General features: G+C 58.8%; 54 protein-coding genes and 1 pseudogene (1 of these 55 cut by a window edge). 29 read left to right on the forward strand and 26 right to left on the reverse strand.

All coding sequences use genetic code 11. The features are described from left to right. Positions 1-410: 410 nt before the first annotated feature. Both AC3WJW_RS13390 and AC3WJW_RS13395 read right to left on the reverse strand, forming a co-directional pair. Positions 411-872 (reverse strand): hypothetical protein, encoded by a 462-nt coding sequence (locus AC3WJW_RS13390; RefSeq protein ID WP_493726309.1) that lies wholly within the window; start codon positions 870-872, stop codon positions 411-413. Positions 873-975: 103 nt separating this feature from the next. Then, positions 976-1,656 (reverse strand): DUF3313 domain-containing protein, encoded by a 681-nt coding sequence (locus tag AC3WJW_RS13395; protein ID WP_007977881.1) that lies wholly within the window; start codon positions 1,654-1,656, stop codon positions 976-978. Positions 1,657-1,902: 246 nt separating this feature from the next. Here AC3WJW_RS13395 and AC3WJW_RS13400 point away from each other — a divergent pair, with 246 nt between their 5' ends. Together AC3WJW_RS13400 and AC3WJW_RS13405 are read left to right on the forward strand one after the other, a co-directional pair. Continuing rightward, complete coding sequence (locus AC3WJW_RS13400; RefSeq protein ID WP_493726310.1) at positions 1,903-2,703, forward strand: transporter; 801 nt, start codon at positions 1,903-1,905, stop codon at positions 2,701-2,703. A gap of 34 nt (positions 2,704-2,737) precedes the next feature. Further along, complete coding sequence (locus AC3WJW_RS13405; RefSeq protein WP_493726311.1) at positions 2,738-3,130, forward strand: GFA family protein; 393 nt, start codon at positions 2,738-2,740, stop codon at positions 3,128-3,130. A 108-nt stretch (positions 3,131-3,238) separates the two neighbouring features. On the opposite strand, the gene AC3WJW_RS13410 is transcribed toward AC3WJW_RS13405, so the two are convergent. Further along, positions 3,239-3,577, reverse strand: coding sequence for a hypothetical protein (locus tag AC3WJW_RS13410; protein WP_493726312.1), 339 nt, complete (start codon positions 3,575-3,577; stop codon positions 3,239-3,241). A gap of 316 nt (positions 3,578-3,893) precedes the next feature. On the opposite strand from AC3WJW_RS13410, the gene AC3WJW_RS13415 reads away from it, so the two are divergent. From AC3WJW_RS13415 to AC3WJW_RS13435, 5 genes are read left to right on the forward strand one after another with little or no spacing between them, the layout of a single operon-like run. Beyond that, positions 3,894-5,354, forward strand: a complete 1,461-nt coding sequence (locus AC3WJW_RS13415; protein WP_493726313.1) for a c-type cytochrome — start codon at positions 3,894-3,896, stop codon at positions 5,352-5,354. 49 nt (positions 5,355-5,403) lie between these two features. Beyond that, the gene (ctaD, locus tag AC3WJW_RS13420) at positions 5,404-7,179 is read left to right on the forward strand and encodes a cytochrome c oxidase subunit I (RefSeq protein WP_493726314.1); all 1,776 of its coding nucleotides are present in this window, start codon (positions 5,404-5,406) and stop codon (positions 7,177-7,179) included. Continuing rightward, complete coding sequence (locus tag AC3WJW_RS13425; protein WP_493726315.1) at positions 7,176-7,868, forward strand: cytochrome c oxidase subunit 3; 693 nt, start codon at positions 7,176-7,178, stop codon at positions 7,866-7,868. The genes ctaD and AC3WJW_RS13425 overlap by 4 nt, the downstream gene beginning before the upstream one ends. A gap of 6 nt (positions 7,869-7,874) precedes the next feature. Further along, entirely contained in the window at positions 7,875-8,594 is a 720-nt protein-coding gene (locus AC3WJW_RS13430; RefSeq protein WP_493726316.1) for a heme-copper oxidase subunit III family protein, read from the forward strand. Between the two features lie 13 nt (positions 8,595-8,607). Beyond that, positions 8,608-8,925 carry a cytochrome C oxidase subunit IV family protein gene (locus AC3WJW_RS13435; protein WP_095966028.1) on the forward strand — a complete coding sequence of 106 codons (318 nt, stop codon included), beginning with the start codon at positions 8,608-8,610 and terminating at the stop codon, positions 8,923-8,925. A gap of 32 nt (positions 8,926-8,957) precedes the next feature. Here AC3WJW_RS13435 and AC3WJW_RS13440 read toward each other — a convergent pair whose 3' ends face one another. Together AC3WJW_RS13440 and AC3WJW_RS13445 are read right to left on the reverse strand one after the other, a co-directional pair. Beyond that, positions 8,958-9,518 carry a magnesium transporter gene (locus tag AC3WJW_RS13440; protein ID WP_493726317.1) on the reverse strand — a complete coding sequence of 187 codons (561 nt, stop codon included), beginning with the start codon at positions 9,516-9,518 and terminating at the stop codon, positions 8,958-8,960. Between the two features lie 151 nt (positions 9,519-9,669). Beyond that, positions 9,670-9,960 (reverse strand): hypothetical protein, encoded by a 291-nt coding sequence (locus tag AC3WJW_RS13445; RefSeq protein WP_102699523.1) that lies wholly within the window; start codon positions 9,958-9,960, stop codon positions 9,670-9,672. 288 nt (positions 9,961-10,248) lie between these two features. On the opposite strand from AC3WJW_RS13445, the gene AC3WJW_RS13450 reads away from it, so the two are divergent. Beyond that, complete coding sequence (locus tag AC3WJW_RS13450) at positions 10,249-10,797, forward strand: cytochrome b (RefSeq protein ID WP_493726318.1); 549 nt, start codon at positions 10,249-10,251, stop codon at positions 10,795-10,797. Positions 10,798-10,810: 13 nt separating this feature from the next. Here AC3WJW_RS13450 and AC3WJW_RS13455 read toward each other — a convergent pair whose 3' ends face one another. Then, a complete protein-coding gene (locus AC3WJW_RS13455) occupies positions 10,811-11,620 on the reverse strand; it encodes a helix-turn-helix transcriptional regulator (protein WP_493726319.1) in 810 nt (269 codons plus the stop codon). Between the two features lie 96 nt (positions 11,621-11,716). On the opposite strand from AC3WJW_RS13455, the gene AC3WJW_RS13460 reads away from it, so the two are divergent. From AC3WJW_RS13460 to AC3WJW_RS13490, 7 genes are all read left to right on the forward strand, one after another. Then, positions 11,717-12,673, forward strand: coding sequence for a threonine dehydratase (locus AC3WJW_RS13460; protein WP_493726320.1), 957 nt, complete (start codon positions 11,717-11,719; stop codon positions 12,671-12,673). 111 nt (positions 12,674-12,784) lie between these two features. Next, positions 12,785-13,480 carry a tRNA (adenine(22)-N(1))-methyltransferase gene (locus tag AC3WJW_RS13465; protein ID WP_493726321.1) on the forward strand — a complete coding sequence of 232 codons (696 nt, stop codon included), beginning with the start codon at positions 12,785-12,787 and terminating at the stop codon, positions 13,478-13,480. A 631-nt stretch (positions 13,481-14,111) separates the two neighbouring features. Next, positions 14,112-14,759: a hypothetical protein gene (locus AC3WJW_RS13470; RefSeq protein WP_007977914.1), complete on the forward strand. Its 648-nt coding sequence runs from the start codon at positions 14,112-14,114 to the stop codon at positions 14,757-14,759. A 777-nt stretch (positions 14,760-15,536) separates the two neighbouring features. Further along, complete coding sequence (locus AC3WJW_RS13475; RefSeq protein WP_493726322.1) at positions 15,537-15,977, forward strand: Ohr family peroxiredoxin; 441 nt, start codon at positions 15,537-15,539, stop codon at positions 15,975-15,977. Positions 15,978-16,055: 78 nt separating this feature from the next. Further along, a complete protein-coding gene (locus AC3WJW_RS13480; RefSeq protein WP_007997893.1) occupies positions 16,056-16,508 on the forward strand; it encodes an Ohr family peroxiredoxin in 453 nt (150 codons plus the stop codon). 128 nt (positions 16,509-16,636) lie between these two features. Then, entirely contained in the window at positions 16,637-17,095 is a 459-nt protein-coding gene (locus tag AC3WJW_RS13485) for a MarR family winged helix-turn-helix transcriptional regulator (RefSeq protein ID WP_102674766.1), read from the forward strand. 349 nt (positions 17,096-17,444) lie between these two features. Then, on the forward strand, positions 17,445-19,091 hold the full coding sequence (locus AC3WJW_RS13490) for a multiheme c-type cytochrome (protein ID WP_493726323.1): 1,647 nt from the start codon (positions 17,445-17,447) through the stop codon (positions 19,089-19,091). A 116-nt stretch (positions 19,092-19,207) separates the two neighbouring features. Here AC3WJW_RS13490 and AC3WJW_RS13495 read toward each other — a convergent pair whose 3' ends face one another. Further along, positions 19,208-19,792, reverse strand: a complete 585-nt coding sequence (locus AC3WJW_RS13495; RefSeq protein WP_493726324.1) for an isochorismatase family protein — start codon at positions 19,790-19,792, stop codon at positions 19,208-19,210. Between the two features lie 257 nt (positions 19,793-20,049). Here AC3WJW_RS13495 and AC3WJW_RS13500 point away from each other — a divergent pair, with 257 nt between their 5' ends. Both AC3WJW_RS13500 and AC3WJW_RS13505 read left to right on the forward strand, forming a co-directional pair. Next, complete coding sequence (locus AC3WJW_RS13500) at positions 20,050-20,931, forward strand: LysR family transcriptional regulator (RefSeq protein ID WP_493726325.1); 882 nt, start codon at positions 20,050-20,052, stop codon at positions 20,929-20,931. Positions 20,932-21,263: 332 nt separating this feature from the next. Then, a complete protein-coding gene (locus tag AC3WJW_RS13505; RefSeq protein WP_493726508.1) occupies positions 21,264-21,965 on the forward strand; it encodes a response regulator in 702 nt (233 codons plus the stop codon). Here the strand turns inward: AC3WJW_RS13505 and AC3WJW_RS13510 are convergent. From AC3WJW_RS13510 to pdxR, 4 genes are all read right to left on the reverse strand, one after another. After that, complete coding sequence (locus AC3WJW_RS13510; RefSeq protein ID WP_493726326.1) at positions 21,962-23,449, reverse strand: sensor histidine kinase; 1,488 nt, start codon at positions 23,447-23,449, stop codon at positions 21,962-21,964. The two genes, AC3WJW_RS13505 and AC3WJW_RS13510, sit on opposite strands and share 4 nt — an antisense overlap. A gap of 587 nt (positions 23,450-24,036) precedes the next feature. Continuing rightward, positions 24,037-25,302: an MFS transporter gene (locus AC3WJW_RS13515; protein ID WP_493726327.1), complete on the reverse strand. Its 1,266-nt coding sequence runs from the start codon at positions 25,300-25,302 to the stop codon at positions 24,037-24,039. Positions 25,303-25,353: 51 nt separating this feature from the next. Further along, a complete protein-coding gene (locus AC3WJW_RS13520) occupies positions 25,354-26,424 on the reverse strand; it encodes a sugar phosphate isomerase/epimerase family protein (RefSeq protein WP_493726328.1) in 1,071 nt (356 codons plus the stop codon). A 112-nt stretch (positions 26,425-26,536) separates the two neighbouring features. Further along, positions 26,537-28,045, reverse strand: coding sequence for a MocR-like pyridoxine biosynthesis transcription factor PdxR (gene pdxR / locus AC3WJW_RS13525; protein ID WP_493726329.1), 1,509 nt, complete (start codon positions 28,043-28,045; stop codon positions 26,537-26,539). Between the two features lie 710 nt (positions 28,046-28,755). Here pdxR and potE point away from each other — a divergent pair. Then, a complete protein-coding gene (gene potE / locus AC3WJW_RS13530) occupies positions 28,756-30,102 on the forward strand; it encodes a putrescine-ornithine antiporter (RefSeq protein ID WP_493726330.1) in 1,347 nt (448 codons plus the stop codon). A 42-nt stretch (positions 30,103-30,144) separates the two neighbouring features. Beyond that, a complete protein-coding gene (locus AC3WJW_RS13535; RefSeq protein WP_493726331.1) occupies positions 30,145-31,050 on the forward strand; it encodes an amino acid ABC transporter substrate-binding protein in 906 nt (301 codons plus the stop codon). Between the two features lie 180 nt (positions 31,051-31,230). Here AC3WJW_RS13535 and AC3WJW_RS13540 read toward each other — a convergent pair whose 3' ends face one another. From AC3WJW_RS13540 to AC3WJW_RS13555, 4 genes and pseudogenes are all read right to left on the reverse strand, one after another. Continuing rightward, positions 31,231-32,262 (reverse strand): methyl-accepting chemotaxis protein, encoded by a 1,032-nt coding sequence (locus AC3WJW_RS13540; protein ID WP_493726509.1) that lies wholly within the window; start codon positions 32,260-32,262, stop codon positions 31,231-31,233. A 255-nt stretch (positions 32,263-32,517) separates the two neighbouring features. After that, positions 32,518-32,796, reverse strand: a pseudogene (locus AC3WJW_RS13545) (PAS domain-containing protein); the annotation flags it as partial. Positions 32,797-33,055: 259 nt separating this feature from the next. Next, positions 33,056-33,592 (reverse strand): P-loop NTPase family protein, encoded by a 537-nt coding sequence (locus AC3WJW_RS13550; RefSeq protein WP_493726332.1) that lies wholly within the window; start codon positions 33,590-33,592, stop codon positions 33,056-33,058. 518 nt (positions 33,593-34,110) lie between these two features. Further along, complete coding sequence (locus AC3WJW_RS13555; protein ID WP_493726333.1) at positions 34,111-35,448, reverse strand: MFS transporter; 1,338 nt, start codon at positions 35,446-35,448, stop codon at positions 34,111-34,113. 218 nt (positions 35,449-35,666) lie between these two features. On the opposite strand from AC3WJW_RS13555, the gene AC3WJW_RS13560 reads away from it, so the two are divergent. Then, on the forward strand, positions 35,667-36,233 hold the full coding sequence (locus tag AC3WJW_RS13560) for a nucleotidyltransferase family protein (RefSeq protein ID WP_493726334.1): 567 nt from the start codon (positions 35,667-35,669) through the stop codon (positions 36,231-36,233). 73 nt (positions 36,234-36,306) lie between these two features. Here AC3WJW_RS13560 and AC3WJW_RS13565 read toward each other — a convergent pair whose 3' ends face one another. Then, positions 36,307-39,627 (reverse strand): Ig-like domain-containing protein, encoded by a 3,321-nt coding sequence (locus AC3WJW_RS13565; protein ID WP_493726335.1) that lies wholly within the window; start codon positions 39,625-39,627, stop codon positions 36,307-36,309. A gap of 358 nt (positions 39,628-39,985) precedes the next feature. Between AC3WJW_RS13565 and AC3WJW_RS13570 the strand changes: the two genes are divergently transcribed. After that, positions 39,986-40,147, forward strand: coding sequence for a DUF2986 domain-containing protein (locus tag AC3WJW_RS13570; RefSeq protein ID WP_007974875.1), 162 nt, complete (start codon positions 39,986-39,988; stop codon positions 40,145-40,147). 53 nt (positions 40,148-40,200) lie between these two features. Here the strand turns inward: AC3WJW_RS13570 and AC3WJW_RS13575 are convergent, their stop codons facing one another. Beyond that, complete coding sequence (locus tag AC3WJW_RS13575) at positions 40,201-41,523, reverse strand: DUF1329 domain-containing protein (RefSeq protein WP_493726336.1); 1,323 nt, start codon at positions 41,521-41,523, stop codon at positions 40,201-40,203. A gap of 328 nt (positions 41,524-41,851) precedes the next feature. On the opposite strand from AC3WJW_RS13575, the gene AC3WJW_RS13580 reads away from it, so the two are divergent. Beyond that, positions 41,852-42,097, forward strand: coding sequence for a hypothetical protein (locus tag AC3WJW_RS13580; RefSeq protein WP_493726337.1), 246 nt, complete (start codon positions 41,852-41,854; stop codon positions 42,095-42,097). Between the two features lie 24 nt (positions 42,098-42,121). On the opposite strand, the gene AC3WJW_RS13585 is transcribed toward AC3WJW_RS13580, so the two are convergent. Then, on the reverse strand, positions 42,122-43,021 hold the full coding sequence (locus AC3WJW_RS13585) for a LysR family transcriptional regulator (protein WP_493726338.1): 900 nt from the start codon (positions 43,019-43,021) through the stop codon (positions 42,122-42,124). Between the two features lie 599 nt (positions 43,022-43,620). Here AC3WJW_RS13585 and AC3WJW_RS13590 point away from each other — a divergent pair. From AC3WJW_RS13590 to AC3WJW_RS13605, 4 genes are all read left to right on the forward strand, one after another. Further along, entirely contained in the window at positions 43,621-44,586 is a 966-nt protein-coding gene (locus tag AC3WJW_RS13590) for a 3-ketosteroid-9-alpha-monooxygenase, oxygenase component (protein ID WP_493726339.1), read from the forward strand. A gap of 265 nt (positions 44,587-44,851) precedes the next feature. Continuing rightward, complete coding sequence (locus AC3WJW_RS13595; protein ID WP_493726340.1) at positions 44,852-47,749, forward strand: sensor domain-containing phosphodiesterase; 2,898 nt, start codon at positions 44,852-44,854, stop codon at positions 47,747-47,749. 60 nt (positions 47,750-47,809) lie between these two features. Further along, complete coding sequence (locus AC3WJW_RS13600; RefSeq protein WP_493726341.1) at positions 47,810-48,241, forward strand: GFA family protein; 432 nt, start codon at positions 47,810-47,812, stop codon at positions 48,239-48,241. Between the two features lie 41 nt (positions 48,242-48,282). Beyond that, positions 48,283-48,861 (forward strand): eCIS core domain-containing protein, encoded by a 579-nt coding sequence (locus tag AC3WJW_RS13605; RefSeq protein WP_493726342.1) that lies wholly within the window; start codon positions 48,283-48,285, stop codon positions 48,859-48,861. A 107-nt stretch (positions 48,862-48,968) separates the two neighbouring features. Here AC3WJW_RS13605 and AC3WJW_RS13610 read toward each other — a convergent pair whose 3' ends face one another. After that, positions 48,969-50,255: an MFS transporter gene (locus tag AC3WJW_RS13610; RefSeq protein ID WP_493726343.1), complete on the reverse strand. Its 1,287-nt coding sequence runs from the start codon at positions 50,253-50,255 to the stop codon at positions 48,969-48,971. 135 nt (positions 50,256-50,390) lie between these two features. On the opposite strand from AC3WJW_RS13610, the gene AC3WJW_RS13615 reads away from it, so the two are divergent. After that, positions 50,391-50,849: a winged helix-turn-helix transcriptional regulator gene (locus AC3WJW_RS13615; protein WP_493726344.1), complete on the forward strand. Its 459-nt coding sequence runs from the start codon at positions 50,391-50,393 to the stop codon at positions 50,847-50,849. A gap of 98 nt (positions 50,850-50,947) precedes the next feature. On the opposite strand, the gene AC3WJW_RS13620 is transcribed toward AC3WJW_RS13615, so the two are convergent. The 3 genes from AC3WJW_RS13620 to AC3WJW_RS13630 form a co-directional block, all read right to left on the reverse strand. After that, a complete protein-coding gene (locus AC3WJW_RS13620) occupies positions 50,948-51,406 on the reverse strand; it encodes a metallophosphoesterase family protein (protein WP_493726510.1) in 459 nt (152 codons plus the stop codon). 72 nt (positions 51,407-51,478) lie between these two features. Further along, positions 51,479-51,934, reverse strand: a complete 456-nt coding sequence (locus tag AC3WJW_RS13625; protein WP_493726345.1) for a glycine zipper 2TM domain-containing protein — start codon at positions 51,932-51,934, stop codon at positions 51,479-51,481. A 170-nt stretch (positions 51,935-52,104) separates the two neighbouring features. Further along, the gene (locus AC3WJW_RS13630) at positions 52,105-52,803 is read right to left on the reverse strand and encodes a potassium channel family protein (RefSeq protein WP_493726511.1); all 699 of its coding nucleotides are present in this window, start codon (positions 52,801-52,803) and stop codon (positions 52,105-52,107) included. A gap of 236 nt (positions 52,804-53,039) precedes the next feature. Here AC3WJW_RS13630 and AC3WJW_RS13635 point away from each other — a divergent pair, with 236 nt between their 5' ends. Next, the gene (locus AC3WJW_RS13635; RefSeq protein ID WP_493726346.1) at positions 53,040-53,813 is read left to right on the forward strand and encodes a ParA family protein; all 774 of its coding nucleotides are present in this window, start codon (positions 53,040-53,042) and stop codon (positions 53,811-53,813) included. Between the two features lie 604 nt (positions 53,814-54,417). On the opposite strand, the gene AC3WJW_RS13640 is transcribed toward AC3WJW_RS13635, so the two are convergent. Further along, positions 54,418-55,194 (reverse strand): substrate-binding periplasmic protein, encoded by a 777-nt coding sequence (locus AC3WJW_RS13640; protein ID WP_493726347.1) that lies wholly within the window; start codon positions 55,192-55,194, stop codon positions 54,418-54,420. 185 nt (positions 55,195-55,379) lie between these two features. On the opposite strand from AC3WJW_RS13640, the gene AC3WJW_RS13645 reads away from it, so the two are divergent. Further along, positions 55,380-55,712: a hypothetical protein gene (locus AC3WJW_RS13645; RefSeq protein ID WP_493726348.1), complete on the forward strand. Its 333-nt coding sequence runs from the start codon at positions 55,380-55,382 to the stop codon at positions 55,710-55,712. Positions 55,713-55,838: 126 nt separating this feature from the next. Here the strand turns inward: AC3WJW_RS13645 and AC3WJW_RS13650 are convergent, their stop codons facing one another. The 3 genes in view from AC3WJW_RS13650 to dmeF are tightly spaced (at most 28 nt apart) and all read right to left on the reverse strand, a layout consistent with a single transcriptional unit that may run on beyond the window. Continuing rightward, positions 55,839-56,021 (reverse strand): DUF1289 domain-containing protein, encoded by a 183-nt coding sequence (locus AC3WJW_RS13650; protein ID WP_007974813.1) that lies wholly within the window; start codon positions 56,019-56,021, stop codon positions 55,839-55,841. Between the two features lie 26 nt (positions 56,022-56,047). Further along, a complete protein-coding gene (locus AC3WJW_RS13655) occupies positions 56,048-56,395 on the reverse strand; it encodes a hypothetical protein (RefSeq protein ID WP_493726349.1) in 348 nt (115 codons plus the stop codon). Between the two features lie 28 nt (positions 56,396-56,423). Then, on the reverse strand, positions 56,424-56,482 hold the final stretch of the coding sequence (dmeF, locus tag AC3WJW_RS13660) for a CDF family Co(II)/Ni(II) efflux transporter DmeF (protein WP_493726350.1). The gene runs 874 nt beyond the window's last position; the window shows 59 of its 933 coding nt (coding positions 875-933); the start codon falls outside the window, past its right edge; its stop codon occupies positions 56,424-56,426.

The following is a 56,482-nucleotide window of genomic DNA, read 5'->3' on the forward strand; positions in this document are numbered from 1 at the left end:
ACGATAACGCGGGTGAACGGGATGAACGCGGCGCACTGGAGTCCATCGCCAGCAAGCTGGCTCCTACAGTAGTTTCAGCGTGGGCATGGCCCCCTGTGGGAGCTGGCTTGCCAGAGATGGTCGTTAACGATAATGCGTGGGAACTGGATGAACGCGGCGCACTGGAGTCCATCGCCAGCAGGCTGGCTCCTACAGTAGTTTCAGCGTGGGCATGGCCCCCTGTGGGAGCTGGTTTGCCAGCGATGGTCGTTAACGATAACGCGGGTGAACGGGATGAACGCGGCGCACTGGAGTCCATCGCCAGCAGGCTGGCTCCTACAGTTTCAGCGTTGGCATGGCCCCCTGTGGGAGCTGGCTTGCCAGCAATGGTCGGTAACGATAACGCGTGTGCACAGGATAAACGCCGCCGATCAAGGCAAGACATCGTAGCCACGCTGCTGCAGGCAGCTGCTATAGACGGAGTTGTTGGCGGTGACGCTTTGCTCGCTCGCAGCATCATTTTGCCGGCGCGCCTGGCGTTGCCTGGAAGCCCCCACCACGGCGCCGGCCGCCGCGGCACTGCGCGCGTGGTTCTGGCGATAGTCTTGCCGGGTGTCGTCGTCGATCTGGTCATAGACGTTTTCATGTTGGCGGCCCCGGACCTCGGCCGCGGTCGCCCCGGCTACGGCGGCGGTTGCGGCGCCCTTTGCCCGACCACCGGATGGCACGGGGCTTTGTACCGGATGTTGTGCGTTGGCCTGGGATTGGCAGGCACTGGTGTCCTGTTGGATGGCCTGGGAAGTCTGTCCTTTGAGGGGGATCACCGTCACTGCCAGGGCGCGGGTGCTCACCAACAGCATCAGCACCGCCAGGGTATGGGCCAGTATTTTCATGATGGGGTCTCACGTCAGGCGTCGGCACGGCTGACGGTTTGTCAGGGAACAAGCGCGGTTGAAACCCCATGCCCGTCTGCGTGCGATGGGGTTTATCCGGGCATCAGTGCTTGAGGAGCAGGGCCTGCATATCGTCTGTCATGCTTTTGAGCGCGACCTTGAAGTCACTGGCAAGCACCGGCTGTTGGGCATTGTCGAGTGTCGCGCCAAACACCTTGCGAACCATTTTCGCGACCGGCAAACCGGTCTTGGCATCGATCAGGTTGGCTTCGATGTACATCTCGGCAGTCTGATCCCGATGCCCGGTGGCTGCTTGTGTTGCCCCGACAATGGCGCCGATCGGAACGGCCTCATACCAGTGCATGCCTTCGTTGTTGGCGCTGACGTGAGTGATCGCCGCTTGCAGGATCAGCGAGCGCGAATCGGTCGGTGCCAGTTGTGGATAAGGGACGATCGCATAGCGGCGGGAAAAGGCTTGCTTGACGCTGTTGCTGGCCATCAATTGCAGGTCTTGCAGGGTCTTCAGGCTGACGCGCGCGGTCGGCTTCGGCGCCGGATACAGCTCCATCTGCCTGAACACTACAGTGGAGTAGGCGCGAGGATCGAACCCCGGCGATACCCAGCGCAGGACCTTCTGTTCACTCGGCGTCGTTTGCTCCTCCAGGCCCTGGTAATTGCCCAGGAAGCCCGAGTATTGCTCCTGTTGCGCCACTTTCGAGACACAACCGACCTGAAATACACAGCTCAAAGCAATACCCGCAATCCATTTATTCGACATGCCCATGTGTTCGGTTCTCACGTGATGAAAGTTGTCATTCGGGTACAGGTGTTTGCACGCCGGTCAATGCGGGCCGAATGCTGCCTGCAGCAGCGGGATAATCCGAATCAAAAACTCTCAAAAACCGTTAAACACACGGCCAGCGAGGGGCCGGGCCGGGTTGCACATCGATCACAGTTGCCTACGCTAACCCTTTGCAACGCCGGTTTTTGACAACGACAGGTGAGTGAGATGGATTTGAAAGAAGGGTGGATGAGTAGCGCGTCGACACTCGTCGTTGCGGTGGGCTTCATCCCGATGGCTCAGGCTGAGGATTCGGCAGAGTTGGCGAAAAAAGCCCTCAACCCGGTCGCCGCGATGTACAGCCTGCCGGTGCAGTACAACTGGGACCAGAAAATGGGGCCGACCGGGGAGGGCATGCACAGCGTGACCAATATCCAGCCGGTGCTGCCGTTTGCCTTGAACGAAGACTGGAACCTTATCTCTCGCACCATTCTGCCTATCATCGACCAGCACGGCCTGGCCCCCAATGGCGCGGCGGACAAATCCGGCACCGGCGATATCACCCAGAGTTTTTTCTTTTCGCCGACCAAGCCGACGGCAAGTGGCTGGATACTCGGTGCCGGCCCGGCGTTGCTGATACCGACCGGCAGTGACGAGTTGCTCGGCAGCGAGCAATGGGGCCTGGGCCCGACGGGGGTGGCGTTGAAACAGTCCAATGGCTGGACCCGCGGCATTCTGGCCAACCATATCTGGGGCCTGGACGACAGCCCGCCGGACGACAAGGAAAAGGTCAACCAGACGTTCCTGCAACCCTTCCTCTCGTACACCACCCATACGCTCACGACCTACGGGGTCAACACCGAGTCAACCTACAACTGGCAATCGCGGGAATGGTCCGTACCGGTCAACCTCACGGTCACCCAATTGTTGAAGATCGGCGGTCAACCGCTGACGGTGCAGGCCGGTCCGCGCTACTGGCTCGACAGCCCGGAAGACGGCCCGCAAGGTTGGGGCTTTCGCGCCGCCGTGACGTTCCTGTTTCCACGCTGATACGCCGTTTCGGACGGCCTGGAGGAGACACCCCATGGACCGATTCACCGGTGGTTGTTTGTGCGGCAAGGTGCGCCTTGTCGCATCGGGGCGCCCGTTCCGGGTTGGCGTTTGTCACTGTCTCGACTGTCGCAAGCATCACGGAGCGCTGTTTCACGCGTCCGCGATATTTCATCAGGATGCGGTGACGATCGAAGGCGAAACACGTGACTACGCCGGACGGCATTTCTGTCCGCACTGTGGTTCGTCCGTGTTCGCGCGCAGTGCTGACGAAGTCGAAGTGAACCTCGGATCCCTGGATGCGCCGGACCAACTGACGCCGACCTATGAGAGCTGGGTCGTGCGTCGTGAGGCCTGGCTGCCGGCCTTTGCGCTAACACGACGCTACGAGCGCGATCGGGATTCCACCGGGCGTTTCGAGGACTAGCGGGCACGCATTGCGGTACGCCAGGTCTTGAGGCTCCGGGTGTCCGGTTCAACGATCAGTGAGTTTTCAGCACCGCACAGAAAGATCGATGCAGCGAATCTCCCGCCGCTACTCAAGCAACTGATCGATCAGCACCGCGTTGGTATAAATCAGGCTGCCATCGCTCGCACGATGCCCGACCAGATGAAACTGACCGCGTTCGTGGTGCAGATAGACACGCATCTGACAGTCGGACAAGGGCGCGAATCCCTCGGGCATTTTCAAATCCATCGAGTCCATATCGACATCGACCATGGCTTCACGCTCGTGGGTTTTCTGCAGGCGCTCTTCGGCCTCTTCCAGGCGGAGATGGAGAGGTCCGTCGACGTAGAAATGGACTTCCCCCATCGGGGTGGACTTTTGGTCGCTGCCGGTTTTGCACCAGCCTTCGATCGTCAGGGCACTCATGACGAAACCTCCCATGTGGATTGCTGGACCGTGTGGCTCTCGTCCCTGCTCAATGTCACCACATTTGTTTGACGACTCTGCAAGGGCAGGGTTCGAACTTTGCGGCCGCAAGCAGGCGAACTCTGCCATCCGTCATCAGCAATCAAGTATAGCTGGCAACCGGAATTCCCTTGCCAACCTCACGGTACAAGCCGATGGCTCTATACTCCTTACTGACTTTACCGCCCGGACGGGTGGTAGTTGTCTGCCCTGCTTGGACGTCAGTGGCGATGCTTTTTGCATAACCAATGAGCAACAGGAATAGGATGAAGAGCAAATGGCAATAGCAATTGTTCTGATACTCATCGTTATTGCATCCGTGCTATTCCACATACTCGCGCCCTGGCATGCGACACCGGCCGCTTCCAACTGGGGATCCATAGACACCACCCTGTTCATCACCCTGATCATCAGCGGGATATTTTTCATTGCCATCACGGGATTCATGGCGATAGCGGTGATTCGGTATCGTCACAAGGCGGGTTCCAGGGCGGCCTACCAGCCGGAAAACAAAAAACTGGAATCATGGTTGATCATCGTTACCTCGGCAGGTATCGCCGGGATGTTGGCGCCAGGCCTGGTTGTCTACAACGATTTCATCCGGGTACCGAAAGATGCCTACGAACTTGAAGTGGTCGGCCAGCAGTGGCAGTGGGCCTTTCGTTTTGCCGGGCAAGACGCAAAGCTGGGCAAGTCGGATATCAAGTTTGTCGACTCCAACAATCCCCTCGGCCTTGATCCCAAGGATCCTGCCGGGCAGGACGATGTGCTTGTCATGAATAATGAAGTTCGCCTTCCGCTCGATCGGCCGGTGAAAGTTTTATTGCGCTCTAAAGATGTGCTGCACGATTTCTATGTACCGCAAATTCGCAGCAAGATGGATATGGTGCCAGGGATGGTGTCGTACTTCTGGTTTACGCCGACTAAAACCGGAAAATACGAAGTCCTTTGCGCTGAGTTTTGTGGCGTAGGTCATTACAACATGCGTGGCCATATGATCGTGGAAGAGCAGGGCGCCTTCGATCAATGGCTAAAAGGCCAACCGACTTTTGCGCAGACATTGACCACAGCTGCCAAACCCGGTCGAGACAGCGTGCTGGAAAAAGGCCGGCAGTTGGTCGAACAGCTAGGCTGCAAGGCCTGCCATAGCCAGGATGGCAGTGCCAGTCTCGGCCCGGGGTGGAAGGGGCTGTACGGCCGCACGGAACAGCTTGCCGATGGCACCGGTGTGCTGGTCGACGACGCCTACCTGAAAGAGTCGATTCTCGATCCGAAGGACCGCCTGGTACAGGGCTACCCACCGGTCATGGTGGCCTATACTCTCAAGGACGACGAACTGGGTGCTGTCATCGCCCTGATCAAATCACTGGGTGCTGATCAACCTTCGACCGGCGAAGCGTCGAGCCCGGGTGAAGACCTGGTGACACAAGGGCAGCGACTGGCCGGGTCGCTTGGCTGTCTGGCCTGCCACAGTGTCGATGGCAACAAGGGTGTCGGCCCCAGCTGGCAGGGCTTGTATGGCAAGACGGAAACCCTTGCCGACGATACGAGCGTAAAGGTCGATGAGGGTTATTTGAAAGAGTCGGTTCTTCATCCCAATGCCAAAATCGTCAAGGGCTATGCAGCCGTCATGCCGACCCTGGCTCCGAGTGACGAGGAACTGAATGCACTGATCGCTTTTATCAAATCCAAAGCGAATGCTGACGCTGATGCGACCAAGGCGGAGCCAGGGAAGTAGCCGTAAAGCAGCCAGAAACACACTGAAACTTCGAAACGAGGATGACGTGATGGCCTATGCGGAGCAAGCCGAAACAGAAGCACTGCACGAGCCCAAAAGCTTCCTGACCAAATACATCTGGAGTCAGGACCACAAGGTCATAGCCATTCAATATTCCTTGACGGCTCTGTTCGTGGGGCTTGTCGCCCTGGTGCTGTCCGGCTTGATGCGCATGCAGATAGGCTTCCCCGGCAGCTTGGCGTTCATGGATGCCAATACTTATTATCAGGCGATGACCATGCACGGCATGATCATGGTCATCTACTTGCTGACGGCCTTGTTTCTGGGGGGCTTCGGCAACTATCTGATCCCGCTGATGGTGGGCGCCCGCGACATGGTCTTCCCCTATGTCAACATGCTCAGTTTCTGGTTTTACCTGCTGGCGGTAGTGGTGTTGCTCAGCAGTTTCTTTGTCCCGGGCGGCCCCACGGGTGCCGGTTGGACGCTCTATCCGCCACAGTCCATCGCTCAGGGTACACCGGGGGTCGAGTGGGGCATTGTCCTGATGCTCGTCTCACTGGCGATTTTCATTGTCGCCGCCACCATGGGCGGGTTGAACTACGTCACCACGGTGTTGCAGGCGCGCACGCACGGCATGACATTGTTTCGCATGCCGCTCTCGGTGTGGGGCATCTTCATGGCCTCGATCATGGCCTTGCTGGCCTTCCCGGCATTGTTCGTCAGCGCGGTCATGATGTTGTTTGACAAGCTGTTGGGCACCAGCTTCTTCATGCCGGCGATGGTCTCGCTGGGGCAGCAGCTCGATCACCAGGGTGGCAGTCCGATATTGTTCCAGCACTTGTTCTGGTTTTTCGGCCACCCGGAAGTCTACATCGTCGCTCTCCCTGCATTTGGCCTGGTCTCCGACCTGATCAGCACCCATGCCCGTAAAAACATCTTTGGCTACCGAATGATGGTGTGGGCCATTGTTGCGATCGGGGTGCTGAGTTTTGTGGTCTGGGCGCACCATATGTATGTCAGCGGAATGAACCCGTACTTTGGCTTTTTTTTCGCCGTCAGCACCTTGATCATTGCGGTACCGACCGCGCTGAAAGTCTATAACTGGGTACTGACCCTGTGGCGCGGCGACATCCATCTGACCGTGCCGATGCTGTTTGCCCTGGCCTTTATCGTCACCTTCCTGGTCGGCGGTCTGACCGGGTTGTTTCTCGGCAATGTGATCGTGGATATTCCGCTCTCGGACACCTATTTCGTCGTCGCCCATTTTCATATGGTCATGGGGGTCGCACCGGTACTGGTGGTGTTCGGTGGTATTTATCACTGGTTCCCGAAAGTCACCGGGCGCATGTTCAACGACACCCTGGGCAAGCTGCATTTCTGGATTACCTTCCTGGGCACCTACGCCATCTTCTTCCCCATGCACTACCTGGGTTTCCAGGGTATGCCACGCCGCTACTACGCCTATGAAAACTACGCGTTCATCCCGCAGTCGGCGCAAGAGCTGAATGCCTTCATTACGGTGATCGCATTGACTGTCGGCGTTTCCCAGTTGCTGTTCGTGTTCAACATGGCCTGGAGTGCATTCAAGGGCAAGCCCGCAGGCAGCAATCCCTGGGGCGGGGCCAGCCTGGAATGGCAAACGCTGCACACCCCGCCGAAACACGGTAACTGGGGAGAGAAATTGCCGGTCGTGCATCGCTGGGCCTATGACTACAGCGTGCCGGGGATAGAACAGGATTTCGTGCCGCAAACGGTCTCCGCCGAGGAGCTGGAGCAGATGCGGCAACTCGGTGCCGGGACTAAAATAGCGGACGTCAAGACATGAACAGACTGCTATTGAGAAACGCCGACGGCGCTGACCCCGGCGGCAGTTGGAATCGCGACCCTGAGGGTGTTCAGGCCACCGAGGGTGCCAATGGAAGTCAAATCGCAAGAGTAGGCTTGCGCTTGTTTCTGGTGGTGGTGAGTTCGTTATTCTTCCTCTTCCTGATTGCCTTTGTCGCCCGTTCACAAATGGTCGACTGGCTACCCCTGACTGAGCCATTGGCGCCGTTAGGCGATCTGCGGCCGCTATGGCTGAATTCGGCTTTTCTGCTATTGAGTTGCATCGCACTGCAGTGGTCGCGTGTGGCTGCCCGAAAGGCTCGGCCGGGCGCGACCGTCATTGGTTTCGCATTGGGGGGCGTCTTTGCAATTGCCTTTCTGGCGGGGCAACTCTGGGTCTGGCAGCAGTTTGTCGCCTTGGGCTACTTTGTCGCCAGCAATCCGGCCAACAGTTTCTTCTATCTGTTGACCGGGCTGCATGGGTTCCACCTGCTGGGCGGGCTGATCGCCTGGTGCTGGATCGTCGCCAAATTTCTGCGTCATGTGCCATTGGCGCAACTGAGCGCCAGCGTAGAGCTCTGTGCCATCTATTGGCATTACTTGCTGGGTCTCTGGTTCGTGCTGTTCGCTCTGCTGGCCAGCACGCCGCAAACCTATGAAGCCATCGCCAGATTCTGCGGCCTGAGGTGAAAAGCCATGGCATCGCACCCGCAAGTCCAAGTCCAAGCCGAGACCAGCTCATCCAATCCACCAGGCTCGCCACCCGCGCCAGGATGGCAAGGCATCGCCAGCGACTGGTCCTCGGACAAAGACGCCTTCAAGCAGGTGCCCTGGGGCAAGGCGATGATGTGGATATTCCTGCTCAGCGATACGTTTATATTCACCTGTTTCTTGACCGGCTACATGTCAGTACGCATGACCATCACTACGGCCTGGCCGAACCCGAGTGAAGTGTTTGCCTTGACGATCGCAGGAAGGGAAATCCCGCTTATTCTGATCGCCATCATGACCTTTGTGCTGATCAGTAGCAGCGGCACCATGGCCATGGCCGTCAACTTCGCCTATCGCCGTGATCGTACGAAAACGACGGCCCTGATGCTGGCGACCGCTGCCTTGGGCGTGACGTTCGTCGGCATGCAGGCATTTGAATGGAGCAAGCTCATCGCAGAAGGGGTGCGTCCGTGGGGGAACCCCATGGGGGCGGCGCAATTTGGTGCCAGCTTCTTCATGATTACCGGTTTTCACGGGCTGCATGTGTCGATCGGCGCCATCTACCTCAGCATTGTGGCGTTGAAGGTTTTGCGAGGAGATTATGAACGCTCCGGAAACTATCAGAATGTCGAAATAGCCGGGCTTTACTGGCACTTCGTGGATTTGGTGTGGGTGTTTATTTTTGCTTTCTTCTATTTATGGTAGAGGAGCACGGGTGATGGAACATGCTCAGGGTCAGCAACATCCTATCAGTCTGTACCTTAAAATCTGGGGGCTGTTATTCGTCCTCAGCACGCTGTCGTACCTGGTCGATTATTTCCACTTCCATGGCTACCTTCGGTGGTCCCTGATCATCATTTTCATGCTGTTGAAGGCAGGTTTAATTGTCTCCATCTTCATGCATATGGCCTGGGAGCGGCTGGCCATGGTCTATGCCATATTGGTGCCGCCTTTGTGTTTGCTGGTGCTCGTCGGGCTAATGGCCACCGAGGCTGACTACATTTTCCTCAGCCGGGTCATTTTCTTTGGCCAGTAAGCCGTTTTCGGACGGCCTTGAATCTCCAGGCGCTAACCCGATATCACTCGCTTGAACTGATGCCATTTGTGCTGCCAGGCCACTGTCCAATGGGGGGCTGCCGCTCCAGTGCCGGCGATCGTCAGCTTTGGATGTTGTTTGATGACCTGATCCAGTACCGATTCCTGGTTCGGCTCAACATCGACGAAGAAGATATGTTTGCCCTCGGTTACCACCTGCTTGAAATTGCGGAAGTGAGTGTTCGGCACCTGGAACCCGAAAAAACCGCCTTCCCAGATACAAAAGCCCAAAATGACAATGGAAAGGAAGATAAAAGGCATCCAGCCTGCGGCGGATTCGGTCCAGCCCATCCAATAGGCGCCACCGAGAACCAGTGCCGCCAGTGGCAAACCGATCACCGCGCCAATCTCGCCCGAGTGAACAGCATCCTGTTCCATTAACGAGTTAACTTCGTGCAGGTGATGTTGTTCGACATCGGCAACGTTTTCACTGAGCACATGAATCTGTTCGGAATTGATGCCGCTGGCTTCCAGTTCATATTCAACGGATTCAAGATCGTTGAGATTGTCACTGATGTAATAGTGCCGATTCATGCCACACCTCCCGACTCGAGTTTGCTGTAGACCTCCTTTGTCCGGCAGCGGTCAACCTGGATTTGCAGTGGGTGTGTGTACCGTGGGGAACGTTGCACACTTCATGCAATCTGAAAAAAAGTATAGCACTCACCACCCTGCGAACCGGTCGCTAGTTGATCTGTACAATGACCGGACCTTCCGTCACGATCGGCGGGTTCGCGTGGATATGCGAGGTGTTTTTCTGAATCCACTCACGCGCAACTTTCAGGCTCGCATCACTGCCGGCCTTGTCCTTGCAAACAGTGATCGAAGTACCACCATCACCCGTATTCAACAGTGTGTAGCTTACGAGGCCAGGTACTGTGCGCAGGGTCGCTTCGATGTCGACGTTACGCTCTTCCATCACCTCGAATAGCTGCTTGGCCCCAGCACCCAGGTAGGTTCTTATCACCGCATACATGGTCGTCTCCTTTGAGCTTACCGTCTTGAGATGCCAATACAGATCCGTTGATGTTCCTAAACCCCCGGGTTTCAGGTCGCCCTGATTCAATAAGCTTAGCCAAACGCCGACGACAATCGACATGCAACGACCACCGGCCACAGGCGGCCGATTTCTGCCTGTCCGATCGAAGGCTAAACATAAGTTATATCGAGCATTTCGATATGTTTAAGCAAGATTTCACTGTTTTTTCGATAACGCCATGTCGCGATAATTCGCGCCTTCAAAAGTGACGGGAAGGACAGCGTGATGGCGAAGGAAGGAAGTTATACCGGTACGGCCAAGTGGCTGCATTGGGGCATGGCCCTGATCTGGCTGGGTGCCTGGGTCCTCGGAATTGTAGCGACGCATTGGCGCGACGAATTCAATGCTCACCATGAACTCACCTACGTGCACAAGGCGATGGCCAGCACGCTGCTGTTTCTCATCGTCGTGCGTATCGCCTGGCGATTGAGTCACCCGGCACCGGCGCTGCCCGATTCGATGAGCACGACGATGAAGCGTGGTGCGCTGGTCGGGCATGTGCTGCTGTACGCCGTGGCCTTGATCGGGCTGCCGTTGTCCGGCTGGTACTGGAGCTCGGTCGCCGACAAACCCGTCATGGTGGCGGCGCTGTTCGTGCTCCCGCCGATCGTTGACCCCGATCAGAGCCTGTACGATCTGGCAAAGTCGGTTCATACCTACATGTCGTGGTTGTGTGGCGCCCTGGTAGGAGGCCATCTGCTGGTTGCGCTCAAGCATCACTTCGTTGAAAAGGATGATGTGCTCAAGGGCATGCTGCCCGCACGCAACCGTTGATTATTCTGTCGTTTCATTTTTGACGCAATTGCACCGGACTCACGCCGAGGCGTTGCCTGAAGGTGGTTGCCATGTGCGCCTGGGAATTGAAACCGCAGGCGTAGGCGATTTCAGCCAGCGTGGCGGTCGAATCGCGCATCAGGGCTCGAGCCCTGGCGAGGCGTCGGTCGATCAGGTAAGCATGGGGGCTTTTGCCGGTGGCGTTTTTGAAGGCCCGCATGAAATAGCCTTCGGACAATCCAAGCAGGCCCGCCATCGCCGGTACGCTCAACGGACCATCGAGGCCCGCGTCAATGAACTCATCGAGCAAGCGCATCCGGCTGCCGGTTATCGAGCCATGGGGCAGTGTCGACACGGCTTCGCTGGCCGTCGCGCGCTCGGACAATGCCATTGCCCAGGCCTCCCAATCGTCCTCCACGCGAGCGTGCAACAGTGCGGCGCGCATGCGCCATGCGAGGGCAGTGGCTTGCCGGTCGATGCGATTGTTGAAGGCGCGATCCCCCTCCAGCGCCATACCGTCGGTGCGCATCACCCGCAGATATTCACCGCCCTTGGGTGAGTCGGACAACACGTCACATCCGACCGGAACGAACGCCAGGCCGTTGGGCAGGGCATCAAAGGGTTGTACCCGGTCGCTGCCGATCGCGTGCAGGCCTCGCTGGCTGTCGAAGGCAAAGCCGATGCCTGCCTGGGTCGCTACGTATCGGGTCGCGTAGGCGCAGCCGGGGAGCAGTTCGATCGCCCAGGGGCCGGCCTCGATGCGGCGGACCGGTTCGGACAGCAGGGGTGGATGCAGACGGTTTCGATGGCTCATGAGCACCATAGTAGTGAAGAGGGGACACAAAAGTCAGGTCGGTTTTTTGAAAGCCTGCGTACTGCGCCCCTGTTCAGACTGGGCAAAATCCCGGGGAGACAACTCATGCACACACTGACTCGCGACGACATCGAACAGGCCGCACGCCACGTGTACCAAGTCATGCCCGCCACCGCCCAGTACCCTTGGCCCTTGCTGGCCAGGCGGTTGGGTTGCACGGTGTGGGTCAAGCACGAAAATCACACGCCTACCGGTGCTTTCAAAGTGCGCGGGGGCATCACGTTCATGCACTGGCTCAAACGCGAGCATCCGGGCGTGAAGGGCATTGTCAGCGCGACCCGCGGCAACCATGGCCAGAGCCTTGCACTGGCCGCTGGCGCACTGGGATTGCGGGCGCTGATCGTAGTGCCGCAAGGCAACTCGGTGGAAAAGAACAACGCCATGCGCGGCTTTGGCGCTGAAGTGGTCGAGTTTGGCCGCGATTTCGATGATGCCCGTGAAGAGGCGGCACGCCTTGCGCAGGAGCATGGCCTGTTCCTGGTGCCGCCGTTTCACACCGAACTGGTCAAGGGCGTCGCCACCTATGCGCTGGAGCTGTTCAACGCTGCACCGGATCTGGATACCGTCTATGTACCGATTGGCTGTGGATCGGGGATATGTGGCGTGATCGCCGCCCGCGATGCACTGGGCCTGGACACCCGGGTGGTTGGCGTGGTTTCCACCGAAGCGGCGGCCGCACAGCTATCGTTCGACACCGGCACCCTGTGCGAAACGGCCTCGGCGACCACCTTTGCCGACGGTCTGGCCGTACGCAAGCCAATACCTGAAGCCTTTGCCGTCTATGCCGCAGGTGCGGCGCGGATCGTTGCGGTCAGTGATGCGCAGATAGCCGAGGCCATGCGTGTGTATTACACCGATACCCACAACCTGGCGGAAGGGGCCGGTGCAGCGGCGCTGGCGGCGCTCATTGCCGAGCGTGAAGCCATGTCGGGAAAAAGGGTGGGGGTGATTCTGTCCGGTGGAAACGTCGACAGATCGGTGTATGCGGGCGTGATCGCGTAAGAGGGGACTGTAACCTGATCGCATAAATTTGAAATGCATGGCATTGCCCGACACAATCGCGCCCCGATCCGGCCAAAGGCGCCGGACGTTCGTGGTGAGAAGGGGCCGCAGTTGAACGAACAGACATTGTCCATGCGCCTGGAGCGCGTGGCGGCGCATGTGCCGGCCGGTGCGCGCCTGGCCGATATCGGCTCGGATCACGGCTACCTGCCGGTGGCGTTGATGCGCCGTGGCGCCATCACGGCGGCGGTGGCCGGGGAGGTGGCGTTGACGCCGTTCCGCGCGGCCGAACGCACCGTGCACGACAACGATCTGGAGCAACGGATCAGCGTGCGCCTGGCCAACGGCCTGGCGGCAATCTTGCCTGGGGACGGGATCACGGCGATCAGCCTCTGCGGCATGGGCGGCGAAACGATCCGCGACATCCTCGACAGCGGCAAGGCGTACCTGAGCGGGCAGGAGCGCCTGATCCTGCAACCCAACGGCGGCGAACAGCCACTGCGTCTTTGGCTGATGGAAAATGGCTATCGCATCCTCTGCGAGGAAGTGCTGCGGGAAAATCGTTTCGACTACGAAATCATCGTCGCCGAGCGCGCCGGGCCGGTGATCTACACCGACGAAGAGTTGTACTTCGGCCCGGTGCAGATGCAGACCCGCAGCCCGGCGTTCCTGATCAAGTGGCAGCGCAAGCTGCGCCAGAAGCAGAAGACCCTGAGCCAATTTGCCGGGGCGCAGCGGGCCGTGCCCGAGGAAAAGGTGCAGGACATCGCGCGCCAGGTCCGGTGGATCAACCAGTTGCTGGCCTGATTCTGTTCAGCAAGCATCCAAGCGGTCATGCCAGACGTCCAGCGGGCCTCTTTTCGAGCATTTACGCAGGCCTTCACGGTCAGTAAAAACGATTTTTTACGCCAATCCCCGTGCCTGCGTACGAGGCAAAACTCGTTATTCGCAGGGTCAAATGGCGTGAGTTCCGCGCAAAATCCGCTTTTTTTTTCGGCACGAAACAAGAAACGATTCAGCCGCTTGGCAACGGTGGTTTCAGCCAATGAAACCGGCCTCCCGAGGCATTATTGGCAGTACCGTTTGTCGTGGTTTTTGTTCGAAAAATGAACGATTGGGGTATTCTGGGTTCTGATCTTCCAGCAGGCGGATCCCTTGAGCTCCGCACTGCACTCCCTAGTAAAATGGACGTATACCTCATCTGCATTGAATGGAATGCACATGGGGATTTTTTTTACCTGAGACCTGGAGTGATAGTATGCCGTCATCACTGACTCGCTGGGCGAGTCGCTCTCTCTTGTAATACCCAAACAATTTTATTTGCTTCAATCAATGTGAACTTTGATTGTGCAGGCGTGGAATATTAATTCGCGTGCCTGGGGCATGGTCACTTCACACTGCCGCAATAAGTGGAGATGTAAGCGTGGATATTAATACAATGATCGGCCTGCTTGGCCAGAAAGAATCCATGGAGTTTATGCGTTTAGGAGTTGTTTACGTACACCTGTTGGCTTGCTGCGTAGCCATTGGCCTGGTGTTTGCCAGCGATGTCGCAATGGTCAAGGATTTATTGAAAGGCCGTGTTTCGTCCGGGCACGATAATGATCATATGGCCAGTCTCCAGAAGTCTGTTTCCAATGCGTTGCTATTCTTGTGGATCACCGGTGCGGCGATTATAGGCATTGATTATCTTGATAAAGGAATGACCTATTTTGCCAACCCGAAACTTCAAGCCAAAGTCATTATTGTCTTGTTGCTGACATTCAACGGCATGCTGTTGCACCGCTATGTATTGCCGGCAATGTTGAAGGCCGGGTCCTTGCTTGACCTGCCGATCAATGTGCGAATGTTTGCCCTGTTCTCTGGCGCACTGTCGGGCGTTTCCTGGCTGTATGCCGCAATGCTCGGTGTCGGTCGACCGCTGGCCTGGAAATACTCGCTGACCGAGTTGCTGATGGCCTATCCGGTATTGATCGTGCTCGGCTTTGCGACGATGGTGGCGCTGACCCAGTGGGCGCGCAATCGCAACGCGGCAGCACCGGCTGAAGAGACTACCTGGCTGTTCGCTGGAATTCCTGCGCGATGAGCTGACGAAAGTCCAGGTGAAGACGGGTGAAACCGTTAGAACCTTGCACACACCAGACCCCCTCCCTGTGAGGGGGTTTTTTTTTGGTTGTTCACGCAGTTCCGGGGAACACCGATAACTGTAGGAGCGAGCTTGCTCGCGATGGAGGTCAACGATGATGCGGGGAGCCTGACACCCCGCGGTGCTCTCCGGTTTTTCGTCGGAACGCCGCCCGGAGCAAGCTCGCTCCTACAGAGCCCGCCGCGATCGGCCTCGTTGTTTGGTGGGGTGGTGTACGTGTTCCCCTGTAGGAGCTGCCGGAGGCTGCGATCTTTTGATCTTGATCTTCAGCAATCTCCAGATCGCAAAAGCAAAATCAAAAGATCGCAGCCTTCGGCAGCTCCTACAGATATTTCGCTATCTGTGTTCCCCCCGGGTTCTCCGCTCATCCCTTGGTTCGACGAGGGGAGGGCAGTACGGTCGGCCGCGAACCTGCCGCTCGTCGCCAAGGCATAAAATAAACTTTGACATCATTTGGGCTTTGGTTGAATATTCATCCATCGCATGCGATCTAGTCGAATGCGATAGCAAATAAAGACAACCCATGCCGTTTGGAGATTCAGCCATGAATACCGGAAGCCGCCGCCCCCTGTTGATCGCTACCGCTCAAGCTTCCCATGGCCACAACGGCAACAACTGGATCGTTGCACACGCCAATTGACCAACGTTGTCTTTTTGAATGTTACATAAATCGCACACGATAAGATCGTACAAACTTTAAACCCTGAGGAAATCCCCATGAGCAAAATCGAAAAAGTACTGGCTACCGGCAAAACCCACACCACCCGCAGCAATGTCGGCGGTAACAACGGCAATCTCGATATCGTCCTGTCGTCACCGGGTTCCTCCCAGCCGGCCCACGTCTTTGCCGCCACACAGCCGCATCCGAAAGCCGAGCAACTGTTCGCCGGGGCCTGGTCGGCCTGCTACACCGCAGCAGTGGGGCTGGTGGCGCAGGAACGCAATATCGTATTGCCGGCGGACATGGCCGTCGACATTGAAGTGGACCTGGGCCAGACTGGTCCGGCCTACTTCCTTCAGGCCCGACTGACCCTGCGCGTGCCAGGGCTGGCACAGGATGTCGCGACCGAACTGGCGCACATCGCCGACTCCATCTGCCCTTACTCTAAAGCGACACGCGGCAATATCGATGTTGCCCTGAACGTGATCACGGCGTGACGCGCAGACGCATCACTAATATCGCACGCGATACAAGCGCATACGAATATAACCGATAGTAATCCTGAGGGAATCATCATGAGCAAGATCGAAAAAGTACTGGCCAGCGGCAAAACCCACACCACCCATAACAGTGCAGGCAATACGTCGCGCGGTCATAACGGCAACCTCGACATCGTGCTGTCGTCCCCCGGCAGCGACACACCGGCACACGTGCTGACCGCCGTCCAGCCGCACCCGAAAGCCGAGCAACTGTTCGCCGGCGCGTGGTCGGCCTGCTACATCGCAGCTGTGGGGCTGGCGGCCCAACAAATGAAGGTGACACTGCCGACCGACACTGCCGTCGACATTGAAGTCGATCTGGGCCAGACCGGCGCGGCTTATTTCCTCCAGGCCCGACTGACGTTGCGCGTGCCGGGGCTGGATCATGGGGTGGCGACTGAACTGGCCCACAACGCCGATGCAATCTGCCCGTACTCCAAGGCCACACGCGGCAACATTGATGTCGACATCAATGTATTGACGGCCTGACCCGCTGCACGGCCGGCTCAACGGGGACTTTCCCGGTGAGTCGGCCGTCGGCGTTTATACGCACTTCCGATACCATCGCGTACGACGTATAGTTTCAGTCTCGCAAGACTGACCCTCTGAGAACGCCCATGAAAAACACCGACAAGACATCCGCCCTGGATCTCAAACTCTCCGACTTCCTGTGTTTTGCCGTCTATTCCACCAACCTGGCCTTCGGCAAGGCCTACAAGCCGATGCTTGAACGGCTCGGCCTGACCTACACGCAATACATCACCCTGGTCGCGCTGTGGGAAGAAGACAATCAGACCGTCGGCAGCCTTGGCGAAAAGCTGTTTCTGGAATCCAACACCCTCACGCCGATCCTGAAGAAGCTCGAAGCGATGGGCTATTTGCTGCGCCAGCGCGACCCGGAAGACGAACGCCAGGTGCGGATCAATCTCACTAAAGAGGGGCGAACACTGCGTGAAGGCCTGCGCGAAGACGGCTTCCCGCAAACCGGCCTCGATCCCGACGACTTCGTGCAAATGCAGAAGGCCATCGTCAAGTTACGGGGTAATCTCATCCGGACGACGAAAGACAGGGAGTAAGGGGGATCGACTCAAGACGGTGAGTGGTCCCCGATTTCGGTGTAAGCGTCCCCACAAACGGGGCGCTATTCCCCAGCAGTATTCACGCCAGCATCAGCACGGCATTTCAACTTTCGACGAATGTTTGCAGGGACATTCCGGTCCTCGCTCATATTTTGTTACAGCAATGGCAGGGTAATTGCTGTGTGAGCGTGTCCCGTTCACGAAAGGTGCAGCGTCGGCAAGCTGTGGAGCTGTAAGTACCCCATTGAGTGATTGCACGTAACCATCGGTTTGCATCACGAAATACCCCTGGCGACTCAATAGAAGTACTGCAGTCATCCTCTGCGAACCGTCCAGAGGAAATGCCATGAGCCACACCAGACCAACGTGTGCACAGTTAGCGCTGCATGGGCTATCGGCCTTGATTGTTCTTTGGACGATCAGCGCCGGGTCTTACATGGCAATGTTCAACGTACCGCCAGGCGTGAAGCTGGCTATTGTCGACTTGAACATTTCCCTGGCGTCTTTGTTCATACCGTTGTTCCTGGCGCTCAAACCTCTGGCTCGCCGTTTTTTGTTCTTTCTGGCCTGCCTGTTGACAGTGACGCTGGTGGCGGCCGACGAACCGCAGAGCAGTAACAATCAGGGCAATGACAATCAGAACAATGACAAGTGGCTGGAGCCGGCACGCTCCAGGCTCATGCATGTGACTGGCGGGATGCCGTTCTTCCCGCACCGGGCCAATACCACCGGTAACCTGGTCTTGAATGTGAAGGACTTCGACAATGCCCAGGTCTGTGGCGCTTGTCATACGGAGATCTACAGGCAGTGGCGTTCGTCGATGATGTCCCAGGCCTGGGATGAACCCATCTATCGGGCCTTGCTCAAGCGTGCGAGTGCGGCCACCGAGGGCAAGGTCGATAACTTCTGCACCGGCTGCCATACGCCGATCGGTCTCACGACCGGGCAGATCACTTCGCAAGTCAACCGCTCCTCGGTTGAAGACAGCGCGAAGAACACTCCGATGCCCGGGGTCGATTGCGAAACCTGCCACAACATCAGTGCCCGCACGGGCCTGGACAACGGCGCCTATGTTCTGAGCCCGCGGGCAAATGGTAAACCGACCAAGTTCGGCCCGCGTAAAGATGCCGTTTCGCCTTATCACGACACGGTGTACTCGGCTTTGCACACCCGCTCGGACTTTTGCGGCACCTGCCACAACGTCACGCACCCGTTCAGCAGCGTGGCGGTGGAGCGCACCTATGACGAATGGCAGGAGAGCACCTACAGCCTTAACGACATCACCTGCCAGAGCTGCCACATGCCGGGTTTCAAGGGTAAGGCCGCGATCATGGGGCCGGATCGCGAGGAGGTCGCCTCGCATTGGTTCAGCGGGGCCAACGCGATGATGCTCAACCATCTCGGTCAGGAAGAGGGCGCGCAACGGGCTCGCAACATGCTCGCGCGCGCGGGGGAAATAACCTTCGAGCAATTGCCGGCAGCGATCGTTGCCGGGCAATACACCTCGGTCGCCGTCAAGGTTTCCAATGTCGGCGCAGGGCACAAGCTGCCGACCGGCTTTCCGGAGGGACGAGAGATGTGGATCGATTTCCGGGTGAAGGATGCCACGGGTCGCGAGATCTACCGACTGGGGTCGATCAAGGACGGCAAGACCGAAGTCAACACGCGAAATTTCAAAGTGCACATAGGCGACAAGGACGGCAACCCGCTGGACGTCGAGGTCTGGAATGCCACGCAAATTCTCTCGGACAACCGCATTCTGCCCAAGGGCTACGATACCGGAGAGTTCTCCTTCCTGGTGCCGGCCGACGCCGTCGGGCCGCTGACCCTGACGGCCGACCTGAACTACTGGCCGTTTTCGCAGAAGCTGGCCGACTACCTGCTCGGCAAGGACAAGGTGCAGGTGGAGATCACCCGTATGGCCAACGTCACGCAGAGCGTACCCCTGTCGACCAGCCTGCCGGTTGCCGGGGCGAATACGGTGCACTTTTAACGGCGCAGTGTCGGCGTCCAGGCGCATCCCGATCGCTCAGTGCAAGGGCCGCGGATTCAATCTGCCAGGCAGACTGAACCTCGCCTCGAGGTTCAGTCCATTGCCATGCAGAAATTTCAACCTTGAAGCGCCTCCATCAGCACTTGTACCAACTGCCCGCCTTCTGGAGTCGCCCAACTTCCAGCCAGTTCGGCAATCAACTGGTTGGTGGTGGTCAATGTCACACCTCCCTTGTCCATCCGGCGAAGGGCAATGTCATCGGCCATGACGCTGGGTGAACCGCCGCCATCAGCGACGACCTGAACGTCGAAGCCATCACGTACCAGGCTAAGGGCCGGGTATACGGTGCAGACGTCATTGGTGACCCCGGCAATGATCAGCTTTTTGCGACCGGTCGCCTTCACGGCTGCGGCGAAGTTTTCATCGTCCATGGCATTGACGATACCCAGTCGTTTGACTCGCGCAGCGAACTCGCCAGGCAGGATCTGCTCCAGTTCGCTGAGCAGTGGGCCTTGTGCGTACTCTTCCATGCTTGAGGTCAGCACGACCGGCAGCGTCAGGATGCTGGCGGTCTTGGCGAGCATCAGGGCATTGCGCTTCATCTCTTCGAACGGAATGGACTTGACCCATCCCATTGTCCCCACCTGGTGATCAATCAACAGCAGGGCGGCATTGTCGGCACTGAATTTTTCGTAGCTCATGATGATTCTCCTGACAGCAAGTTGGGCATGCGCCCCGGGTTGGGGAGGACTGGCTAGCGAGGTTGCAGGGTTGCGAACGCACCGCGCTGGTAGCCGTTTACGGCTTCGGCTCTCGACGACGCACAGCCCTGGCAGGTATCCGATGACCATGAGGGACCGCGGTGCTCCTCAGCAGTGATGTGGTTATGATTGATCAATCCGGATTCGGGATAAATCCACTAAAAATGAAATGACTAATCCACTGATGGGATAATGCTTTGGAATATCTCAACGATATGGCGTTGTTTGTCGAGGTGGTGAAGGCGCGCAGCTTCAGTCGTGCGGCAGAAACCCTGGGGATCCCCAACTCGACCCTGTCCCGGCGTATAAGCGAACTGGAGAAAGGCATCGGCTTGCGGCTGTTACACCGCACCACACGCAAGATCGAACCGACCGAGGCTGGCCAGTTGTACTTTGAGCGCTGCAAGCGGATCGTCGATGAAGCCCGTCTGGCTCATGAGCAGCTAGGGGAGATGCTGGCCCGGCCCAGCGGGCTGCTCCGTGCTTCGCTGCCGGTGGACTTCGCCACGGTTTACCTGGCGCCATTGATCGCGGAATTTGCCCGGCTCTATCCCGGTATCAGCTTTGAGTTCGATCTCAGTCCGCGCCAGGCGGATCTGATCAGTGATCCGGTGGATGTGGTGATTCGTATGGGAGAACCGCCAGACTCAAGTCTGATTGCCCGCAAACTCGCCAGTTTGCGGCGCGGCCTGTATGCCTCGCCCAGGTATCTGGACATGTTCGGTGTCCCTGGGCAACCTTCGGATTTGAGCCGTCACGAGTGTCTGCGCTTGCGCGGTCCGGGTGCAGACCGCTGGACGTTGTCCGGCGATGGCGTGAGCGTCGAGGTCGATGTGGGCGGGCGTTTCGAACTCAACAGTGTCGGCATGCTCAGACGCCTGGCAGCACTGGACCTGGGTATCGTCTTATTGCCCGAGGGCATTGCTGAACAAGACCTGATCAACGGCGTACTGCACAAGGTCTTGCCTGAGTGGCACGTCTCGCCCGTTTCAGTGTATGCGTTGACCGAAACGCGTCTGGTACCGGCGAAAACCCAGCGGTTCATCGAGTTTTTACGCGATCGACTTGAAGGCGCATAACGAGTCAACTGGCGGTTTACGGGTGCCCGGGATGAGCCGGTTGCCTGTACCCAAGCGCAGGAGAGCGACTGCTGGTCGGATGAAAGACGGATCCGGGTTTTATGAGGGTTTCTGTTTTTTGATGGACTTAATCTCATAAAAACAAATGGTTGGATTATCAAGATAAAGTGTTCTGTGAGCTTTGATGCTTGTTCAGGTTCTGATTGCATCCGACCTAAGTCTGATATTCGAACGCCTGGAGCCCGGGACATACGACTGATGACCGGCGCCTTCCCGGGTTCCCTGCTATTAATCAATGTGTATCCGAATGCTTATCCTTGCGGGAGCGTCTCATGAGTCCATTCATTCGCATCGGCATTGCCGACGATCATCCGATGTTGCGTGAGGGCGTTGCCAATACGTTGAAAAAACGGGCGGATCTTCAGGTCGTGGAGCAGGGCGCCAACGCGCAGGATGCCATGGATATCGCGCAGAGGGCGCGTCCGGACGTGATGTTGATGGACGTCAACATGCCGGGCGATGTTTTCGCCGCGGTGCGGTTCATTTCCACGCAGCTGTCGGATGTGAAGGTGCTGATGCTGACGGTTTCGGAATCCGAGGATGACGCCTTCCTGGCACTGGAGGCCGGCGCACGCGGGTATGTGTTGAAGGGTGTCAGCGGGCCGGAGCTGGTCCTGGCGATCAGGACGGTTGCCCGGGGTGAGTCGTATATCACCCCCGAGTTTGCCAACAAACTGCTGAGCAACATCAAGAAGCACGAAGCGGAAACCCGCAAGTTCGATCTGACCCATCGCGAGGAAGAGGTCATTCGTGAAGTGTCCAAGGGGCTGACCAACAGGGAGGTGGCGGCAAGGCTGCTGATCAGCGAAAAAACCGTCAAGCATCACATGGGTTGTGTGATGCAGAAGCTCAACGCGCGAAATCGAGTCGAAGCGGTCACGGCTCTGCGCCACTACCGGGAGCGCGAAGCTATCGGGCACCTTCACATCGGCGCGGCGAAAGCGCCAATGGATGCCGAAGCGGCGCCTGACTAGAGTTTGAACTGTGCATTGACCGACGTACCCGTGTCGCAGGAGTCGATGCTGAACAACCCGCCCAGGGATTCGACGCGATAACGCAAACCGGCGAGGCCCAATCGGGTTCTACCGGATTTCTCGAGCTGCATCGCGTCCGCCGCCATGCCTGGACCACTGTCTCTGACGCTGATGTTCAATACGCCATCAATGTACTTCGCCTGGATGACCTGACCCTCGCCGTTGGCATGCCGGTAAGCGTTGTTGAGGGTTTCCTGCACAAACCGGTACAGACAGAGTTTGAGCGGCAATGGCGCGGCCTTCGGTAGCTGCCCCAAGGTCAATGTGACCTTGGTGCCCGTGCGTTGCTCGTGCCGTTGCGCCACCAGTTGCAACTCTTCCACCAGGCTCACGTCGTTGATTTCCGGAAGTGCCAGGCCGCGTGATAAATCGCGGACCTCACGCAATGCGTCGGTGGCGGCGCCACGGATGGTTTCCAGCGACTCCTGATCGACCGCCGTGCAGTTTTCGGCCAGGTCGTCGAGCCGGATCAGAATCAAGGTCAATAGCTGCGCCGGCCCATCGTGCAGGTCTGCGCCAATGCGCCTCAAGGTGAGTTCGTTGACTCGGGAAAACTCCTGGGTAGCCGTTGCCATCTTGTGCTGGAGTTCAGCATTGCTGATGTGCAAACGGGTTTGCTCTATCAGCCGCAAGTGCAGTGCCACCTGCTGTTGCTGGATAATCCTGTCACCGCGTCGCACGATGAAGAACAGCAGGGTCAGCATGGCCAGTGTCGCGGCGCCGACGACCCCCCATACTTCCTCCCGGACCCGATTGATCTCGCGCCTGAGGCTATCGGCCTTTTCATAAAATTCGCCGACCGCGATGATTTTCCCGGAGCCTGAATCCCGCAGGGGCGCGTAGATTTCATAGAGAGGCACATTGAGCGTGCGCTCGAACGCGTTCTCATCCTGGGTCAATTCCTGAAGATCGGTGACCACTTTGCCCTTGAGTGCCTCAGTGATCTCATCCAGCGGGAACTGAACGTTGGTGATGTCTTTGTTCGTGCTGTAGACCACCGTGCCATCTGCTCGCCAGATCTTGATCGAGACAATGTGCTGTTTCAGCGAACGACTTTCCGTGAGGCGGTCCAGGGACTGGACACTTGCTGCCGAGAGGGTGTTGTCCCGGCTCAACTCCTGCACAAAGGGCTCCAGAAACGTATCCATGTACTGAGCACCTGCTTCTGCTGCGCTATGAACCGCGGCACTTTCAATGCGTACGCTCACCAGATTGCCGACGAAAAACATGGTCAGCCCCAGGATCACCGCAGCGGCAATGACAAACTGGGTCGAGTGACTCAGCCTGCGCGCCCGGACCCTCATCCATGCACGCCAGAGGCCATTGCGACTTGCATCGCAAACAGGGGCTGGTTCGTCCAGCGCCCCGGCCTCCTGCGCGGGAAAAGTCTGGTTTTCCGATTCGACTTTTGCATCTTTTGCCATAGGTCCGGCTCCCTGATCATCGAGACAGGTCGGCTGGAAACCCGGCAGTTCAACGCAAATACCAGGCCCATGACTGACAGTAGTTCACTGCATGGCGAGCCGACAGTTTTACGGGTGGATTACCCGCCACATCTGATGCTGGCGTCCATGCGGCGGTAACCGGGTAGCACCGGTTACCGCCGCATGGCGTTGCGTTGCAATACGTATAAAGCTGGCTCCTACAGTTTGAGCGTGGGCATGGCCGACCCTGAAAAGCAGCATCTGATTGAGGTGTAGGAGCTGCCGAAGGCTGCGATCTTTTGATCTTGTTGCTGAAAATCAACGTCAAAAGATCGCAGCCTGCGGCAGCTCCTACAGGGGGTAGCCATTTCATCGCATCAGCGATATTCGATGTCGTGGGAGCTGGCCTGCCAGCGATGGTCGTTAACGATAACGCGTGTGAACAGGATAAACGCGGCGCACTTGAGTCCATCGCCAGCAAGCTGGCTCCTACAGTTTCAGCGTGGGCAGGGTCCCTTGTAGGAGCTGGCTTGCCAGCGATGGTCGTTAACGATAACGCGTATGAACCGGGTAAACCCGGCCTATGTTCAGGCTTGCGCGGCGCTGACCTTGCCAGTGACCGCGGCGTTCTTGCGGACCGCTTGATACAGCAGGCTCGATACCATGAACCCGACAATGGCCAGCAGGCTCATCAACGAGAAGACGTAGTTGTAGCCTTGTTGACCCGGGAAGTGGTCGAGTATCGCGCCATAGATGACGTAGGCAAACATGCCCGGCGCATAGCCGATCAGGCACCCAATGCCAAAGGCCGAGCCCGTGATGTGCTGGGGAATGCCGACTTCACCCATCGGTGCCCAGAACACACCGCGCATGGAAAACACAATCAGCGCGAAGGAGAGGGTGGCCGCCATGCCTGCGTAGATGAAACCCGGGTTTTTCGGGATGAGCATGATGACGCCCATCAGCGGCAACAGGGCCAGGAATGCCCACTTCAGATAACGGCTGGAACTCTTGAATTGCTTGTCGGCAATGAAGCCGCCAGCGGGGCCGCCGAGGATCTTGAGGAAGTACTGGTTGATGATGCCGTAGGCGCCCACCAGGGCCACGGGCAGTTCGTACATTTCCTTGAGGTAGGGAATGAAATAGGTCAGGCCGCAGTACACGATGTAGACCATGAACACGTTGAGGCTGACCAGCCAGATGCCCGGCACCTTGATCGCCTCGAGCAGGTTCGACAGTCCGTTCTTCGGCTTGACGGTCGACTGAGTTTTGCCGCTCTTGAGCAACAGCCAGGTCAGGGTGCCGGCAAGAATGTCGATGACCGAGTAGAACAGGATCGCCGACTTCAAACCGTTTTCACCGGAGCCCATGGCGACAAAGACGCCCAGCGCAGAGAACGCGACCAGGGTATCAATGACGCCACGCCCGCCTTCGAGCAGGCCGAACAGGCGCCCCTGTTCCTTGTCGTCGCCCAGGTTGCGGATGGCTTTGAGCAGAGAAGGCCAAAAGAGGCAGTCGGCACACACGGCCAGCAGGCAGAACACCACCAGCAGGTTGCTGAAGGGCGGAAAGGTCGCCAGGTAAAGCCCCAGGCCGCCGGTACCGATCAGGCCGAGGGGGATCAACTTACGCGTGTCGTACCGGTCGGCGAGCATGCCGCCCACCACGAACAACGCGGTGGCGATGATGGCGTTGGCGCTCAGCAGCACGCCGATTTCAGTGTGGGACAGCCCCATGAATTCTTGCATGGGGATGTAGAAGGCATCTTTGAGGTTTGCCAGCTTGTAGATGGTGCCGCCACCGAGGATGAGAATCAGGAATCTGAGCCATTTGGCCTTGTCATGGGATGTCATTATTGTTCTCCAGGCGTATTGGGGTAGGCAGTGCCGCTCGGCACGTCAGGTTCAGGCGTCAGCGCAATGCGCCAGGGTCAACTCGGCCAGGGTTCGGAGCTCGGCCAGCAGACCTCGTACGTAGGCGACCTGGTTGTTGGCCCAACGGTGTTCATCGGCCAGCATTCGCTCCAGCGAGTAGCCTTGCGGCAGTGCCGTTTCACTCATTTCCCGGTACGCGATGAACGGGTCGGCGGCTTCGTCGAGCTGGCGGAACGCCGGGGCCACGTAGTGGTTTTCCTGCTCGAGAATGAAGGCGATCACTTGCGGGGTTGATTCGCCGAGCATCAGCAGTTCGAACAGCATGCGAGCGCTGGGCAGGTCGTCTTCGTCACTGCCTTGCAGCACGCCGTAATGCCCGAAGCCGTTTTGCTCAGGCACGATGCGCACACCCTTGAGGTGGGTCTGGCGTATGTGCGGGGCCAGGGCGCGCAGTGCCGCAAGGGGCTGTTCGCAGGCATTGATCATGTTGCCGAAGTCGAACAGGGCGTGCAGGCGAGGGTGATTCAGGCGGCTCAGCAGTTGCGCGATCTCGCCGCTCTTGAGTTCCTCGTGCTGCTCGAAGTCGAAGAACAGGTCGTGCTCGTCTGCCTGTTGCGCAAGGTAGTGCAGGTCCGACTCGATCACGTCCATGACCCGGGACAGCGCACCTTCGTAGCGTGAGTAGACTCGGATGTTGCGGGTGCCCAGCGCCCTGGCAATGGCGATCACTTGATCGACATCTTTTTTCAGGGTGCTGCTGATTTCCAGATGCACGTCCAGCCCGAGGGCATTGGCCTTGCCCGCGAACGCCTGAAGCTGCGCGGCGTTCATTTGGCTCAGGCTGTTTTCCTCACCGTCGAGCAGGTGCAGGCTCAGGCCCTGCAGTTCGTGGCGATAGGCGAAGTCCAGCAGGTCGCCAGGGGTGACACGGCCGTGGGTCAGGTTGGTCAGCAAGGGATAGGCATGGGCAAACAGGCGCAGTTGCCCAAGTCGGTCGAGCAACTGGCGGGCCAGTGCCTCGGTCAGTAGCGGGGGAGCCTCGGCCTCGACAGCCTTATGGCTGAGCAAGGCGTTGAATCGTTCCTGGATCTTATTGTTCATTCGAGTCGTTCCTGGTTCAGACACCGGGTCTACCGGCGCAGCCTTTATCGCGCCAGTCAGGAACTCTCGATAGATCCATTATCAGTTAAATCATAAGACCACTTGCCCGGCGTCAAGTGGCCGCTTGCAGGTGGCCCATTGTGTCCAGGGCCTGGGCCAGCGCTTCGACCCGCGCCTGGGCCTGGTCCTCGGGGGTGCTGGCAAAGCCGATCAGCAGCGCCGGCGGCAAGACGTGCTCCAGGCAATAGTCACTCAGGGGATAGGTGTGAATACCATGTTGGCCGAGTTCCCTGGCCAGGGCGTCGTCATCGAGATGCGCGGGTAACCAGGCGATCAGGTGCATGCCGGCTTCCACCGGGGTGATCCTGAAGAAAGTCCCCAGCTGTTTCTGCAGCTGTTCGACCAGTGCCTGCTGGCGAGCCTGATACAGGGCGCGCATCCGGCGAATATGGCCGAGGAAGTGGCCTTCGCGCATGAAGTCCGCCGTGGCGGCCTGAAGCAGGGTGGGCGGGCTGCGATCCATGACCGCCCGCAGGGTGCAGAAGGGTTCGACCAGGGCGTTCGGCAGTATCACGTACCCCAGTCGCAGCGAGGGGAAGAGCACCTTGCTGAAGGTCCCGGCGTAGATGACCCGGGCCCACTGGTCCATGGCATAGAGTGCTGGCAGCGGGCGGCCGTTGTAGCGAAACTCACTGTCGCAATCGTCCTCGATGATCCAGCTTTGATTCTGCGCGGCCCAGTCGATGAGTTCCTGGCGGCGCCCATAACTCATGGTGACGCCCAGGGGATGCTGGCGAGAAGGCGTGGTAAACACCAGGCGGGCGTCAGGACACAACGTCAGGCCTTGCCGGACATCGATCCCCTGTTCGTCGATACGCAACGGCACGACCTGGCCACCCTGGGCCTGGAGCGCAATGCGCGCCGCGATATGCCCCGGATCTTCCATCCAGAAGCTGTCCTGCGGATTGAGCAACAGCATGCCCAGCAAGTTGAAGGCTTGCTGGGCGCCGGACACGATGACCACCTGCTCGGCACTGCAATCAATGCCGCGGGCATCGAAGACGTACTCGGCAATCGCCTCGCGCAGGGCCAGCAACCCCTGCAGTTCGCCATAGCCGAGCATGGCCTTGGTCGGCTTGTGCAGGTGGCGGTTCAACAGGCGCTTCCAGACCGATTGCGGGAACGCATCGTAGGCGCTGTGACTGGGCAGGAACGAGGTCGGGCTGCCGGTCGCCCAGTCAGCATAGGAAACACCGCGAAAATGATCGCTGCGCAGCGACAGCATCGACTGGCTCAGGTCGGACAGGCGAGGCGGCTGGCGCTTGTGCTCATCGTCTTCAATACCGCGGCCTTCCCATTCATGGCCGACGTAAGTCCCGGCCCCGGTCCGCGACGTCAGGAAACCTTCGGCAATCAGCTGATCGAACGCATTGAGAATGCTGATTCGCGACAGCTGCAGTTCCTTGCTCAGGGTCCGGGTGGACGGCAGGCGCACGCCGCCCTGAATCCTGCCACTTAGAATCTGTTTGCGAATCTGCAAGTAGAGTTGGCGGTACAAGGGGATGGAACTGGCACGGTCCAGTTCGATACCCGACAACAGCAAACCTGCGGAGGATTTCATTATTCGTTCGTCTGGATGGAATGTGGTCTGGCCTGAATCGCTGTCAGGCACCCGGGTGCGAAAGGGTAGCGAGGGGCGCTGGATAAGTCATCCACCCCGGCGTCACTTGAGAATCATGGACGAGTTTTCGCAGGCAAGCGTTCAAACCTTGCCCCGACCCCCTGTAGGAGCTGCCGAAGGCTGCGATCTTTTGATCTTCACAAATCAAAAATCAACATCAAAAGATCGTCCGAACGCGGCCCGAGCCTACGGCAGCTCCTACAGGTCGATATGCTCAAATAAAAAGGTCTCGCCAATTCTTCCGCCGGAGCCTTCTCACCGTGAGCCAGGTTGGGTGCCCCCCCATAGGTTGGATGCAACCTATGGGGGCATTCAAGGAAAAGAAGGGCGTCTGACCGCCATGCGCCATGCGCCATGCCCAAAAGGCCCAGGAAAAAATCAGCAGGAAGTAACAGATTGTAAATTTGAACTATACCCAATAGGGCAATCGCTCCTGGCCCCGGGACATGATGCCTCCCCAGATATTCATCCCAGGAACTTCAACGTCGGGCAGACCGAGAAACTCTGGTGATGAACGCTTTGAACATCGCTGCCAGCGATGCGGTGCGTTTACAGGCCCAAGGTCTGATCAAGCATTAGCCCCTGTCCGGCCGCGTGCTGCACGTCGCCAGGCCCAGGTTCAAAACTCTGAACAAGGCAAGGAGTTTGCGATGGCTGATTCAAGCAAGAAAATGGGCCTGATGGGGCTCACGACGCTGGTAACGGTCAACATGATGGGTTCGGGCATCATCATGTTGCCCACCAACATGGCTCAACTGGGTGCCGTCTCGCTGCTGTCATGGATCTTCACCGCGATCGGCTCGATGGCCATCGCTTACTGCTTTGCCCAATGCGGAGTCTTCTGTTCGCGTTCCGGCGGTTTGTCCGCCTATACCGAAGAGGCCCATTCGAAGTCGGGTTTTTTCCTCTGCTCGTACCTGTACTTCCTGTCCCTGGCCATCGCCAACGTGGCCGTGGCCATTTCGGCGGTGGGCTACATGACCGCCTTCGTGCCCTGGCTGGGCACGGGTGCCATTCCACTGTGCATCGGCACGATCTCGCTGATCTGGCTGACTACTTTCGCCAACTTCGGTGGCCCTGGTATCACTGGCAAGATCGGCGCGTTCACGGTGTGGGGCGTGATCATTCCGGTGGCGGGCCTGAGCATCATCGGCTGGTTCTGGTTCAAGCCCGATGTGCTGGCCGCCGCCTGGAACCCCAACAGCCTGCCGATTTCCGAGGCCATCAGCAAAGCCATCCCCCTGACCCTGTGGGCCTTCCTGGGCATGGAGTCGGCGGCCCAGGCCACCGATGCCGTGGAAAACCCCAAGCGCAATGTGCCACTGGCCTGCCTGTTCGGCACCCTCGGTGCCGCCGTGGTCTATGTGCTGTCGACCACCGTCATCCAGGGCATCATTCCCAACGCCGAACTGGCCAAGTCCTCGGCGCCCTTTGCGCTGGTCTATGCCACGATATTCAGTCCGATGGTGGGCAATATCGTCATGGCCCTGGCGGTCATGGCCTGCGTCGGCTCGCTGTTGGGCTGGCAATTCACCCTGGCGCAAACGGCGAAGATGACGGCTGACCAGAACCTGTTCCTCAAGCTGTTCAGCAAGGTCAACTCGATGAATGCGCCCGTCGTCGGCATGATCGTCTGCGGTGTACTGCAAACCCTGATGGCCCTGTCGACCATCTCCCCCGACGCCGCCGCGCAGTTCAGCAAGCTGGTGAGCCTGGCCGCGGTCACCAATCTGATTCCCTATATCACTGCGCTGACCGGCCTGCTGGTGATCATGCACAAGGCCGGGGTCTCATCAGCGATTCGCACGCGTAACGTGGTGGTCTTGCTGATTGCCGTCACGTACTCCCTGTACGCCCTGTATGCCTGCGGCAAGGACGCGGTGATGGGCGGCACCCTGGTGCTCGCTGTCGGCTACCTGCTCTACGGATTCCTCGCCAAGCGCTTCACCGAAGTGCCAGCGGCCAGCCAGGCCAGGCCTGCAAACCCTCAGGCGTAGCCATCAGGACTGCACAGACATCTGCATACGGGGAAACCGGACATGAACGTACCATTTGCCACAACCACCAGACTGCTGCTTGCCTTCGCACTCTTGACGCTGCCACTGATGGCCGGCGCCAACACCCTTGAACGCGTGCGCAGCAGCCACACCTTTAACCTGGGTTACTTGCCGGACCTGGCGCCCTTCAGCAAGCAGGACGGCGACAAGGCCAGCGGTTATGCCATCGACCTGTGCCTGAAAGTCGCCGACAAGCTCAAGAGCGAACTGGGCCTGCCCGACCTGCAAGTGCACTACCTGCCGGTCACGGTTGCGGACCAGGTCAGTGCTGTCAGCCAGGGCAAGGTGGACATCCTCTGCACGCCGACCGCGCCTACTCTGGAACGGCGCAAGATGATCAGCTACTCCATCCCGGTCTACACCGCCGGCCTCTCGGTCGTGGTGCGCAACGATGCGGCCGAACCCTTGCTCAATGTGCTCAATGGCAAGGTCGCCAATAGCGGTCCGACCTGGCGTGCCAGCATCAACAATGGCCTGGCCAACCAGACTTACGCGACCCTCGAGGGCGGGGTGACCGAAGACTGGATTCGCGAGCGCATGCGCCTGCTCAACGTGATCGCCTCGTTGGTGACCGTGGCCAACAATGACGAGGGCGTCAAGCTGGTCGCCGAGGGCAAGGCCGATGCCTTCTTCTCCGAACGCATGCTGCTGCGCAACGAAATCGCCAAGGGAGGTGCGGCGCAGAACCTGATGATCCTGGACCGCATCTTCGAGTACTCGCCGGTGGCGATGATGGTCGATCGCAACGACGAAGACTTCCGCCTGCTGGTCGATACGGCCCTGAGTGAAGCCTATTACTCGGGTTTTGTGGAAAAGGCCTACGACCAGTATCTGGGTGGGAGCAACCTTACCGTGAAGAGACTGTTCAGGGTGTATGCGTTGCCGTAGCTGTGGCGAGGGAGCTTGTCGGATCGCCGCACCGTCCCGCTGGGGTGCGTAGCGCCCCCAAAAAGAGGGACTGCTGCGCAGTCCAGCGGGAGCAAGCTCCCTCGCCACAGGTGATGCCATTGGTTCGGAGCCGCATCAATGGGCGAGGACCTTGGCGAAGCAGGAATCGCCCTGTCGCTACTATCGGTTGAAACGTTCGGCCAGGCTGTGCAGGTAGTCGGCCATGACTTCAAGATCCTGGCTGATCGCGGCACCTTGTTTGGCCTGCCCGGCGCTGTGATCACAGAGCTGGGCAATACGCGTGATCTGCTGATTGATGTCTTCAGCCACATGACTTTGCTCTTCAGACGCCGAGGCCATCTGCTGGCTCATCCCGGTAATCCGGGTGACGGCCTGACTGATACCGACCAGCGCCGACTGCACCGCCTCGACACGCTGCATGCTTTCGCGGGAAATCTGCTCGCCACGGCTGGCCGTTGATACGGCGCGATCGGCACCGTCGTACAGAGACGCAATGATGCCGTGAATCTGTTCGGTGGAGGTGCGAGTGCGTTGTGCCAGGGAGCGCACTTCATCGGCAACCACGGCAAAACCGCGACCTTGCTCACCGGCCCGGGCCGCCTCGATCGCCGCATTGAGCGCCAGCAGGTTGGTCTGTTCAGCAATGGACGTGATGACATCCACGACACTGCCGATCGATTGCGTTTCACTGGCCAATGCGTTGACCGCCTTGCCGATCTCGTTGACCGCCTCATGCATGGTCTCCATGGCGCTCAGGCTTTGCCGGGCCAGCTCACTGCCCTCACGCGTCAACTGGTCAGCCTCCGATGCGGCATGCGCGGTGCTGATGACGTTCTGGGTGACTTCCTGGATGGTGGCGGCCATCTGCGAGATGGCGGCGGCTGACTGATCGGTTTCACTGCGCTGACGATCCAGCGACTGCGCCTGCGAACCGGAGAGTTCGGATGACTGCGCGGCCTTGGCCTTGACATTGACCCCGGCATCGACGAGTCGGCTCAGGGCGGTCTGCAAGCGCGCTTCCTCACTGACCATGGCCATGTCCAGGCGCCCCTGGGGACCATGGTTGTCGCTGTAGGTGAGCGCGACCAATGGATCGGAAAAGGCTTTCGGATGCTCGGCCAGGGTACGCTCGATGGCCCTGCGATGCCGGGAATCGATCAGGTACCAGGCAAGGCACAGGCTCGCCACCATCAGTCCCTGTGCCGCCGAGTTGGGCAGCCACTGCTCGGCGAGCAATGAAACTGCGCCAGTGATCAGCAACGGCCAGCCGTGTTGCAGCGGCCGGGAAATCCGCGTGCTCAGGGAAACGATGGGCTTGCCGGCCCGCATCCGTGCATAGAGTGCTGCTGCCCGACGAACCTGGTCGCGGCTGGGCAGCGAACGGACCGACTCGTAACCACTCAGGCGCCCGTTTTCATGGATGGGCGTGACGTAGGCACTGACCCAATAAAAATCACCATTTTTCGCGCGGTTTTTCACAATGCCCATCCAGGGTTTGCCTTGCTTGATGGTGTGCCACATGTGAATGAACACCCCGGGAGGCATGTCGGGGTGTCGAACCAGGTTATGGGGCTGGCCCACCAATTCGTCGTAGGTGAAACCGCTGATGGCAACAAAGGCCTCATTGCAGTAGGTGATCCGGCTATCGAGATCGGTCGTGGAGATCAATCGTTGTTCGGCGGGAAATACTCTTTCATGTTCGGTTACGGGTAAATTCACGCGCATACGATGCGGCCCCTCGGATTATTATTATGATGTTGAGCCTGTAAACCAGAACGGGCCCGCCGTCAGATCGCGGGATTCAACGCGCGCGGGCCCGAAGAGGAATTTATGGAGGGGGGAGGCTGACGGAGATTCATTCGACGACAATTTCTTTTCATTTCATGACAAGCCCACGATGTCGCTATGGAATCATGGGTGACGTCGAATCGAGTCGGGGTTGGGGCGCGAGGCATGGCCTCCGGTGACGGATGTCGTCGCCTCTCTATTCAAGGCAGGTTTCAGACATGGCGGGCAAGCCATGGAGAAAGGCGGCAATCTGCCGGCGATTGCGCAAATGCACCACGGGAATCCGCGGGCCGATGGCCAGGCGCACCGCTTCGATACCCGGGCGGTAGCCTCGATCGAAATTCCACACGAACTCAAGGAACGTCAGGAACGCCCGGTCGAGCTTCTCTGCGCAGCCGGCTGCAAGGTCAGGGCGAGGACGGTTCATGACGCTGCGCAGGATCACCCGGGCGAAGCAGGTGAGGCGCGGCGTATCGAGCCAGATGATCAGGTCGGCCCGGGGCAGGCGAAGGTCGAAGGTGCGCCGGGCATAGTTGCCTTCACAAATCCAGGTGTCCGCTGCGACCGCTGCGCTAACCCGCGCGCGGAACTGCTCAGCGTCGGGTTCGATCCAGCCGGGCTCCCAGAACAAGGTATCGAGGTGCACAACGGGCAGCCCCAGATGCTTGCCGAGGGCGCGGGCGAGGGTGGATTTGCCGCTGCCGGCATTGCCCAGAATAACAATCCGTTGCACGAGTGACGTCCTGTCGAAAAAAAGATTCTTTAAGCATTCCCGGGGAACTGTAGGAGCCAGCCTGCTGGCGATGGACTCAAGCGCGCCGCGTTCATTCAGATCACCCGCGTTATCGTTAACGACCATCGCTGGCAAGCCAGCTCCCACAAGGGGCCATGCCTACGCTGAAACTACTGTAGGAGCCAGCTTGCTGGCGATGGACTCAAGAGCGCCGCGCTCATCCAGTTCACACGCGTAATCGTTTACGACCATCGCAGGCAAGCCGGCTCCAAGGTATCGGATGTGCCTGTAGGAGCTGCCGCAGGCTGCGATCCTTTGATCTCAAGCCATTCCGAAACCGCCAAAAGATCGCAGGCTGCGCCAGCTCCTACATGAGGCCGCGTCTGAGTCGAAATCGAAGCGGCCTCCAAACCAGTGAAAGCCTCAAAAACAGCCGGCGATTGTGCAGGGTTTTGCTCGCCAGTCAAAGGCCGCTGAGGGAAACCTCGCTGATGACACCTGCCGGCCCGTTTCGTGTGTCAGGCGGATGCACCCACGCCTTCGGCTTTCTCCTGCGCCGCCACGTCATGCAGGGAAATCCTCGAGGTCTCCGGCAATGCCAGTCCACCCGCCAGCGCGAGCAGTGCGATCGCGATCAGATAGAACGCCGGCGACAGGTTGCTGCCGGTGGTGCTGATCAGCCACGTCGCCACCAGCGGCGCAGTGCCGCCGAACAGGGTGTATGCCATGTTGTAGGTAATCGCCGAGGCGGTGTATCGAGTGCGGGTCGGGAAGGTTTCCGAGAGCAAGGCCGCCGTCACCACGCCACACAACACCGCGCCAATCGCCAGGAGCATGACGCCGACGACGGACGCTGCGAACGAGCCGGAGCTGGCCATCAGGAATGAGGGATACACGACAACGATCAACAGCGCGCAGGCCGTCATCACCGTCATGCGACGCCCGACCCGATCCGAATACAGTCCGGCCAGCGGGCAGATCGCCGCGGCGAACAGCAATGCAATCAGTGACACCAGCAACGCAGTGGCGCGACTCAGGCCTCCGGCGACCTGCAGGTAAGTCGCGAAATAGGTGGTGAACATATAAAACGACAGTGCTGTGAGTGACACGAAGGCACCCAGACAACAGATCGCCGCCCCATGGTTGCGCAAAGTGTCCTTGAGCGGCGAGTGGGCGACCGCATGTTCCTGGCTCACCGCCTGGAATGCCGGCGTCTCGTCGAGCTTCCAGCGCAAGTAAAGCCCCACCAGGCCCAGCGGCGCAGCAATCAGGAACGGCAGGCGCCAACCCCAACTGCCCATGGCTTCGGCCGACAATGACGCCTCGAGCGCGTAGGCCACCACGGCGGCCGCGGCGAAGGCGGAAAATGTCGACACCGGGATGAAGCTGCCGTACCAGGCGCGTTTGTCACTCGGTGCATGCTCCATCAGGTAGGCACAGGCACCCGCGTATTCGCCCCCGGCGGAAAAGCCCTGGGCGCAACGGATCAGCGACAGCAGAATCGGCGCCGTGACCCCGATCGCCGCATAAGTGGGCAGCAGACCGATCAGGGTCGTCGCACCTGCCATCAGCAGAATGGTCATGGCCAGGGTTCGCTTGCGGCCGATCCGGTCGCCCAGCATGCCGAAGAAAATCCCGCCAAGGGGCCGAAACGCGAAGGCCACGGCGAACACGGCGAAGGTCTTGAGCAGCGCGGCACTGGCATCGCCGCTGGGGAAAAATTGCTGGGCGATGGTGGTGGCCAGAAAGCCATAGACGGCGAAGTCGAACCACTCGACAAAGTTGCCGATGCCGGCGGCGACAATCACTCTTCTCAGTGTTTGCGGGCTGACTTGTTCCGTATTTGCGCTCGTCATGCTTGACCTCGACAGTTCGTCAGTAAGCTATCGATTATCGGGGCAGGCACGGCGGCGGCTCACTTCAAAAGTGTCATCCACGTAGTCAGTACCGACGAGATAACGCTGAATGACACCTGATTGGCCGGATAAGGGAACGGGCAGTGTTTTTCGTGAACTTGTAAAGCACCGGGGGTATTGTCGGTCGCCAGGATCAGATCGATAGGGAAGGGATGAAGATGACATTGACTGCCGAAAGCCTGGTCAGGATCGCAATGACCAATCCGGTGAACGCAGAAATTTACACACGCTTGCCCGAGCTCGGCTTGAACCAATGCATGCTCACGGCCGGTTGCCTGTTCCAGGCCGTCTGGAATCATCAGTCGCAGCGACCGCCAGAATGGGGAGTGAAGGACTACGACGTCTTTTACTTCGATGATGATCTGTCCTGGGAGGCAGAGAATGAGGTCATCCAGTCAGCCCGGCAGCTGTTCAACGACCTCGACGTGAACGTTGAGGTCAAGAATCAGGCTCGCGTTCACCTGTGGTACAGCCAGCGGTTCGGCGGGGATTATCCCAGGCTTCAGTCGGCCAGGGACGGGGTCGATCGCTATCTGGTTGCCGGTACCTGCATAGGTTGGGATGTCGCCACCGGCGAGGTCTATGCCCCCAACGGCCTGGCCGACACAGAGCACGGGCTGCTTCGAATCAATCCAGGCAATCCCAGGCCGGACTTGTTCGATCAGAAGGCCAGAAGTTATCAGGCTCGCTGGCCATGGCTCAGGATCATCGCGCCACAAAGTTGAACGGGACCAACCGAACTGACCGATTCGGGCCTCAGATCCATTGAGGCCCTCGTCGCTAAAGCCAGGTTGAAACTCAGTTCTTCACGACCGGCACCGTCACGGTTTTGCCGAACGCCGACTTGATGGTCGCCGTCGGGGCAGCCGCCGGGCCACTGCCGACGGTTGTCACCGCTATATTCCAGCGCGCGCCTGTAGGCGTTGTGGTCAGGGTGGCGGTGCCAAGGTTCACCGTGCCGGTCGTGGTCGTGGCAGTCGCCGTGATGGTATTGCCCGGGCCACGCGAGGTGGTGCCGGACAGCACCCAATACCAGCGGCTGCTGCTGCGGGCGGTGACGGTGGCGCTGGTGACGATCAGGTTCTCGACGACCCCTGCCGAGACCGCCACGGACACCGTCGCCGGTGCCGACTCCGCGTTCTTGGCATCGCTGGCCCTATAGGTAAAGGTCGCGGTGAACGGCGCGGGGATCGTGGCCGGTGGTGTGTAGATCACACGCAGACCGTCGGTGCTGACCGAGCCCTTGCCGGAGTCCGGTTGCTCCAGCCCCACCACTTTAAGCGGCACGTTACCGTCAGGGTCGGTGTCGTTGGCCAGCACGTTGATGGTCACCGGTTGGCCGGTGTTGCTGATGGCACTGTCGGGGTTGGCGATCGGTTTTTGGTTGTCGGGGTCCTCGACACGTTCATCGCCAGTGCGGAAAGTCGGCAGCGCGGCGGAATTGACGTAGGTGACGCCGTCCCAGCCAGGCAGTGGCGTTGGCATCAACTGGAACTGGCCGGGGTGCTCGACATCCCAACGCATCAGCATGGACGTGTCCTCGTGCTGGGTGTTGTGGCAGTGCTCCAGGTAGGTCCCGGCGAACTCGCGGAAGCGGATCGCAATGTCAACGTCCACCGAACTGTCGATGCCTTGGCCGATGAGGTAGACGTCTTTGCGCGCCCATTTTTCCCATTCCGGCGGCGCCTTGCCGTCGCGGTTGAGGACGATGCCTTCTTCGAAATGCACGTGCACCGGGTGGCTCCAGCCGTTGCCGCCGTTCCTGATTTTCCACACTTCCAGGGTGCCATCGCCGGAGAACCCGGCAGGGGTCGGACCCGTGGCCAGTTGCGGCGCGGCGCTGATGATCCGAGGATCCATTTGGTAGCCGAAACCACCATCGGTCTTGATCGTCCAGGGTTCTTCGTCGGTGCCGTCGGAGCGACCGAAGATGAACTCGCGATGGCGCGCAGCCTTGAGCTTGGCCTGCACCACCGGATCATCGCGGTTAAGGGTCAGCGGGATCATGCTTTTACCCACCGGCTTGCCCGGCTTGGCGGGTTCGTAGTCGGCGGGGTTCATGCTCACGTCCTGGCCGGAATATGGCTGGACCACCATCTGCATGAACTTGCCCACCACCGGGTCCCCATCCTCCCATCGCAAGCCGTTACTACTGAGCTTGAGCACGGCCTTGTACTTGCCGGACAGGACATCGGCCAGGCTCAGCGGAATACTCTCCGGACCCTTGCCGTCGTGGTGCTCCATCAGGTTGACGAAGTACAGCTTGTCGCCGGTCCTGATCCCGTATTTCGAGAAGTTGACGATGATGTCGAAGCGCTCGGCAATGCCCTGGGCGGGCAGGATGGCGTTGTGGTCCTGCACATCGCCGTCGGCGTCCAGGTCCATGCTGCCGTCGAACGGCACGGCGTGCTCCATGAGGTTGCCGTCATTGGCGATCAAGTGGAACGGCACGCGGGTATAGGACAGGCCGGAGCCTGTCGGGCCGGGGAATTCGCCACCGGTACCGACGACTTCACGCACCAGCGCGATCCTGAAGAAGCGTGACACCGAGCCATTGAGGATGCGGAAGCGATAGCTGCGCGCCCGCACGTTCAGGCGTGGTTGGTACTGCCAGTTGACCAGCATCTGATCACCGAGGAAGCCGTCGGTGTTGAACGGGTTGAACCATAGCTGGCCATTGGTATCCCAGGCCTTGTCGGCCAGCATCAGGTTGACGTCATAGTCGCGGTTGCCCCAGGGCAATGCCGAACCGCTGGGCAGGCGCAGGTTGACGCCGTCTTCCAAGGCTTCGTTACCGCGGTCCATGGCGCTGTAGTAGTTCATCATCGACGCGCTGCCCTTGTAGACGTTCTGCGCGGTGAAATCGAGCATGTGGTCGTGGAACCAGTGGGTGCTCATGGTTTCGCGCCAGTCGCCACGGATCTTGATGCTGCCGTTGTTGCAGGTCTTCAGGCCCGGCGTGGCATCGTTGACATACAGGGTTTCGCCCGGGGCGCAGGGGAACGCCGCGCGCGGATCCTGAGCACTGGTGTTGATGCTGTCGTAACCGGCCAACTGGATCGGCCAGCGATAGTCGAAGTACTGCCCCGGAAAGAAAAACGCATTGGCATAGCCGTCGCTTTCGGCCGGGTTGTGGCCGTTGTGTTCGTGGGTGCTGAGGGTGTGCAGGCCAAAACCCATGTTGGCCGCCGGGTCGATCGGCAGGGCGTTGTAGTGCCGCATCAGCACGCCCTGGCCGTAGCGCACCATCAACAGTTTTGGCGGAAAGGTGCCGTCGAAGGTCCAGAGCGCCTTGTGGTTCTGAATCGGCATGTTGGGGTGGAAACGCGTGTCGATGCCTTTTGTGGTGCCCGCGATGATCGGGTTGTCCGAGGTCTGGTTGTAGAGCCCGCCCGGCCCGAACTCACCGACGGCGTAGTTGTGCAATTGCCGACGGTCGCGCATGCCGCCGTTGAGCTTGGCGCCCGCTTGGGCGGTCTTGAAGGCGACCTGTGGGTAGAACTCGTTCCAGCGCTGGTGCGACCAGCCTTTTCCTGGCGGACGACCTTCGGCCGGCGAGCCGACCGGATGGCGGTTGAGGAAGGCTTCTACCTGCGCTTTCCACGGGTTACGGTCCAGCACGTTGGAATACTGCGACGGAAACGGGTACAGCCCGGGCTGGCGCATGAAGGCTTCGAGCGCCGCAGCCGAAGGGCCGCTGCGGGCGATGCTGTTCGGGTCCTGGGTGGGCGCCGGGCCGACAATCGGAGGCGGGAAGGTCAGGGGCGGTGGTGGCAGTGTCGGGTCGAGTTTTTCCGTGCCGAATTCTTCGAACAACAGCAGTTGCTGAGTGTAGGGCTGCGCCCCGAACAACGGGCTGGGCTTGCCGTTGGTGGGGATCTTGAAGGATGTCTGCAGGTTTGGCGGCAGCACGTTGTCGGTCGTTGGCGTGGTGCGGGTGCCAATAACGCCATTGGGCAGGGCGAAGGCACCCTGATTGGTGGGTGGCATGGCCACTATGGCATCCAGCGCGGCCTGGGGGTCTGCCGGCGGGTTGGTAAACGCCGAGGGGTCCGTCGGTGGTGGCGGGCCGAAATCATCCAGTGGCGCGGCGTCTGCCGTGGCCAGGGAAAGGAGCATCGCACAAGGCAGGCTTGATTTACGCAGCCGGTCGAAGGAGTTGCATGGTGGTGTCGCGCTTTTCATTTTGTTTACCCCTCGGCTGATGTCCCGTCGTCTCCATGTCCGGGACGACTGCTGTTGTGGGCACAAGTGGGGGGCGTGCAACTAATGAGCCATCACCCGGGTAAAGAAAAAAACCAGGTAAATGAACAGGTTGTTGACTGGGGCATAGGCGACAGAAGCGGGGGATATTCCTCCAATATGGTGGTGATTACCCGGAAGGGTGGGTGAAGGACCCCAGTTATGGGGGATATGGCAGCCCGGCCTGAATGTTTAAGCTGATATCATTCAAGAAATACCGGTTGAGCAGAACAGCATGAATCGTCGCAAGAAAATAAATCAGTTGTTAAAGGCTAACGCCAAAAAGGCCAGTGCCAAACTGGCACCGAAAAGCAAGGATAAGTACATCAGCAAGGCTGACCGATTGAAGCTGGCCGCCGAAGCGGCTCAAGACCCGGTTGTTGCCAGCGAGAGCTGATCCGCGCAGCTCACGCCCCCTTTTTCCAATAAGGGGGCTCTGCCACCACGAACTCAGCGAATACCGGCGCCCGCCATGGACTCTGGCACCCACTGCGCCGTCGATAGCGGCTCGATGTAGCGGATGCCGCCATGAGGGCCCACCACGCCATTGATGTTATAGGTGCCTTTGGACAGGTCGTACGTCATGAAGGGCGTGGCATCCGGGACTTGCTGGTCATAGCTCTGGCTGAAGAACGCGAAGGAGCCACGATACAGCTGGCCACGGGTGTCGTACTGATCGGAGGCCACTGCGGCCCAGGTGTCTTCATCCAGGTAAAAGCGGCGCTTCTGGTAGATGTGCTTGGCACCGGGCTTGAGGTTGCCCTCCACGACGTAGACCCGGTGTTTTTCCCAGCGAACGAAATCCGGGGCAATGAAATCGGGCGTGGTCAGGGATTTGGCGTTGCGAGCGTAGGTGAGCTTGTAGGTGTTGTAGGGCACGATCATTTCTTGCTTGCCGACCAGCGTCCAGTCATACAGCTCGAGCGCACGGGCAGTACCGGGGTTGGGGGTGTCGTAGGCCAGGATCGAAATCTGCTTGACCCGGCGCTGGGCCGGCATGTACTGCCAGGCGCGACCGGGAAATTCCGTTGGATTGGTGGCGTTCTTGAGCATGATCGACTCGCCGGCTCGGCGCGCAGGCCCGGTATAGGACAATTTCAACTGATAATAAATGTCCGAGCTGTTGAACGGCTTGGACATGTTCTCGTAGATCGGGAAGGAGACGAATGCCTCGCCGGTGACTGCCAGGCTCGGTACGCCGGCCGTGTCGACCGTCCAGGAGTCGTACTTGGAGTGGATGTTGACGCCCTGGTAGCGCAGCAGGAAGTTCCACATCGCCTCGGCACCCGATTGCGGGATCGGGAACGGCACCCCGGGCATCACATTGTCGATGGCGATCCCGCCGTTGAGGGACCTGGCATTGGTGGCATTGCGGCGGCTGTTGTCCAGTACCGCCTGGGGCAGCGATGCCGTGCGGTGGGTCGGGTACACGTCGATGCGAAAGTCGGGGTAGCGCCTGGCCAATGCCACGGTGGTGGCGGTGAGCATGCCTTTGTACGAATCGACGTTCTTGCCGTTGATCACCAGCAGCGGTTTTTCACCCGCAAAGGGGTCCGGGCGCATGCTGTCGCCGGACTTGTAGCCGGGCGGGGCAGTGGTCAGGCCACCGTTGTAGGGCGGAATGGAGCCATCGGCATTACCGGCCTTTTCGGCGCCCACCCACGTCAGGCTGCTGCCCAGTCGGGCGGCTTCCTGGCTCGATACATAGGCGTGGGCATCGATGGCCAGCGCCATGAGGGGGACGGCAGCCAGAAGAGTTTTCACGAATTTCATATTGTTGTTCTCCTGCCTGGTGTTCCAGGCAACTCGTGACTCAGGCGCAACGTCGCTTACGTCGACTCGTCGCCAGAGACCTTTTCAGTACTGCCATTAGATAACCCTCGTGTCAGGGGCGCTTTTCATTCGACGACAGCTCCTTGGCTTTTGATGACAGGCCCGGTCGGTCTTGATGGCGTGGTCGCTGAGAGTGACCGTCACTTGTTTGTAATCCCCAACGGAATCATTGAGTTACAGAATGGTCATAAGCCTGTCTGAGCACTGCCCGGATGAACGTTTCGAGCAGCCGTGACCCTTCCATAATTCCGACATTCAGGACGTTTTCATGAATCGTGCAGTAATCTTGATCTTGGCCATTTCCAGCGCCGTGATGTTGGGAGGCTGCGGCCCGCATTGGGATGACGGAGAACGGTACGGGCGATATCACGATCATGACCATCGACGTGGTGGCGACTGGAGAGGGGACGATGATCGAGGTTATGACCGTGACGATGATCGTCGTGGCTATGATCGAAGCGACTATGATCGCGATCACCGTCGCTACCGTGATCGCGATGACAATGACGACTGACAGGTCGCATTGAAATGCAGGGAGCTACTGGGGAGCTGCGGTGAAACCTGGCCCGCCGCAGAGCTTGTGCCTGAGGCTGGAGAACAGAAAATCGAACATCTCTTTCTTGCAGGCATCCAGCGGAATCGCTTCGAGTGACAGAAGCCAGAGATCCGATCCTTGCCCTGTCCCCGTCATGAATCCTGGAAGCTGAACAAGCCCGGGGTCGGACTCGGCAAAGGCCTGCCACATCAGCGCGACATTTTGACCCGCTTGAGTGGCCGCCTTGAGCGCGGCCCAGGAGTCTACCCAGCTACCGGTGCGGGCGTCCTCCTTGAGATGGCGGGTCATCCAGCTTGCCAGCATGCAGCCGTTCATGTCTTCAGACCACCCAACCCAGGTTGAGTGCTCCGGGTCCACACGGGGGCGAGGGGGACTCGCGGCGCCATAAACCGCGAGTGACAATCTACCCAGGCAAAGCCCTGTCAAATACTCAGGCCTTGCCCTCAAAACGCCCAGGGCGATGTCGGCTTTGCGTTGGGTCAGAGCGATTCCCGGGTCGCGTACGCTTGAGACTTCAACGGTCACTTCGGCATGGGTCTGTTGAAAACGCATGATGTCGGGGAGCAGGTCGCTGCCCAGTTCCGCTGCGACGGCAACGCGAACATGCCCCTCCAGTGCGCCTTGTTGTTTGACGAGTGTGGTTGACAACTGCGCGACATGCTTTTCGAGTTGCTTAGCACACTTCAAGACTTTGATGCCTACTTCAGTTGGATGATATCCGGACGCCGATTGTTTGAAGAGTGGACTGCCGATGCGTTTTTCCAGTGCTTCGACACGACGGCCTACAGTTGTTCGATTAACCCCCAACGCTTTTGCGCCGCCCAAATAGGAACCCGCTTCAACGGCGGCGAGGAAATAACGTAGATCGTCCCAGTCCAGCATTCTCGATGTTCCTTTTTGTTCTAATGGCGTTGGATCGTGCAATCCGGTTATTCCCCTCAAACATTGGTTGTACTTGTGCTGGATCAGTACCGAGTTGAGGGGCGGGCTGTGCATAAAAGCACGTAGAGTTGCAGCGATCAACCATCTGGTAAACCCGGAACTCAAGGCGGCCTCATGGCGTGTACGGTGTACGCCTCGATTAAGGCAACTTGGCTGTAGAGTGCGAAAAAGCACTGCTGCGTGCAAATTTGAGCCTTTACACAGAGCTCTTGCACTACTAGTTTTCTTCACATTCATCTGTAGGCAGTTGGCCCTGAAAGTTAACTTCAATAGAAGAGGGAAGATGGTTTACTTCGCACGGATAATCTCGAAGTTGCCTGATCACTATGTATGTGGTCGGCATTGTTTTGGATCGGGGCTAAGCTCGAATGAATAATGTTGACTGGTAACGCACCCATTAATCGATCGCTTCATGATGAACTTCGAAATGAAAATGAGGGCGCTGGAGTATTTGTTTCTTGCGAAAGAGAGGTGTTGCTGTCTGGTTCTGACGCTTAGGGTGACGCGCAAAAAAACAATAAAAGCCTGGAGATACAACCGTGAAAAAAGACTTTTTTTCTGAACGATTCCCCAAGGGATGGTTTGGTGTGTTCTTTTCAAGTGAGCTGGCCGCAGGGGAAATAAAATCGTTCAAGTACTTCAATCGGGATTACGTGGCTTTTCGGGGTGAAAACCAGGAAGTGGCGATACTCGATGCGCATTGCCCTCACCTTGGCGCTCACCTTGGCGGCGGCAGTTGCGTAGGAAATACTATTCGCTGCCCCTTCCATGGATGGCAGTTCGATCAAGAGGGAAAGTGCACCGCCATACCGTACTCGGAGCGTATTCCACCCAAGGCGAAGGAAGGCGCTCTGAAATGGCACCACGTACGCGAACTCAACCAGATGATTCATCTCTGGTTCGATCCTGAAGGTGGCGAGCCCGAATGGGAGGTTCCGCGGTCAGCCGAAATGAGCGGGGAGGAGGGCTGGACGCGTTGGTACTTCAAGCGCTGGAGGATCAAGACCCAGGGCAAGGAAATCATAGAAAACCTGGTGGATACCCCGCACTTTGCCATCGTTCACCAGTCGCCCATCGATAAGATCACCGTTGAGTACGACAGGCACATCGCGCGGCAGATCTCCTTGATCGGCCAGCACCCCACACTGGGCAGTCAACTGGAGACGGTGGCCACCTACTTCGGACCCGGCGTCATGCACGTTGAAATGCAGGGTACCCACGAAAGCCGTCAGGTCAACTTCCATACGCCGGTCGATCACGAGAGTCTGGACCTTTGCTACGGATTGAAGCTGCGCCATGATCATGCGATTGCGGATATTGACGCCATTGCCGAGGAATACGCCGGGTTTGCCCATAAGGCGTTCTACGAGGACGTCGAAATCTGGGAGAACAAGGTGTATCGCGAGTCTCCGCTGTTGTGCCAGGCGGACGGTCAGCTGTTCGAATTGAGAAAGTGGTATCGACAGTTTTTTGTTGATGCGCCACCTCAGGCCAACATTGCCTGATCAATAGTCCCCTCCAGAGACAGCACTACAGGAACGCCACTCGCTAGAGTGGCGTTTCTTTGTCTGGGCCGGTTGATGGAACGCATCACCGTAGAGACGCTGGCCCGGGCAATACGCAGCGAATAATTTGCAGCCCGTCTCATACCTGGCACTAAAGTGAACAAACCATTGAAAAAAACGCTATAAGCTATAAATAAGATGATAGATGGCATATTGCTAGCAATCAGTCAGTGCGTTTCGGCAGTTTTTGGTTCAGGGAGCCCTGATGAGTTTTCGTACATTGACCGACTCCCGGCGGCATTCGAGCCATTGCGAAGTGGCCGCACTCCAGCCCACCGTGAATCCGGATACGGTCGGCATGGCTTACGCTGGCAACGACGACTCGATCGAACACGTGCTGGACTCAGCGCGCAACTGGGCCCACAGCACTGGCTGGGTGTTCTACCGCGCCGGCGAACAAATGCATTGGGTCGGGCAAGGCGACCCGCGGGCGCAATGGCCTTCGAGCATTGCCAATGAGGCGTTTGAAGCTTTTTGCCTGACGTCGAACCTGCATCGTTGGCCGACCGGCAGAGGCGAAAGTGAGCTGGGTTGGCTGCTCGCACCCGTCAATCAAGCTACTGAACCCGCGTTTGCGGACTTTGCCCGGCGCCTGGGCATCGAGCTACAGACCAATACCCTGGCCCGTGCGCAGATCACCCAGCGTGTGCTGTATGAAATTACCTATCTGGCCAGTTCGACCCGTGACCGTTCAGTGTTCCTGGTGGGGGTTCACCGGCTGCTGGCCAGTCTGATCGACGCCGAGAACTTCTATCTCGCGCTGTATAACCCGCACACTGGCAAGATCGATTACCCGTATTACGTCGACATCATCGACGTCGATGCCCTGGAATCGGAAAACTATGAATACCTTGACCCATCGCGCCTGTCGTTGACCGGGCAGGTGTTGACCAGTGGCCAGCCATTGCTGATCGATTCCGCCGGCATTCTCGCGGCCCAGGCACAAAACCGTTTCCACTGCGTGGGTGATCGTCCCGAGTTCTGGATGGGCGCACCGTTGAAAAATGCCTCGGATGACGTGTTTGGCATGCTGGCGATGCAGGTCTACGACGTTTCGCGTGTCTACAGCGCTGAAGACCGCGCGTTGTTTCTGGTGGTCGCCCGTCACGTGGCCATGGCGCTGGACCGCATTCTGCACCGGGAGGACCTGGAAGAAACGGTGATGCGTCGCACCCTGGAACTGTCCGAACTCAACGATGCATTGCGCCAGGAAGTGGCAGAGCGGGAACGCGCCGAACATCTGCAGAGCGCGCTGTTCCAGATTGCCGAACTGTCCAGCCAGCCCGGTGACATGGCCGAGCTGTTCAAGACCCTGCATGGCATTGTCGGTGATCTGCTGTTCGCGCAGAACTTCTATATTGCGCTGTTCGACGACGCCACCGGCGAAGTGACCTTTCCCTATTACGTGGATGAGCGGCAGACGACCTGCCCGCCGGCACGGCGAGGGCGCAGGGGCCTGACCGAATATGTGATCCGTCAGCGCCGACCTTGCCTGATTGACGTCGCCGAGGCCGAACGCTTGTCCGCGCAGGGTGAAATCGAACTTGCCCATGAGTCTGTACGCTCTTACTCCTGGCTGGGCATTCCCTTGTTCGAAGACGACGCGGTGCGCGGCGTGCTGGCGGTGCAAAGCTATACCTCACAGGTGCGCTATACCCAGCGTGACCAGGAACTGCTGACATTCGTGTCGCGGCACATCGACACGGCGCTGTCGCGACGCACCGCCGCTGAAGCGATCCATGCCGCCAACCTCCAGCTCGAAGCCAGGGTGCAGAGCCGCACCCGCGAACTCGATCACGCCAACGCCAAGTTGCAGCACGAAAACGCCCACGATGCACTGACCGGGCTACCCAATCGCACCTACCTGCAACAGCGCCTCAATCTGGCCTGGTCGCGGTTCGGCCGCGAAGGCGGGCACCTGGCGGTGATGTTCATCGATCTGGACCGCTTCAAGATGGTCAACGACAGCCTCGGCCACCACTTTGGCGACCTGCTGTTGATGCAGGCGGCCCAGCGTTTGCGCGGTTGTCTGCGCGAGACCGACATGCTGGCACGCCTGGGGGGCGATGAGTTTTCGGTACTGGCGCCCGAGGCCCCGCTGGACGTGATGATCGAGATCGCCGAACGGATCCTGGTGGCGTTCGACCTGCCGTTTTTCATCAACGGCTATGAGGTATTTTCGTCCTGCAGCATCGGTATCGTCAGCGCCGACAGTCAGTTCCATCACGAGCCCGCCGACTTGCTGCGCGATGCCGATGCGGCGATGTACCGGGTCAAGAGTGCCGGGCGCGACAGCTACGCGGTATTCAACCAGGAAGTGCGCCGTGAAGTCTCGGACCAGGTCGAGCGGGAAGGGGCCTTGCGCAACGCGCTCAAGCGTACTGACGAACTGCTGCCGTATTTCCAGCCGATCGTCAGCGTCGAAACCGGCGAGCTGCTGGCCCTGGAAGCGCTGATCCGTTGGCATCAGCCGGGCGGCCGGGTGATCGCGCCGGGCGAGTTCCTGCCGGATGTCGAAGGCTTGCGCCTGATCGGTCGACTGGACCTGTACATGCTGACCAGCATTGCCGCGATCCTCGCGCAGCCCGAGCACGCCAATTGGCCTGCGGTGCACGTCAACTGTTCCAGCTACAGCATGACGCGCCCCGACTTCGCCAGTGAGGTGCTGGAACTGTTGGCGCAGCACGGGGTATCGCCGTCGCGGATCTGCCTGGAACTGACCGAAGGGGCGCTGGTCGCCGAGCCGGCGATTGCCCGACAGACCATGCAGCAACTGGCCGACAACGGCATGTCGGTGGTGCTCGATGACTTCGGCGCAGGCTTTTCTTCCCTGAGCTATGTGCATCAGTACCGTTTCAGCGGTTTGAAAATCGACAAGTCGTTCATCCTCGAACTGACCACCAGTTCGCGCAGTCGCGCGATTGTCCGGGCAATCGTGCGGATGGCCGAGTCGCTGGACCTGAGTGTGGTGGCCGAAGGTGTCGAGGATAAAGCGACACTGGAGCTGCTGCGTGAAATGGGCGCAGGGCAGGCCCAGGGTTATCACTTTGCCAAGCCGATGGCGTTGAAAGCGCTGTTGGCGAGTGGACTGCTCGGTCGCTAGGGATCAAGCGGATATCATGGCGCAAGCCAATACGGATGAACATTTTTCAAGGAGGGACTCATGGCATCAGGGCAATGTCTTTGCGGGGCTGTACGCTTTTCCCTGGCGGTAGAGCCACGATTTTTCTATCGCTGTCATTGCACGCTGTGCCGCAAGCAAACCGGGGTCGGCCATAATCTCGCCACACTGGTCAATGCTCGCGACTTTCGATGGGAAGATGGGCAAGAGGCGATCACCGGTTGGCGCAAATCCAGCGGGTACAGAAATGACTTTTGCTCGCGATGTGGCTCGACCGTGCCTAATGTTCTTCGCGAAACACCTTATTTCTGGATTCCGCTCGGACTGCTCGACGCCGAGCTGAGCATGGAATGCATTGGAGATTTCTGCACCGATGACGCGATGCCCTGGGATGAACAACGCTCGGAAAAAAGTCATTGCGCAGCCCCGGAATCATTGGGTTTTCTTCTGCATGAACTCCAGGTCAATGCCTGACCCGGAATCGGTTCACCACTGTCCGCTGCCCGGAGTGCCGAATGCCGCCCATCATCACACCCCTGGTGGCGCTGTTTGTTCTTTGCCTGGCGCTTGAAGTGCCGGCCCAGACCAGCGACTGCCCGGCTGGCGAGAGACAGGTGTGCCTGGACGGCTGCATCTGCCTGCCGGACGTGGTGCCCGAAGACGTTTACCAGATCGCGACGCCGGCCCTGGCGCTGTGGCTGACCCAGGCCCGCGATGAAGCAGCCATTGCCGGTACCCAACCCATTCCTGCGCACATCCGTGAGCAACTGCTGCCCTGGTACGTCCCCGGCGTCCTCGATGCCGCGCGCTACAAGATCAGCGACAACGGCCAATTCAGCGCCGCCACAGCCATGTTGCAAAACCCCGATGTCGGTGCCGTGACACTGATCGACATCATTCTCTTCCGCGACGCCCAAGCCGCAGAACAGGACGTCGCGCTCTGGGCTCACGAACTCAAACATGTGCAGCAATATCAGGAATGGGGTGTGCAGGGATTTGCCCAGCGCTATACCCATGACTTCAATGCCGTGGAGGCACCGGCTTATGCCATACAGGCCGAGGTCAGGCGGGCGGTGCGCAAAGGGGCTGACTGAAGCCGTCCCGAATCAGCCCCGGTTGGCGCAGACGATAAGTTTTATCACCGGGAAATTCACGCCGCCCATGGCCGTAATCGAAGTGGCGACCAACAGGTGCCGGGTTTTCATGCGAATCTTCCTTGATCGGTCGTTGTGGAATGAGAGCTGATCAACCACAGCACCAGGGCTGTCGCACTGATCGAGGCACCCAGCAGGCTGACGGCTGTCCAGCCCCATTGCGCATACACCTGGGTCGCGGCCGCGGCCCCCAGTGCGCTGCCCACCGAGTAAAAGCACATGTAGGCGCCCACCATGCGGCTTTGGGCGTCGGGGCGTGCGGCAAAAATGAGGCTCTGGTTGGTGACGTGTACGGCTTGTACCGCGAAGTCGAGCAGGACCACTGCGCACACCAGCGCGATCAGTGACGTCTGCGCAAACGCGATGGGCAACCAGGACAGCGTCAGGATCACCAGCGAAAGGCCGGTCACGCGTTGCCCCAGCCCCTGGTCGGCCCAACGACCGGCTCTTCTGGCAGCAAGGGCACCGGCAACGCCGGCCAGACCGAACAGGCCGATGGCTGTGTGCGACAGCGACAGCGGAGGCGCGCTCAATGGCAGCACCATGGATGTCCACAACACGGAAAACGCGGCAAAGATCAGCAAGGCCAGCAGGCCACGGATGCGCAAGACCGGTTCGGTCATATACAGCCTGAACATCGAACGGATGAGTGCCGGGTAGGTGTTTCGGTTGCGTGGAGACTCGGTGGCAGGAAGCACTTTCCAGAACACCGCTGCGAGGGCCAGCATCAATCCCGAAGAAACGAAATACACCGCGCGCCAGCCCGCCAGATCGGCGATCAGCCCAGAGGTGAACCGCGCCAGGAGAATGCCCAGGACAATGCCGCTGGTGACGGTGCCCACGGCCTGGCCCCGTTGTGACGGCGTTGCCAGCACGGCGGCATAGGCCACCAGCACTTGAACCATCACCGCGAGCAAACCGACGATGACCATGGCGCCCAACAGGGCCAGCCATTGCTGCGCTGCGCCGACCCCCGCCAGCGCAACCGCAGACAGCAGCACTTGCGTGAGGATCAATCCCTTGCGGTTGAGCAAGTCGCCCAGCGGGACGATGAACAGCAACCCCAGCGCGTAACCGACCTGGGTAGCCGTCACCACGACCCCGATCACCGATGAGGCCACCCCCAGGCTCTGAGCCATTGAATCGAGCAGGGGTTGAGCGAAATACACGTTGGCGACTGCCAGCGCGCAGGTGACGGAAAACAGCAACGTGAGTGACGGCGAAAGCCCGGCAGACCCCTCTGCGCGGGCGCTTTGCTCATTATTATCCGTATCGGGCCGGCCTGAAGCCTGCGGGTCGAAAGGGCAGGTGGCTGAATCGGCATCTGCTGTCACATGAGCCTCCGTGGCGCTAAACTGGTTTCAATTAAAAACTTGATTGAATTGTTACCGAATCAGGTTTTAAATTGCAACCACTTTGCTCGGGGCTGCACGGCAGGCCCGGCAATCCTTATCCGGAAGGTCAATACGATGGTTGAAGACACTTCACCGCACAGCAGCGAATGCCCGGTAGCCAGAACACTGGAGGCCATTGGGGATCGATGGTCGCTGATGATCATCCGCGACGCATTCGACGGTATTCGCCGATTCAGCGAATTTCAAAAAAGCCTCGGCGTGGCCAAGAACATTCTGGCATCGCGCTTGAAAACCCTGGTTGAGGTCGGTGTGTTCGACGTTCAACCGGCGTCAGACGGCAGTGCCTACAAGGAGTACGTCCTTACGGACAAAGGGCGGGAGATCTTTCCGGTGGTGGTCGGCATGCGGCAGTGGGGTGAGCGTTACCTGTTCAAGCGCGAAGAGACGCGTTCTGTCCTGCTGGACAACGAGCGCGGCCAGACCCTGATGCCGATTGAAGTTCGCTCCTCCAGTGGTCAGAAGCTTGGGCCGTCCGACTGCCACAGGGTCAGAGTGGTTGCCGACGAGTCGTGAATCGATGGCCCATGCGTTCGAGGGGGCAGTCATTGTTCGATGTTTCAGTTTTTCGGCTTGGCGCTGTATGACCAGTGCGCAGGTGCCTGGCAGATGAATCAGTCGAGCAGTGACACCAGCCGAGGTTCGATTGACTGTGCAGACATCTCCAGCAGCGCCAGGGTGACCGGCAACTTGAAGCGTCGACGCCCGGCGCTGCCCGGATTCAGGAACAGTCGTTCGCCGCGCCATTCGATGCCTGGTTTATGGGAGTGGCCGCAGATCACCAGGTCGATACGCTCATCTGGATGGATTGCAACGTCGGCGATGTCATGCACCAGCAGAACCTTCCAGCCGTTGAGGTCCAGGCGCAGACAATCGGGCAGCTCGCGCGCCCAGGGCGCGTCCAGGTCGTTGTTGCCACGCACCCCGTGCAACGGTGCAATGGCCGCCAATTGGTCGAGGATGTGCGCGCTGCCGATGTCGCCGGCGTGAATGATGCAATCGCAGCCCAGCAGGGCCGCGATGGCTTCGGGGCGGAGCAGGCCGTGGGTGTCGGAGATGACACCGACTTTCATTGCTGGCGGTTCGAGCGGCATTCTGACGGGCCTGTCTGCTTCGCGATTGTTGCCGCCACTAACTTTGCGGCACTAACTTTGCGGCACTACCCGCGCTTCGTTTCCGGTGCCCTCGACATAAACGTTCAGGCCTTTTGTCAGCGCCGGATTGATTGGCTGGGTCACCTGAACCAGTACGCCGCTTTGGGTCCGAACGATGATCTGCTGAGCTTCCACGGGCTGATCATACTTTTTCTTTTCGACGTAATTGCCGCCTACCCCGCCGGCGAGGGCACCGGCAACCATCGCGACATCCCGACCGGTACCCTTGCCGACCAGGCTTCCCAAGGCTAAACCGCCAATACCGCCCAATATGGCGCCGACGCCGCTATCGTGATTGGTCTGCATCTGGGTGAGTGTAATCTGCTCGATTTTCCCCGAACGAATCGCCGTCTCGCCAGCGCCTCCGCTCCCGGCGCCGACGGCGGCACAGCCGCCGAGCACCAGCCCAAGAAACGTAACCGACAGCCAGGAAGCGATAGTGTTCATCGTCGAACTCCATTTTCAGGGGAATAGATCATGCAAACGCTTCAATTCACGTTAGACGAAAAAGCCGGGGGCATTCGGTTCTTTTACCGGGCAAGGTCGGTAGCGGAGCTTGGCAGCGTCCGTCAGGTTCAGGGGCTTGCACGAGGCAGAGTGGCCAGCTTCAACAGACGTCACTTGGCCTGATTCGAGGGATAAAGACCGGCGAACCGCGCTATCACTACACCCACGTAAAAAACGCCTGAAAATTCTTCGACCATCACCAGTGAGCGGGCATGGTTGGTCATCGGGATAAAATCACCGTAACCGGTGGTTGTGAGTGTCGTGAAGCTGAAATAAATCAGTTTGAAGAACGTGCCGGGCTGTACGAAGTCGAGGTGGCCGGGGCCGAATGATCCAGCGCTGGATATTTCGACCAGGGCATAAACGAAGGACCAGACGAAGGCCAGCATGATGTAACCCGCAAGCGCGCCATGCAGCTTGTCGGCAGAAACTGGCCCGCGATTGAGAATATAGCGAAGCACGCCGCTGAACGAGACGGCAAGAGACGCCGTATAAGCTATCCCGGCAAGGTTGAGAATCGCGATACTCTCAGCCCACAACGCCGTCCATTGAAGGCCGACCCCAAGCAACGCCAGGCCCAGCTTGAGGATGAACCCCCGCCGAGTCTGCCTGGTAGCGAAAGCCCCCACGAGCAGCACGATTGAAAACAGAATGCCAAGCAACGTACGAGCAAACAGACCTTCCTCAAGAAAGGGAAATACCAGGATCAATCCCAGCAAGAGCAGCAATAGATAGGTGCAGGGACCTTTCCCCATAAGCATCTGAGCTAAACCCTCGTCGGATTCGGGTTTATCTTGCGGATTTGTCATATCGGTTTCCCAGAGACCTGAGTAAAACTTCAGGCCAGACGTCGCGCGGTTGAAATCAGACTTGGCTTCAGAATAGTCGGCAGTACGATTCAAGTCGTGAATGGGTGTGGAATGCTCTAGTCCGCGCCTTCAGGCAACCCCTGTCGTGAAACTGAAATATTCCAGTCATAGAATTGACATGACCGCTTACATTTACTACAGATGGCCCTTGGCCTTTTCATGGATGAGCAAGCCTCATGCGTCGTGTCGTATTCAATCAAAAAGGCGGCGTTGGAAAATCCAGCATCGCCTGCAATCTTGCCGCTGTGAGTGCTGCCGAAGGGTACCGGACGCTGCTGGTTGATCTCGATCCCCAGGCCAACTCGACTCACTACCTCACGGGGCTGAGCAACGAGCATATTCCTGCCGGCATCGCCGATTTCTTCAGACAGACGTTGTCCGGCGGCTTCGAAGGCAGGCGGAATCGGGTTTCCATCACCGAGACCCATTACAACAACCTCCACCTGGTGACGGCGAGTCCCGATCTGGCAGACCTGCAGTCAAGACTCGAGAGCAAGTTCAAGATCAACAAACTGCGCAAGTTGCTGGTTGAATTGTCCGAGGATTATGAGCGCATCTATATCGATACGCCGCCTTCACTGAACTTCTACACCTTCAGTGCTTTGGTGGCGGCAGACCGGTTGCTGATTCCATTCGATTGCGACAGCTTTTCTCGCCAGGCGATGTACCGGGTCATCGCTCAAGTGGAAGAACTGCGCCTCGATCACAATGAGTCACTTGAAGTGGAAGGGGTGGTGGTGAACCAGTTCACCGGGCACACCGGGTTACACCAGACTCTCGTCAATGAGCTGCTGGCCGAAGGCTTGCCAGTGCTGCCGGTTTACCTGAGCAGTTCCGTCAAGATGCGCGAGTCTCACGAAGTATCTGTTCCCATCGTGCATCTGGCCCCGCGCCACAGGCTCTCGCTGGAGTACGCCGGCTTGCTGGATGCCCTGGAGCGGGCCGCCTGACAGCGAGTCAGTGTCCGCCCGTGACTTGCAGGAGCTGGCTTGCCAGCGATGGTCGTCAACGATAACGCGTGTGAACCGGATAAATGCGGTCCCCTGTAGGAGCTGGCCTGCCAGCGATGGTCGTTAACGATAACGCGGGGTGAACTTGATGAACGCGGCGCACTGAAGTCCATCGCCAGCAGGCTGGCTCCTACAGATGTGGTCTTTTGTGGGAGCTGGCCTGCCAGCGATGGTCGTTAACGATAACGCGGGGTGAACTGGATGAACGCGCCGCGCTGGAGTCCATCGCCAGCAGGCTGGCTCCTACAGTTTCGGCGTGGGCATGGCCCCCAGTGGGAGCTGGCTTGCCAGCGATGGTCGTTAACGATAACGCGGGTGACCTGGATCAACGCGGCGCACTGGAGTCCATCGCCAGCAAGCTGGCTCCTACAGTTTCAGCGTGGACGCGGTCCCCTGTAGGAGCTGGCCTGCCAGCGATGGTCGTTAACGATAACGCGGGGTGAACTGGATGAACGCGGCGCACCTGAGTTCATCGCCAGCAGGCTGGCTCCTACAGTTTCCCGGGGATGCGTGAAGAACCTCATTCCATGAAACACGGGGTGATTCACTGCTCAGGAAACCAGCGCTGGTGAAGCTTCTTGAGCACCCCATTGGCCTCGATACGTCGATAGCCCTCGTCATACATTTCCAGTGCGCGCAATCCGTCTGGATGGGACAGGCTAAAACCTATCGTCGAGTTCACCAGACCGCAATTGAAGGCGAAGCGCACGGTGTCTTCTGTCCCTGACTGCTGAGCCTTTCGGTTTCTGACCTCGAGGTCGTTGCTCATGATCACGGCCGCCTGAAAGCGCCGAGCAGCGAGTTTCTGGAGGCTGGTCAAGTCTGAGAGGGAGTTCTCGAACACGACCCCTGAGGTCTGGAGTGCCATGACCTGGGCAGAGTATTCGTAATCTCTGGTGATGCCGACAACGGTGCCGGGCGGCAAAATACATTGACCGTCCGGGGGCTTCGGCAAGGGCGCCTTGATGGATTCAAAAACATCGTTACTGACGTCGAATATCGGTCGCGCCGCCAGTTTGATCTTGCCCTGGAATTCGGGTTGCCAGCTCATGTTGAAGCACGCGGCGACCTGGCCGCTGAGCACCATGTACTTGCAGCGTGAATAGGGCACTACTTTCAACCTGGCTTCCACGGCCATCTCTTTGAAGGCGGCCATGACCACGTCGTTGGCGTACCCTGTACCGTCGCTGTTTGACCAGGGTGCGGCGGCATCTTCTACCATGATCGTCAGCGTTTCATGCGTCTGCTGTGCAGCGTTGGTGCTCGCTGCCAGCAGTTGGAGGACGCACGTCAGAAGGGGCGGAGCAAGATATGGCCACATTCTGCGATAAGTCCTTTTTTAACCCTGGACGCTTCATCGAGTGCTTCATTCCAGCGCTGGCGGTCAGGTATTCAATCGTCGGGTTTCTGTTGGTTCTTGCTGATTATAACAAGCCCTTTGTGGTCGACCCGACGGATGATCTGCGAAACTCGTAAAGCTCTGCTCGCTGACGGAGTAACCGGCCTATGCCGTTGTTTGACGACTGCCCGGATCAAAAAGGACTGCACATGACCCAGTATCTTGCCTTGTTTCTTGTTGGCGCCACGGGATTTGCCCAGGCGCAAACCCTATGCTCCGACGCATGGTACCAAGCGATCGACAAGAGACTGCAAACTGCCGATGCGCAAGGGCACGGGCCGGATATTGGCTCCGACGAATGGAAATCGGTGATCGAATTCAAAGCAGGAGTTCGCGGTGGGGCAAACGTGCCTGAACGCAGCTCCGAAAAGTGGTGCTTGTACATTGATCAGCAGACCAAGGCGATGCAGGCGACCGGGAGCGACACCGGAAAACCCTGACGGTCAATGTGATCAGTCCGAGATGACAATCACGTGGGGATACGGTGCGCTCGAGTCCCATTGCAAAAGTCTTCGAACGCATCGTCGCGGATTGCCGGCAGGCGATCGCTCGTGGCGCCATGCTGGCTAACCCTGTGCTTTCCTGAGCCCTTTCAAACGCACATTCGCCCGTTGCACAGCGGCCATTTTTTCAGGCCGCTTCATGCGTTTCCACTTTCGGATGTCTTCCTTGCTACGCCCGCAACTGACACACAGGTCACCACTGAGTTGGCAAACTGCAATGCAGGGGTTTTCGATTTCCTTAGCCATTGTCAGTCACCTTTGGCCACCCGTGATTAAGCCAGGCGACTTTTCCAGTCACCAGCGTGAGTACGTTGGCACTCTTGCTCAGAGTCGAAGCGGACATTGCGGTCCGAAGGGGTCAGGTCGATGTCGGCCTCATTCAACGCGATGGCCGTCAGCTCAAGGATGCGCGCCTTCGCGTCAACCTGGGCGAGCTGCCTGTCAGCCAGGGTTTCGAACACCCAGATGACCTTCAGGGTTTCAGTCAACGCATTCAGGTCAGCGGTGTGGGTGAGCCAGGTAAAGCCTTTGATTTCACCTTTTGCGGTTTCGCATGCTTCGGTGAGCGTGGTGATCAACCGGCGCTCGATCCGCGCCAGTTCACGTTTCCCTGGTGGCATTAGGGGTTCCTTTGGAGACAAGAGTGGATCAGGCCGGTCGAAACTCGACCGTCAGGTGGCTGACTTCGTGCACCGGCATGAGACGTT

This window comes from Pseudomonas sp. GW821-FHT07G06 (assembly GCF_058986625.1).

Excerpts from the sequence above, each read along its gene's own strand:
- AC3WJW_RS13390 (WP_493726309.1), bottom strand. The coding sequence starts at position 872 with ATGAAAATACTGGCCCATACCCTGGCGGTGCTGATGCTGTTGGTGAGC.
- AC3WJW_RS13395 (WP_007977881.1), bottom strand. The coding sequence starts at position 1,656 with ATGGGCATGTCGAATAAATGGATTGCGGGTATTGCTTTGAGCTGTGTA.
- AC3WJW_RS13400 (WP_493726310.1), top strand. The coding sequence starts at position 1,903 with ATGAGTAGCGCGTCGACACTCGTCGTTGCGGTGGGCTTCATCCCGATG.
- AC3WJW_RS13405 (WP_493726311.1), top strand. The coding sequence starts at position 2,738 with ATGGACCGATTCACCGGTGGTTGTTTGTGCGGCAAGGTGCGCCTTGTC.
- AC3WJW_RS13410 (WP_493726312.1), bottom strand. The coding sequence starts at position 3,577 with ATGAGTGCCCTGACGATCGAAGGCTGGTGCAAAACCGGCAGCGACCAA.
- AC3WJW_RS13415 (WP_493726313.1), top strand. The coding sequence starts at position 3,894 with ATGGCAATAGCAATTGTTCTGATACTCATCGTTATTGCATCCGTGCTA.
- ctaD (WP_493726314.1), top strand. The coding sequence starts at position 5,404 with ATGGCCTATGCGGAGCAAGCCGAAACAGAAGCACTGCACGAGCCCAAA.
- AC3WJW_RS13425 (WP_493726315.1), top strand. The coding sequence starts at position 7,176 with ATGAACAGACTGCTATTGAGAAACGCCGACGGCGCTGACCCCGGCGGC.
- AC3WJW_RS13430 (WP_493726316.1), top strand. The coding sequence starts at position 7,875 with ATGGCATCGCACCCGCAAGTCCAAGTCCAAGCCGAGACCAGCTCATCC.
- AC3WJW_RS13435 (WP_095966028.1), top strand. The coding sequence starts at position 8,608 with ATGGAACATGCTCAGGGTCAGCAACATCCTATCAGTCTGTACCTTAAA.
- AC3WJW_RS13440 (WP_493726317.1), bottom strand. The coding sequence starts at position 9,518 with ATGAATCGGCACTATTACATCAGTGACAATCTCAACGATCTTGAATCC.
- AC3WJW_RS13445 (WP_102699523.1), bottom strand. The coding sequence starts at position 9,960 with ATGTATGCGGTGATAAGAACCTACCTGGGTGCTGGGGCCAAGCAGCTA.
- AC3WJW_RS13450 (WP_493726318.1), top strand. The coding sequence starts at position 10,249 with ATGGCGAAGGAAGGAAGTTATACCGGTACGGCCAAGTGGCTGCATTGG.
- AC3WJW_RS13455 (WP_493726319.1), bottom strand. The coding sequence starts at position 11,620 with ATGGTGCTCATGAGCCATCGAAACCGTCTGCATCCACCCCTGCTGTCC.
- AC3WJW_RS13460 (WP_493726320.1), top strand. The coding sequence starts at position 11,717 with ATGCACACACTGACTCGCGACGACATCGAACAGGCCGCACGCCACGTG.
- AC3WJW_RS13470 (WP_007977914.1), top strand. The coding sequence starts at position 14,112 with ATGATCGGCCTGCTTGGCCAGAAAGAATCCATGGAGTTTATGCGTTTA.
- AC3WJW_RS13475 (WP_493726322.1), top strand. The coding sequence starts at position 15,537 with ATGAGCAAAATCGAAAAAGTACTGGCTACCGGCAAAACCCACACCACC.
- AC3WJW_RS13480 (WP_007997893.1), top strand. The coding sequence starts at position 16,056 with ATGAGCAAGATCGAAAAAGTACTGGCCAGCGGCAAAACCCACACCACC.
- AC3WJW_RS13485 (WP_102674766.1), top strand. The coding sequence starts at position 16,637 with ATGAAAAACACCGACAAGACATCCGCCCTGGATCTCAAACTCTCCGAC.
- AC3WJW_RS13490 (WP_493726323.1), top strand. The coding sequence starts at position 17,445 with ATGAGCCACACCAGACCAACGTGTGCACAGTTAGCGCTGCATGGGCTA.
- AC3WJW_RS13495 (WP_493726324.1), bottom strand. The coding sequence starts at position 19,792 with ATGAGCTACGAAAAATTCAGTGCCGACAATGCCGCCCTGCTGTTGATT.
- AC3WJW_RS13505 (WP_493726508.1), top strand. The coding sequence starts at position 21,264 with ATGAGTCCATTCATTCGCATCGGCATTGCCGACGATCATCCGATGTTG.
- AC3WJW_RS13510 (WP_493726326.1), bottom strand. The coding sequence starts at position 23,449 with ATGGCAAAAGATGCAAAAGTCGAATCGGAAAACCAGACTTTTCCCGCG.
- AC3WJW_RS13515 (WP_493726327.1), bottom strand. The coding sequence starts at position 25,302 with ATGACATCCCATGACAAGGCCAAATGGCTCAGATTCCTGATTCTCATC.
- AC3WJW_RS13520 (WP_493726328.1), bottom strand. The coding sequence starts at position 26,424 with ATGAACAATAAGATCCAGGAACGATTCAACGCCTTGCTCAGCCATAAG.
- pdxR (WP_493726329.1), bottom strand. The coding sequence starts at position 28,045 with ATGAAATCCTCCGCAGGTTTGCTGTTGTCGGGTATCGAACTGGACCGT.
- potE (WP_493726330.1), top strand. The coding sequence starts at position 28,756 with ATGGCTGATTCAAGCAAGAAAATGGGCCTGATGGGGCTCACGACGCTG.
- AC3WJW_RS13535 (WP_493726331.1), top strand. The coding sequence starts at position 30,145 with ATGAACGTACCATTTGCCACAACCACCAGACTGCTGCTTGCCTTCGCA.
- AC3WJW_RS13540 (WP_493726509.1), bottom strand. The coding sequence starts at position 32,262 with ATGGTGGCGAGCCTGTGCCTTGCCTGGTACCTGATCGATTCCCGGCAT.
- AC3WJW_RS13555 (WP_493726333.1), bottom strand. The coding sequence starts at position 35,448 with ATGACGAGCGCAAATACGGAACAAGTCAGCCCGCAAACACTGAGAAGA.
- AC3WJW_RS13560 (WP_493726334.1), top strand. The coding sequence starts at position 35,667 with ATGACATTGACTGCCGAAAGCCTGGTCAGGATCGCAATGACCAATCCG.
- AC3WJW_RS13565 (WP_493726335.1), bottom strand. The coding sequence starts at position 39,627 with ATGCTCCTTTCCCTGGCCACGGCAGACGCCGCGCCACTGGATGATTTC.
- AC3WJW_RS13570 (WP_007974875.1), top strand. The coding sequence starts at position 39,986 with ATGAATCGTCGCAAGAAAATAAATCAGTTGTTAAAGGCTAACGCCAAA.
- AC3WJW_RS13575 (WP_493726336.1), bottom strand. The coding sequence starts at position 41,523 with ATGAAATTCGTGAAAACTCTTCTGGCTGCCGTCCCCCTCATGGCGCTG.
- AC3WJW_RS13580 (WP_493726337.1), top strand. The coding sequence starts at position 41,852 with ATGAATCGTGCAGTAATCTTGATCTTGGCCATTTCCAGCGCCGTGATG.
- AC3WJW_RS13585 (WP_493726338.1), bottom strand. The coding sequence starts at position 43,021 with ATGCTGGACTGGGACGATCTACGTTATTTCCTCGCCGCCGTTGAAGCG.
- AC3WJW_RS13595 (WP_493726340.1), top strand. The coding sequence starts at position 44,852 with ATGAGTTTTCGTACATTGACCGACTCCCGGCGGCATTCGAGCCATTGC.
- AC3WJW_RS13600 (WP_493726341.1), top strand. The coding sequence starts at position 47,810 with ATGGCATCAGGGCAATGTCTTTGCGGGGCTGTACGCTTTTCCCTGGCG.
- AC3WJW_RS13605 (WP_493726342.1), top strand. The coding sequence starts at position 48,283 with ATGCCGCCCATCATCACACCCCTGGTGGCGCTGTTTGTTCTTTGCCTG.
- AC3WJW_RS13615 (WP_493726344.1), top strand. The coding sequence starts at position 50,391 with ATGGTTGAAGACACTTCACCGCACAGCAGCGAATGCCCGGTAGCCAGA.
- AC3WJW_RS13620 (WP_493726510.1), bottom strand. The coding sequence starts at position 51,406 with ATGAAAGTCGGTGTCATCTCCGACACCCACGGCCTGCTCCGCCCCGAA.
- AC3WJW_RS13625 (WP_493726345.1), bottom strand. The coding sequence starts at position 51,934 with ATGAACACTATCGCTTCCTGGCTGTCGGTTACGTTTCTTGGGCTGGTG.
- AC3WJW_RS13630 (WP_493726511.1), bottom strand. The coding sequence starts at position 52,803 with ATGACAAATCCGCAAGATAAACCCGAATCCGACGAGGGTTTAGCTCAG.
- AC3WJW_RS13635 (WP_493726346.1), top strand. The coding sequence starts at position 53,040 with ATGCGTCGTGTCGTATTCAATCAAAAAGGCGGCGTTGGAAAATCCAGC.
- AC3WJW_RS13640 (WP_493726347.1), bottom strand. The coding sequence starts at position 55,194 with ATGTGGCCATATCTTGCTCCGCCCCTTCTGACGTGCGTCCTCCAACTG.
- AC3WJW_RS13645 (WP_493726348.1), top strand. The coding sequence starts at position 55,380 with ATGCCGTTGTTTGACGACTGCCCGGATCAAAAAGGACTGCACATGACC.
- AC3WJW_RS13650 (WP_007974813.1), bottom strand. The coding sequence starts at position 56,021 with ATGGCTAAGGAAATCGAAAACCCCTGCATTGCAGTTTGCCAACTCAGT.
- AC3WJW_RS13655 (WP_493726349.1), bottom strand. The coding sequence starts at position 56,395 with ATGCCACCAGGGAAACGTGAACTGGCGCGGATCGAGCGCCGGTTGATC.